The organism is Bombilactobacillus sp. ESL1092, assembly GCF_058107465.1.
In genome coordinates this window covers 173,014-230,684 of record NZ_CM176594.1, presented here as the reverse complement: position 1 = coordinate 230,684, position 57,671 = coordinate 173,014, and the positions used below count along the sequence as shown (strand labels likewise).

Annotated in this window: 55 protein-coding genes (2 of these 55 only partly in view); 45 read left to right on the top strand and 10 right to left on the bottom strand. The window is 36.8% G+C overall.

Annotation, left to right across the window (positions count from 1 at the left end; genetic code table 11):
• The 4 genes from mnmA to recD2 all read left to right on the top strand — a co-directional run.
• Nucleotides 1-1,026, top strand: partial view of a tRNA 2-thiouridine(34) synthase MnmA gene (gene mnmA, locus AC3B6Y_RS01145; RefSeq protein ID WP_489757838.1) — the 3' portion only. The gene continues 84 nt to the left of window position 1, outside the view; 1,026 of the gene's 1,110 nt are visible here — the last part of the coding sequence; its start codon lies off the left edge, out of view; its stop codon occupies nucleotides 1,024-1,026.
• Between the two features lie 303 nt (nucleotides 1,027-1,329).
• Nucleotides 1,330-1,992, top strand: a complete 663-nt coding sequence (locus AC3B6Y_RS01140; RefSeq protein WP_489791178.1) for a histidine phosphatase family protein — start codon at nucleotides 1,330-1,332, stop codon at nucleotides 1,990-1,992.
• Nucleotides 1,993-2,008: 16 nt separating this feature from the next.
• Entirely contained in the window at nucleotides 2,009-2,680 is a 672-nt protein-coding gene (locus AC3B6Y_RS01135; RefSeq protein WP_489775286.1) for a tetratricopeptide repeat protein, read from the top strand.
• Entirely contained in the window at nucleotides 2,677-5,058 is a 2,382-nt protein-coding gene (gene recD2 / locus AC3B6Y_RS01130; RefSeq protein ID WP_489790300.1) for an SF1B family DNA helicase RecD2, read from the top strand. Before AC3B6Y_RS01135 ends, recD2 begins: the two co-directional genes overlap by 4 nt.
• Nucleotides 5,059-5,072: 14 nt before the next feature.
• Here the strand turns inward: recD2 and AC3B6Y_RS01125 are convergent, their stop codons facing one another.
• The 4 genes from AC3B6Y_RS01125 to def all read right to left on the bottom strand — a co-directional run bounded on the left by AC3B6Y_RS01125 (nucleotide 5,073) and on the right by def (nucleotide 8,734).
• Nucleotides 5,073-6,011 (bottom strand): diacylglycerol/lipid kinase family protein, encoded by a 939-nt coding sequence (locus tag AC3B6Y_RS01125; protein ID WP_489757842.1) that lies wholly within the window; start codon nucleotides 6,009-6,011, stop codon nucleotides 5,073-5,075.
• 101 nt (nucleotides 6,012-6,112) lie between these two features.
• On the bottom strand, nucleotides 6,113-7,801 hold the full coding sequence (gene rnjA / locus AC3B6Y_RS01120) for a ribonuclease J1 (protein ID WP_489757843.1): 1,689 nt from the start codon (nucleotides 7,799-7,801) through the stop codon (nucleotides 6,113-6,115).
• Nucleotides 7,802-7,804: 3 nt separating this feature from the next.
• A complete protein-coding gene (locus AC3B6Y_RS01115; protein ID WP_489757844.1) occupies nucleotides 7,805-8,026 on the bottom strand; it encodes a DNA-directed RNA polymerase subunit epsilon in 222 nt (73 codons plus the stop codon).
• A 141-nt stretch (nucleotides 8,027-8,167) separates the two neighbouring features.
• The gene (def, locus tag AC3B6Y_RS01110) at nucleotides 8,168-8,734 is read right to left on the bottom strand and encodes a peptide deformylase (RefSeq protein ID WP_489791177.1); all 567 of its coding nucleotides are present in this window, start codon (nucleotides 8,732-8,734) and stop codon (nucleotides 8,168-8,170) included.
• A 197-nt stretch (nucleotides 8,735-8,931) separates the two neighbouring features.
• On the opposite strand from def, the gene AC3B6Y_RS01105 reads away from it, so the two are divergent.
• The 14 genes from AC3B6Y_RS01105 (at nucleotide 8,932) to holA (ending at nucleotide 24,163) form a co-directional block, all read left to right on the top strand.
• Nucleotides 8,932-10,032: a thiamine pyrophosphate-dependent enzyme gene (locus AC3B6Y_RS01105; protein WP_489757846.1), complete on the top strand. Its 1,101-nt coding sequence runs from the start codon at nucleotides 8,932-8,934 to the stop codon at nucleotides 10,030-10,032.
• Nucleotide 10,033: 1 nt separating this feature from the next.
• Nucleotides 10,034-11,011: an alpha-ketoacid dehydrogenase subunit beta gene (locus tag AC3B6Y_RS01100; RefSeq protein WP_489757847.1), complete on the top strand. Its 978-nt coding sequence runs from the start codon at nucleotides 10,034-10,036 to the stop codon at nucleotides 11,009-11,011.
• 26 nt (nucleotides 11,012-11,037) lie between these two features.
• Nucleotides 11,038-12,309: a 2-oxo acid dehydrogenase subunit E2 gene (locus tag AC3B6Y_RS01095; RefSeq protein ID WP_489757848.1), complete on the top strand. Its 1,272-nt coding sequence runs from the start codon at nucleotides 11,038-11,040 to the stop codon at nucleotides 12,307-12,309.
• 7 nt (nucleotides 12,310-12,316) lie between these two features.
• Nucleotides 12,317-13,738 carry a dihydrolipoyl dehydrogenase gene (lpdA, locus tag AC3B6Y_RS01090; RefSeq protein ID WP_489757849.1) on the top strand — a complete coding sequence of 474 codons (1,422 nt, stop codon included), beginning with the start codon at nucleotides 12,317-12,319 and terminating at the stop codon, nucleotides 13,736-13,738.
• A gap of 117 nt (nucleotides 13,739-13,855) precedes the next feature.
• Complete coding sequence (locus tag AC3B6Y_RS01085) at nucleotides 13,856-14,617, top strand: inositol monophosphatase family protein (RefSeq protein ID WP_489757850.1); 762 nt, start codon at nucleotides 13,856-13,858, stop codon at nucleotides 14,615-14,617.
• 69 nt (nucleotides 14,618-14,686) lie between these two features.
• Complete coding sequence (gene typA, locus AC3B6Y_RS01080) at nucleotides 14,687-16,528, top strand: translational GTPase TypA (RefSeq protein WP_489757851.1); 1,842 nt, start codon at nucleotides 14,687-14,689, stop codon at nucleotides 16,526-16,528.
• A gap of 174 nt (nucleotides 16,529-16,702) precedes the next feature.
• On the top strand, nucleotides 16,703-17,887 hold the full coding sequence (locus AC3B6Y_RS01075) for an FtsW/RodA/SpoVE family cell cycle protein (RefSeq protein ID WP_489791176.1): 1,185 nt from the start codon (nucleotides 16,703-16,705) through the stop codon (nucleotides 17,885-17,887).
• 7 nt (nucleotides 17,888-17,894) lie between these two features.
• A complete protein-coding gene (locus tag AC3B6Y_RS01070; protein ID WP_489757853.1) occupies nucleotides 17,895-18,203 on the top strand; it encodes a YlbG family protein in 309 nt (102 codons plus the stop codon).
• Nucleotides 18,203-18,754 carry a 16S rRNA (guanine(966)-N(2))-methyltransferase RsmD gene (gene rsmD, locus AC3B6Y_RS01065; RefSeq protein WP_489757854.1) on the top strand — a complete coding sequence of 184 codons (552 nt, stop codon included), beginning with the start codon at nucleotides 18,203-18,205 and terminating at the stop codon, nucleotides 18,752-18,754. The genes AC3B6Y_RS01070 and rsmD overlap by 1 nt, the downstream gene beginning before the upstream one ends.
• Before the next feature lie 16 nt (nucleotides 18,755-18,770).
• The gene (coaD, locus tag AC3B6Y_RS01060; protein ID WP_489757855.1) at nucleotides 18,771-19,271 is read left to right on the top strand and encodes a pantetheine-phosphate adenylyltransferase; all 501 of its coding nucleotides are present in this window, start codon (nucleotides 18,771-18,773) and stop codon (nucleotides 19,269-19,271) included.
• The gene (locus AC3B6Y_RS01055; protein ID WP_489791175.1) at nucleotides 19,268-20,296 is read left to right on the top strand and encodes a SepM family pheromone-processing serine protease; all 1,029 of its coding nucleotides are present in this window, start codon (nucleotides 19,268-19,270) and stop codon (nucleotides 20,294-20,296) included. Before coaD ends, AC3B6Y_RS01055 begins: the two co-directional genes overlap by 4 nt.
• 46 nt (nucleotides 20,297-20,342) lie before the next feature.
• Entirely contained in the window at nucleotides 20,343-20,948 is a 606-nt protein-coding gene (locus tag AC3B6Y_RS01050) for a ComEA family DNA-binding protein (protein WP_489757857.1), read from the top strand.
• The gene (locus AC3B6Y_RS01045; protein ID WP_489791174.1) at nucleotides 20,941-23,145 is read left to right on the top strand and encodes a DNA internalization-related competence protein ComEC/Rec2; all 2,205 of its coding nucleotides are present in this window, start codon (nucleotides 20,941-20,943) and stop codon (nucleotides 23,143-23,145) included. Before AC3B6Y_RS01050 ends, AC3B6Y_RS01045 begins: the two co-directional genes overlap by 8 nt.
• On the top strand, nucleotides 23,132-24,163 hold the full coding sequence (holA, locus tag AC3B6Y_RS01040) for a DNA polymerase III subunit delta (RefSeq protein ID WP_489791173.1): 1,032 nt from the start codon (nucleotides 23,132-23,134) through the stop codon (nucleotides 24,161-24,163). The genes AC3B6Y_RS01045 and holA overlap by 14 nt, the downstream gene beginning before the upstream one ends.
• 22 nt (nucleotides 24,164-24,185) lie before the next feature.
• On the opposite strand, the gene rpsT is transcribed toward holA, so the two are convergent.
• Nucleotides 24,186-24,437: a 30S ribosomal protein S20 gene (gene rpsT, locus AC3B6Y_RS01035; RefSeq protein WP_489757860.1), complete on the bottom strand. Its 252-nt coding sequence runs from the start codon at nucleotides 24,435-24,437 to the stop codon at nucleotides 24,186-24,188.
• 200 nt (nucleotides 24,438-24,637) lie between these two features.
• On the opposite strand from rpsT, the gene rpsO reads away from it, so the two are divergent.
• The 5 genes from rpsO (at nucleotide 24,638) to tig (ending at nucleotide 30,653) form a co-directional block, all read left to right on the top strand.
• On the top strand, nucleotides 24,638-24,907 hold the full coding sequence (gene rpsO, locus AC3B6Y_RS01030) for a 30S ribosomal protein S15 (protein ID WP_489757861.1): 270 nt from the start codon (nucleotides 24,638-24,640) through the stop codon (nucleotides 24,905-24,907).
• A 254-nt stretch (nucleotides 24,908-25,161) separates the two neighbouring features.
• Nucleotides 25,162-26,859, top strand: coding sequence for a ribonuclease J (locus AC3B6Y_RS01025; protein WP_489757862.1), 1,698 nt, complete (start codon nucleotides 25,162-25,164; stop codon nucleotides 26,857-26,859).
• A gap of 88 nt (nucleotides 26,860-26,947) precedes the next feature.
• Nucleotides 26,948-27,847 carry a hypothetical protein gene (locus AC3B6Y_RS01020; RefSeq protein ID WP_489775292.1) on the top strand — a complete coding sequence of 300 codons (900 nt, stop codon included), beginning with the start codon at nucleotides 26,948-26,950 and terminating at the stop codon, nucleotides 27,845-27,847.
• 183 nt (nucleotides 27,848-28,030) lie between these two features.
• Nucleotides 28,031-29,221 carry an elongation factor Tu gene (tuf, locus tag AC3B6Y_RS01015; RefSeq protein WP_489757864.1) on the top strand — a complete coding sequence of 397 codons (1,191 nt, stop codon included), beginning with the start codon at nucleotides 28,031-28,033 and terminating at the stop codon, nucleotides 29,219-29,221.
• A 142-nt stretch (nucleotides 29,222-29,363) separates the two neighbouring features.
• Nucleotides 29,364-30,653: a trigger factor gene (tig, locus tag AC3B6Y_RS01010; RefSeq protein ID WP_489757865.1), complete on the top strand. Its 1,290-nt coding sequence runs from the start codon at nucleotides 29,364-29,366 to the stop codon at nucleotides 30,651-30,653.
• 100 nt (nucleotides 30,654-30,753) lie between these two features.
• Here tig and AC3B6Y_RS01005 read toward each other — a convergent pair whose 3' ends face one another.
• Nucleotides 30,754-31,677 carry a lactate/malate family dehydrogenase gene (locus tag AC3B6Y_RS01005; protein WP_489757866.1) on the bottom strand — a complete coding sequence of 308 codons (924 nt, stop codon included), beginning with the start codon at nucleotides 31,675-31,677 and terminating at the stop codon, nucleotides 30,754-30,756.
• Nucleotides 31,678-31,808: 131 nt separating this feature from the next.
• Here AC3B6Y_RS01005 and clpX point away from each other — a divergent pair, with 131 nt between their 5' ends.
• Together clpX and yihA are read left to right on the top strand one after the other, a co-directional pair.
• The gene (gene clpX / locus AC3B6Y_RS01000) at nucleotides 31,809-33,062 is read left to right on the top strand and encodes an ATP-dependent Clp protease ATP-binding subunit ClpX (RefSeq protein WP_489757867.1); all 1,254 of its coding nucleotides are present in this window, start codon (nucleotides 31,809-31,811) and stop codon (nucleotides 33,060-33,062) included.
• Nucleotides 33,063-33,066: 4 nt separating this feature from the next.
• The gene (gene yihA, locus AC3B6Y_RS00995) at nucleotides 33,067-33,648 is read left to right on the top strand and encodes a ribosome biogenesis GTP-binding protein YihA/YsxC (RefSeq protein WP_489757868.1); all 582 of its coding nucleotides are present in this window, start codon (nucleotides 33,067-33,069) and stop codon (nucleotides 33,646-33,648) included.
• Nucleotides 33,649-33,726: 78 nt separating this feature from the next.
• Here the strand turns inward: yihA and AC3B6Y_RS00990 are convergent, their stop codons facing one another.
• On the bottom strand, nucleotides 33,727-34,449 hold the full coding sequence (locus tag AC3B6Y_RS00990; RefSeq protein ID WP_489757869.1) for an SIR2 family NAD-dependent protein deacylase: 723 nt from the start codon (nucleotides 34,447-34,449) through the stop codon (nucleotides 33,727-33,729).
• Between the two features lie 85 nt (nucleotides 34,450-34,534).
• Between AC3B6Y_RS00990 and AC3B6Y_RS00985 the strand changes: the two genes are divergently transcribed.
• Both AC3B6Y_RS00985 and galE read left to right on the top strand, forming a co-directional pair.
• Nucleotides 34,535-34,942: an iron-sulfur cluster biosynthesis family protein gene (locus AC3B6Y_RS00985; protein WP_489757870.1), complete on the top strand. Its 408-nt coding sequence runs from the start codon at nucleotides 34,535-34,537 to the stop codon at nucleotides 34,940-34,942.
• 244 nt (nucleotides 34,943-35,186) lie between these two features.
• Nucleotides 35,187-36,176 carry a UDP-glucose 4-epimerase GalE gene (galE, locus tag AC3B6Y_RS00980; protein ID WP_489790308.1) on the top strand — a complete coding sequence of 330 codons (990 nt, stop codon included), beginning with the start codon at nucleotides 35,187-35,189 and terminating at the stop codon, nucleotides 36,174-36,176.
• Between the two features lie 89 nt (nucleotides 36,177-36,265).
• Here galE and AC3B6Y_RS00975 read toward each other — a convergent pair whose 3' ends face one another.
• Nucleotides 36,266-36,412, bottom strand: coding sequence for an SPJ_0845 family protein (locus tag AC3B6Y_RS00975; protein ID WP_489757872.1), 147 nt, complete (start codon nucleotides 36,410-36,412; stop codon nucleotides 36,266-36,268).
• Between the two features lie 151 nt (nucleotides 36,413-36,563).
• On the opposite strand from AC3B6Y_RS00975, the gene uvrC reads away from it, so the two are divergent.
• From uvrC to AC3B6Y_RS00885, 18 genes are all read left to right on the top strand, one after another.
• A complete protein-coding gene (gene uvrC, locus AC3B6Y_RS00970) occupies nucleotides 36,564-38,375 on the top strand; it encodes an excinuclease ABC subunit UvrC (RefSeq protein WP_489791172.1) in 1,812 nt (603 codons plus the stop codon).
• Nucleotides 38,376-38,553: 178 nt separating this feature from the next.
• Nucleotides 38,554-39,432: a hypothetical protein gene (locus AC3B6Y_RS00965; protein ID WP_489791171.1), complete on the top strand. Its 879-nt coding sequence runs from the start codon at nucleotides 38,554-38,556 to the stop codon at nucleotides 39,430-39,432.
• Nucleotides 39,433-39,505: 73 nt separating this feature from the next.
• Nucleotides 39,506-40,408, top strand: a complete 903-nt coding sequence (locus AC3B6Y_RS00960) for a DUF4097 family beta strand repeat-containing protein (protein ID WP_489791170.1) — start codon at nucleotides 39,506-39,508, stop codon at nucleotides 40,406-40,408.
• Between the two features lie 407 nt (nucleotides 40,409-40,815).
• Nucleotides 40,816-41,106: a WXG100 family type VII secretion target gene (locus AC3B6Y_RS00955; protein ID WP_489757876.1), complete on the top strand. Its 291-nt coding sequence runs from the start codon at nucleotides 40,816-40,818 to the stop codon at nucleotides 41,104-41,106.
• Between the two features lie 144 nt (nucleotides 41,107-41,250).
• Nucleotides 41,251-44,235: a type VII secretion protein EsaA gene (gene esaA / locus AC3B6Y_RS00950; protein ID WP_489791169.1), complete on the top strand. Its 2,985-nt coding sequence runs from the start codon at nucleotides 41,251-41,253 to the stop codon at nucleotides 44,233-44,235.
• Complete coding sequence (locus tag AC3B6Y_RS00945) at nucleotides 44,213-44,731, top strand: hypothetical protein (protein ID WP_489791168.1); 519 nt, start codon at nucleotides 44,213-44,215, stop codon at nucleotides 44,729-44,731. Before esaA ends, AC3B6Y_RS00945 begins: the two co-directional genes overlap by 23 nt.
• Nucleotides 44,728-44,979, top strand: a complete 252-nt coding sequence (locus AC3B6Y_RS00940; protein ID WP_489791167.1) for an EsaB/YukD family protein — start codon at nucleotides 44,728-44,730, stop codon at nucleotides 44,977-44,979. The genes AC3B6Y_RS00945 and AC3B6Y_RS00940 overlap by 4 nt, the downstream gene beginning before the upstream one ends.
• A 14-nt stretch (nucleotides 44,980-44,993) precedes the next feature.
• A complete protein-coding gene (essB, locus tag AC3B6Y_RS00935; protein ID WP_489791166.1) occupies nucleotides 44,994-46,157 on the top strand; it encodes a type VII secretion protein EssB in 1,164 nt (387 codons plus the stop codon).
• A 5-nt stretch (nucleotides 46,158-46,162) separates the two neighbouring features.
• Nucleotides 46,163-50,554 carry a type VII secretion protein EssC gene (essC, locus tag AC3B6Y_RS00930; protein WP_489791165.1) on the top strand — a complete coding sequence of 1,464 codons (4,392 nt, stop codon included), beginning with the start codon at nucleotides 46,163-46,165 and terminating at the stop codon, nucleotides 50,552-50,554.
• 14 nt (nucleotides 50,555-50,568) lie between these two features.
• Nucleotides 50,569-51,255 (top strand): class A sortase, encoded by a 687-nt coding sequence (locus AC3B6Y_RS00925; RefSeq protein ID WP_489791164.1) that lies wholly within the window; start codon nucleotides 50,569-50,571, stop codon nucleotides 51,253-51,255.
• A 57-nt stretch (nucleotides 51,256-51,312) separates the two neighbouring features.
• On the top strand, nucleotides 51,313-52,692 hold the full coding sequence (locus AC3B6Y_RS00920; protein WP_489791163.1) for a MucBP domain-containing protein: 1,380 nt from the start codon (nucleotides 51,313-51,315) through the stop codon (nucleotides 52,690-52,692).
• A complete protein-coding gene (locus AC3B6Y_RS00915) occupies nucleotides 52,692-53,000 on the top strand; it encodes a YwqH-like family protein (protein WP_489791162.1) in 309 nt (102 codons plus the stop codon). Before AC3B6Y_RS00920 ends, AC3B6Y_RS00915 begins: the two co-directional genes overlap by 1 nt.
• A 15-nt stretch (nucleotides 53,001-53,015) precedes the next feature.
• Entirely contained in the window at nucleotides 53,016-53,294 is a 279-nt protein-coding gene (locus AC3B6Y_RS00910) for a TIGR04197 family type VII secretion effector (RefSeq protein ID WP_489757885.1), read from the top strand.
• A gap of 2 nt (nucleotides 53,295-53,296) precedes the next feature.
• Complete coding sequence (locus tag AC3B6Y_RS00905; RefSeq protein WP_489791161.1) at nucleotides 53,297-54,607, top strand: T7SS effector LXG polymorphic toxin; 1,311 nt, start codon at nucleotides 53,297-53,299, stop codon at nucleotides 54,605-54,607.
• Complete coding sequence (locus AC3B6Y_RS00900) at nucleotides 54,604-55,434, top strand: hypothetical protein (RefSeq protein WP_489791160.1); 831 nt, start codon at nucleotides 54,604-54,606, stop codon at nucleotides 55,432-55,434. Before AC3B6Y_RS00905 ends, AC3B6Y_RS00900 begins: the two co-directional genes overlap by 4 nt.
• A gap of 98 nt (nucleotides 55,435-55,532) precedes the next feature.
• Entirely contained in the window at nucleotides 55,533-55,826 is a 294-nt protein-coding gene (locus tag AC3B6Y_RS00895) for a DUF4176 domain-containing protein (RefSeq protein ID WP_489757888.1), read from the top strand.
• Nucleotides 55,827-55,847: 21 nt separating this feature from the next.
• Complete coding sequence (locus AC3B6Y_RS00890; protein ID WP_489791159.1) at nucleotides 55,848-56,150, top strand: hypothetical protein; 303 nt, start codon at nucleotides 55,848-55,850, stop codon at nucleotides 56,148-56,150.
• 21 nt (nucleotides 56,151-56,171) lie between these two features.
• Nucleotides 56,172-56,531 carry a DUF975 family protein gene (locus AC3B6Y_RS00885; protein ID WP_489791158.1) on the top strand — a complete coding sequence of 120 codons (360 nt, stop codon included), beginning with the start codon at nucleotides 56,172-56,174 and terminating at the stop codon, nucleotides 56,529-56,531.
• A 71-nt stretch (nucleotides 56,532-56,602) separates the two neighbouring features.
• Here AC3B6Y_RS00885 and AC3B6Y_RS00880 read toward each other — a convergent pair whose 3' ends face one another.
• Together AC3B6Y_RS00880 and AC3B6Y_RS00875 are read right to left on the bottom strand one after the other, a co-directional pair.
• On the bottom strand, nucleotides 56,603-57,220 hold the full coding sequence (locus tag AC3B6Y_RS00880; RefSeq protein WP_489757890.1) for a copper homeostasis protein CutC: 618 nt from the start codon (nucleotides 57,218-57,220) through the stop codon (nucleotides 56,603-56,605).
• Between the two features lie 131 nt (nucleotides 57,221-57,351).
• Nucleotides 57,352-57,671, bottom strand: the 3' portion of a protein-coding gene (locus tag AC3B6Y_RS00875) for a PTS fructose transporter subunit IIABC (protein ID WP_489769734.1). The gene runs 1,618 nt beyond the window's last position; 320 of the gene's 1,938 nt are visible here — the last part of the coding sequence; its start codon lies off the right edge, out of view — the gene reads right to left on this strand; the stop codon is at nucleotides 57,352-57,354.

Here is a 57,671-nt window from a genome sequence, read left to right as displayed (position 1 = left end):
GATGTCGTCGGCGTGTTTATGAAAAACTGGGATGAAAGTGATGATTCCGGAGTTTGTACAGCAACCGAAGATTATGAAGACGTGGCTAAGGTAGCTAATCAAATTGGGATTCCGTATTATTCTGTGAACTTTGAAAAAGAATATTGGGATCGGGTTTTTGAATATTTTTTGGCTGAATATAAACTCGGTCGGACACCAAATCCTGATGTAATGTGTAATAAAGAAATTAAGTTTAAAGCATTTTTAGATTATGCGCTGCAGTTGGATGCTGATTACATTGCAATGGGGCACTATGCTCAATTACAACGTGATGAATCAGGATTAATTCATATGTTGCGGGGAGCTGATCCTAATAAAGATCAGACTTATTTTTTAAGTACAGTGGCTCAGGATCAATTACAAAATGCCTTATTCCCGATTGGTCATTTACAAAAATCGCAAGTTCGGCAAATTGCCGAAGAAGCTGGCTTAGCAACTGCTAAAAAGAAAGATTCTACTGGTGTTTGCTTTATTGGTGAGCGTAATTTTAAGCAATTTTTAAGTGAGTTTTTACCAGCTCAAAGTGGCCGTATGTTGACTCCTGATGGTCAAGAAGTTGGGACACATTCTGGCCTGATGTATTATACAATTGGTCAGCGCTCAGGTTTAGGTTTGGGCGGTAATGGTCAGTCTAATGAGCCGTGGTTTGTTGTGGGCAAAGATTTACAGCAGAATATTTTGTATGTAGATCAAGGTTATGATAATCCTTTATTGTATGCGGATAGTTTAGAAGCAACTGATGCATCTTTTATTCGACCAGTAGATCTGACACAACCATTGCATTGTAGTGCTAAGTTCCGTTATCGTCAGGCTGATACTGATGTCGTGGTCACCAAAACAGCGACGGGTCTAACAGTTGATTTTGCACAACCTGTGCGGGCCATTACTCCTGGTCAAGAAGTAGTTTTTTATGACGGAGCAGAATGCTTAGGTGGTGCGACGATTAATCGGGCTTATAGTAAGCAACAACAATTGCAGTATGTTTAAGTTCAGATTTACTTGCTAAAATTTAGAATTTAATTGAGATTGGAACCAAAGTGTCTGGCCGTTAGCAAAGCGGTTTAAATTTGAAAGTCTGGACTGAGACTTTGAAAATTTAATGCCGTGAAATGTTAATGAAGGACTTTTGTCAGACTAATGTTCGTTGCGCTGATGAACAACGATCGTAAATCTGATGGTTCCAATCTCTTTTTATTTACCATGAAAATCATTTGAACTTGAATAATTTAGTTGAATCAACGATAATATTAAGCATTAGTAAGGTAATTTGGGATTAGGGAGTTTGAGATTATGACTAAATTTTATTTTGTGAGACATGGTAAGACACAATGGAATTTTGAGGGGCGTTATCAAGGAGCAAAGGGTGATTCACCTTTACTAGAATCAAGTTATCGCGATATCAGTTTATTAGCACAACACTTATCCGACCAAAAGATTGATCATATTTATTCAAGTCCGATTAAAAGAGCATACATAACAGCCACTACTTTGGCTCAAGATTTGGGTGGGAGTATTCCGGTGACAACGACGGCGGCTTTGAAAGAGTTTGATTTGGGTCTGTTAGAAGGACAAAAATTTAGTTCAGCAGAACAAAAATATCCGCAATTAATTTGGGCTTTTCGCAACGATCCCAGTCAATATGATCCGCGCCTAATCAACGGTGAGACTTTTACGCAAGTTATTGCCCGAGCCGATCAATTTATTAAAGATTTAGCCCAACAAGATGTTCAAGGCGATCAAACTTATTTGTTAGTCAGTCATGGAGCAGCCTTAGTAGCAATGATTAAAGCTTTGTTAGGCGTATCATTAAAAGATATGCGCAAAGAAGGCGGCATGTCTAATACCGGTTTAACCACTTTAGCAACGCAAGATTATGGTCAAACCTTTGATTTAATTAAGTGGAATGATACGAGTTATTTACATCGTAACTTAGATCAGACAGATACTATTTAAAAATGGAGTTGACGAAATGAACCAACGAGCAGCTAAATTATTTCAAGCAGGTCACAAGCAGGCAGCAGTTGAATTGTTAGCTAAAGCATTGCAAACTGACTGGACACATTTAACTTGGTTCTTACAGTTAGCAAGTTATTTAGTAGCGGGTGGTGATTTAGCTGAAGCGGAAGAGCTGTTATTAAAAGCTAAACAATTATTTCCCAAGGCCCAAGAAATTGATTATAATTTGGCTGTGATTTATTACCAAGCGGGCAAATTAGACCGTGCCAAAGCTTTATTAATGACAATTAAGCAACCTGATTTGTTAAGTGATGCGTATTATTTATTAGCTCAAACAGCACAAAAGAATAATCAATTACAGCAGGCTTTAGTCTATGCTTTAACAGCGTTAGATCACAATAAGCAGGTGGTTGCTAATTTTTTGTTGGTGGGGGACTTATTAATACAATTACAACAATTCCAACAGGCGCAAACTTATTATCAACAAGCATTACAATTAAAGCCACAAGCGGAGAGTTACTTTAAATTGGCGTTGTGTGAAATGGTCAATGGTGATCGTCATTTTTCACAACATTTTCAACAAGCACAACAATTAGATCCTGCCTATGTAAAGCAGCATCAGCAGCAATTAGCGGAGATTGAACGTTACGTACAAGCACAGCAGAAAGATGATCAAGATAAATGAGTGAAGACTATGTAGTTGGCGCTGTTCAAGCGGTTTTTTTTGAAAAACCTGAAGACTTTTTTAAAATTATGCTCATCAAAGTTCAAGAAACTTCTTTTGCTTGGTCCGACAGTGAAATTGTTGTAACAGGTACCTTTGCAGAATTGACAGCGGAGCAAAATTATCGCTTCTTTGGACAATTAGTAACCCATCCTAAATATGGGCAACAGTTAAAGTGTGAACGCTATCAAAAGGAAACACCTAATGGTTCGAAAGCATTAATTGAATATTTTTCTGGTGAACAATTTCCAGGGATTGGTAAAAAAACAGCTGAAAAAATTGTTGATTTACTAGGTGATCAAGCTATTCAAGTCATTATTAATAATCCAGAAGTAGTACAACAGTTGCCGTTAAGTGCGGCTAAAAAAAAGCTCTTGCTTGATGTTTTGCAGGAATCTTATCAAACGGAAGAAATTATTTTACAATTAAATCAGCTGGGGTTTGGTAATAAATTATCATTTAAAATTTATCATCGTTATCAAGAGGAAACCTTGGATATTTTGCATCAAAATCCGTACCGGTTAATTGATGATATTAAAGGCGTTGGTTTTCGTCGCGCTGATCAGTTAGCACGGACTTTTGGTCTGGCAGCTGATGATCCGAAACGTATTCAAGCGGCGGTCATTCAAACGCTGCAAACAAATGTTAATACGACGGGCAATACTTATTGTTTACAAACAGAGTTAATTAATGGAACGTTACAATTAATTAATATTGCTAATTTGACTCCAGTTACACAATCGTCCATCATAACGGCTTTGAAAGCTTTAATTCAGCAAGGGCGTATTTGTGTTGAAGCGCCAGAGCGGTACTTTTTAAAATCTTTATACGAACAAGAATGGTCGATTGCTCAGCAATTAAAGTTATTACAGTCACAGTTTGTCCCGGAGAATTTGTCTGCTAAAAAATTAGCGGCAGTGTTACAGCAAATTGAACAACAGTTGCATATTAGTTATGATGACAATCAAAAACAAGCAATATATCAAGGACTAACGAATGCTGTTGTCCTATTAACGGGGGGCCCCGGTACTGGAAAAACTACGATTATTAATGGCTTAGTCAATGCTTTTGCTCAAGTTCATCATTGTTCGTTAGATCCCGATGATTATCAAGACAAGCCTTTCCCCATTGTGTTAGCGGCGCCAACTGGTCGCGCAGCCAAACATCTGATGCAAAATACGGGGTTGCCAGCTGGAACGATCCATCGTTTACTAGGTTTGACTGGTCAAGAAGATCCGACAGAAATTACAGTTAATGAAATTCAAGGTCAATTGCTAATTATTGATGAAGTTTCGATGGTAGATACGGAGTTATTTGATTTACTAATTCAAGCGGTGCCCGCGGGAATGCAAGTGGTCTTAGTTGGTGATCGTGATCAATTACCGTCGGTTGGACCAGGACAAGTGTTTTCGGATTTAATTGCTAGTCAAGTTTTTGCAACAGTTTGTTTAACCAAAATTTATCGCCAAAATCAAGATTCAACGATTATTGAATTAGCACATCAAATTAATCAAGGACAAGTTACTGAACAATTATTTCAAAATTTTGCCGATCGCAGTTTTATTAATTGTGACGCATATCAGGTGGCGCATGTTTTACAGCAAATCGTTTTAAGGAGTCAGCAAAAAGGCTTTGATTTGAGTAATATTCAGATTTTAGCACCTATGTATCGCGGAGCAGCGGGAATCGATCATTTAAATCAGGTGATGCAAGAAACATTGAATCCGTTAACGCCAGACAGTAAAGTTATTCACTTTGGCAAAATTGAATACCGGATTGGCGATAAGGTAGTTCAATTAGTTAATAATGTTGAAAAAAATGTTTTTAATGGCGAAACAGGATTGGTAACAGGAATTACTTTAGCTAAAGATAATCCCAACAAAAAACAGGGCGATTTAATTCATTTAAATTTTGATGGTCGTGAAATTTCTTATGCACGGGCTGATCTTAATAATATTACTTTGGCGTATTGTACCTCAATTCATAAAGCTCAAGGTAGTGAATTTGATTTGGTCATTGTGGTTTTAGTACAACAGCAATCGCGCATGTTGAAAAGAAACTTATTATACACAGCAGTTACACGGGCTAAGTCCAAGTTAATTCTGCTGGGCAATCAAAGTGCTTATCGGCAAGCCATTGCTGATCAGTCCAGTCAACGGCAAACTTGTTTAGCAGCGCGTTTGCAGGAAGTTTTTGCATTAAAAAAACCAGTAACTACTACGTCAGAAGTTACTGATCCAAAAACACAAACGTTAACTTTAAAAATGATTTTAGAACAACAAATTGACCCATTAATTGGGCTAAATGGATTAAAACCGACAGATTTTTTAAAAAATTAAGTAACACGAAATGATTATAACCAAAAGTTTTGTTCAGCACAATTGATGTCTAAGTCTAAGATATGCTCTTTGACTAATTCACCATCCACTTGGATGAATTGCTGAGAATTTATTTGCAGGTGTGCTTTTTGAAGAATAAAGTGGTGCACAGCTGGGTTTTGTAAGTGATCCCCTGTTAGAAAAACTTGTTTAACTAGTTTAAAGAGCGCTTTCCAGGAATGCGCCTGAGCCGTGGCTAAACTTAATTTTTTTTCTTGCAGATTTGCAGGGGGGATTAGGGGAACACCGCCGCCAAAATAAGGTTGATTAGCTAACACGCACAAAAAAATATTGTTTAAAGTGATAGATTGATTGTTAAATGTTAATTTAACCGAAAAAGTAGGACGCTTGAAAGCCTTGAAAATTTGGGAAACATAGATTAATTTACTTAAGTGGAGCTGATTAAATCGTTTTTTCCAAGGTGAAGTTAAGGTCAGTTGAATAATATTGGCATCAAAACCAATGCCAAAGTTATTAATAAAGAATAGTTTTTGCTGGTGATAAGTAACCTGACCTAAATTTAATGCTTTGCTGGTGGGCTGGTGACAAAGATTTTGTAAAATTTGTTTTTCATGATGCGGTTTGTAATTCAACGCGCGCGCAAAATCATTACCTGAACCAGCAGGTAAATAGGCGAGTGGTGTGTTGGGCCTATTAGACTGCTTGACACCATTAATGGCTTGATTTAAAGTTCCATCACCACCAATAATAATAATTTTTTGTTGTGATTGTAAGCGCCGATTGATTAAATTTTTAACTAATGTCTGTGCTCCTTGTGGTGGTGTGGTGAATACTTGATAGCTTTGACGCAATTGGTTTAAGTATTTGGTCGATCTTTTTAGACAATATTTAGCGTGATTGCTAGCAGCGTGTAGATTAACCACTATAAAAAAGTTTACACGGCTGTTGTCCATAAGCAACTCCCTTTCTAGTTTAATAAGTGATAGTCTTATTTTAGCAGACAAAAAGCTGAGAAGAAAAAACTTCTCAGCTTTTTTATGATTTTTGAATTTTTTTAAACTTCGACGGAAACAATCATCGGTAAAATGACTGGATGTCTTTCGGTTCGACGATACAAAAATTCTTGTAAATTATCAATAATATCCTGCTTTAAAGTTGCTTCGGAAAGATTTTGTTTGTTATCTAAGTGAGTTTTAATTGTGTGGAAAACATGCTTTTGTGCTTGATTGATTAAAGTACCAGATTCGCGCATATAAACAAATCCGCGCGAGAGAATGTCGGGTCCTGATAAAACGAGCCCTTTTTGATAATCAATAGTAGCTACCACAATTACCAAACCTTCCTCGGACAATATTTGACGGTCTTGGATAATTTTATTACTAATATTACCAATTCCATTTCCATCAATATAAACGTCGCCAGCAGGAACATGATCAGCTTTACGTGCTGAGTCTTTGGTTAACGCCAAGACATCACCATTTTCAAAAATAAAAGTATTTTCTTTGGGGACGTCACATAATTGTGCTAATTCGGTGTGAATCTTGAGCATGCGGTATTCACCATGAATGGGCATAAAATATTTCGGCTTGATTAAGCGCAACATTAATTTTTGTTCTTCTTGACCACCGTGACCAGAAGCGTGAATGTTATTAACTTTGCCATGAATAACATTGGCGCCAGCTTCTTCTAATTCGTTGATTAGATGGTTTACACTAATCGTATTACCCGGAATGGGATTGGACGAAAAGATCACTGTGTCATTGGGCTGAATCGAAATTTGGCGATGAGTGCCATTTGCAATTCGACTCAAAGCAGCCATGGGTTCACCTTGAGAGCCTGTGCATAATAACATGACTTTATTAGCCGGTAATTTACTAATTTCTGCGGAGTCTAATAATTCACTATCCGGGATATCTAAATAACCTAACTCTCGTCCATTAACGATGGCTTGTTCCATACTACGTCCAAAAACTGCGACTTTCCGTCCATTTTGCATGGCAGCATCGACTGCTTGAGAAACTCGATACAGGTTGGAAGCAAAAGTGGCGAAAATAATTCGACCATCAATGCGTTCAACAATTTGGTGAATCGTATTACCTACAAAGCGTTCAGATTTAGAAAAAGTAGGAATTTCCGCATTAGTACTATCAGATAGTAGTAGTAAAACACCTTCAGATCCTAACTTAGCCATTTTTTGTAAATTAGGGGCTGGTTGGTTACCTACGGGTGTCAAATCAAATTTGTAATCTCCCGTTTGGACAATAGTTCCTTGCGGTGTATGAACAGCAATACCTAACGTGTCTGGAATTGAGTGCGTGGTTCTAAAAAATTCGACACTCAATTTATCAAAGGAAACAACATCATCTTCTTGAAGAACATGCATTTCAGTAGAATTTAGTAAGCCATGTTCTTCTAGCTTCCCCTTAATTAAAGCCGTAGCGAGCGGACCCGCATAAATAGGAACATTTGGAACTTTTTGTAAAAAGTAAGGAATACCACCAATATGATCTTCATGACCATGAGTAATAAATAAACCCTTGATTTTTGCACGATTGTCAATTAAATATTGATAATCAGAGATAACATAATCAATTCCTAAAAGTTCATCTTCAGGAAATTTAATACCAGCATCTACGACAACAATCTCATCTTGATACTGAATAACGTACATATTTTTGCCAATTTCGCCGAGACCACCAATGGCAAAAACTGCAACTTCATTTTGCTTAATATTCAAATTCATATACTAAAGCTCCGAGAGTTTAGTCAATTGAAAATTAGGACTTTTTTGTTCGTACTCCAAATAATTACCAGTTAATTCTTCAATTGACTCGATATTGTAATCAGTTTGTTCTTCAATTGCAGAGCGAACATCAATGGCAGATTCAGCCTCTGTGTAAAGAGTCTCGGTAGTTTCTCGACGCGGATTTTGAACATTATTAGCTTGATATAAAACTTTGTAGATCAATGGAATTCTCCTTTAATTCTTAATTAAATAATTAAACGTTGTCAGTGGTTGATTAAATCAACAGTTAAACAAATGGTATCACATCTAGAGTTGCTTGTATATAAACAACTCCCTTCAAAATCAGAGCATTGAAAAGACTAATTAAGAAATGATAATCGTATTTTCTTCAGAAGCAAATGGGGCGGACATATTAATATGGTCGTAAAATAAATGTCCATTTAAATGATCAATCTCGTGCTGGCAAACAATTGCTGGATAATTTTTAACACGCATAGTTTGGGTTTGACCATCAAAGTCTTGGTAACGAATGGTAATCCGTGCACTTCGTGGCACGTAGCCCGGAATATCTTTGTCAACTGATAGGCAGCCTTCGCCTTCAGCTAATTGGGCTTTTTGGACAGAATTGGAAATAATCACTGGATTAATTAAAGTGATCTTTAGTGCATAATCTTTGTCTGAGTCATTATCTTCATTAGGAACTAAAACGGCAGCCATTTGCTCTGAAACACCTACTTGTGGAGCAGCTAGACCCACACCAGCACGTAAATGATGCTTTTGTGCAAATTCAGGATTTTGACTGTTGATTAAGTATTCCATCATATCATGTGCGAGTTGTTGATCTTTTTGACTTAAAGGAAATTGGACAGGTTGGGCTAATTGCCTTAAAACAGGATTACCATCACGGGTAATATCTTTCATCATATACATAAAAAATTAAACCTCTTTTGTTAGCATAATATTATTATGAATAATAATAGCATACTCAATTTATAGAGTGCCAATACTAAAAAAAATTTACCAAAATTAGTTGGAATTATCCCTTGGATTTAATTCTAAAAAATGTTAAAATACTTTCTGGAAACCCTTACAAATAAAATTGAAGGTTGCGAAAGGAATGGTAAAATATGGCAAATAAGTCTATTGTTGATTTTTCCAAAATTAAGCAAGATCTTTCAGAATTTCCTGATCCAATTCAAGTTGTCGATGAAAAGGCAAAGGTTGTTAATAAGACTGTATTTGACAGTTTTAGTGATGAACAATTAGTGGAATTTATGGAAAAAATGGTCTGGGAACGTGCACTACATGAACAGACGATGAATTTCTCTCGCCAAGGTCGGATGGGTTTTTATGCTCCGACAGCTGGTGAAGAAGCCACTGAAATGGGAACAGTTATGGCAATGAAGAAGCAAGATTTCCTTCTGCCTGCTTACCGTGATATTCCTCAATTAATTCAACATGGTGCTACAGTAACCGAAGGATTCTTATGGTCACGTGGTCATGTTAAGGGTAACGAATTTGAAGCTCGTGCTTTGATGCCACAAATCATCATTGGTGCGGCTTATCTAGAAACAGCTGGTGTAGCTTTAGGCTTAAAGAAAAATGGCGAAGATGCAATTGCCTTTAGTTATACTGGTGATGGTGGTACTTCTCAGGGTGACTCCTATGAAGGTATGAACTTTGCTGGTGCGTTCCAAGCTCCTGCTTTGTTTATCGTTCAAAACAACAACTATGCTATTTCTGTTCCAAGAGAAAAACAAACTGCTGCCAAGGCTTTAACCTTAAAGGCTGCTGCTGCTGGTATTCCTGCTGTTCAAGTTGACGGAATGGATATCTTGGCTTGCTATAGTGTTGCTAAAGCTGCTCGTGAGTATATTTTAGCTGGTAATGGTCCTGTTATGATTGAAACTTTGACAGACCGTTATGGTGCTCACTCTTCTGCTGGTGATGATCCAAGTCGTTATCGTTCTAAAGAAGCACAACAACCATGGTTAGACCGCGATCCATTAATCAGAATGCGCAAGATTTTGACTGATAAGGGATTGTGGACTGATGAACATGAAGAAGAATTAACTAAACAATATAAAGATTCATTTAAAGATGCATTAAAAGAAGCTGATGCAGTCGAACCAGACAAAGTTTCTGATATGTTGAAGCGGACTTTCGAAGTTCCTACTCCAGAAATGCAAGCTGAAATTGCTGAATTTGAAGAAAAGGAGTCCAAATAACATGACTAAAAAATCATATATTCAAGCTATTACAGATGCCTTAGATATTGAATTAAAAGATGATCCTAAGACTTTGATTTTCGGCGAAGATGTTGGTAAAAATGGTGGTGTATTTAGAACTACTCAAGGTCTTCAAGAAAAATATGGTGAGGACCGAGTATTTGATACCCCATTAGCTGAATCTGGTATTTTGGGTCTGTCAATTGGTTTAGGTTTAACTGGCTGGCGGCCATTACCAGAAATCCAATTTTCTGGCTTTACCTTAGAAGGTGTTGACTCTATTGCTGGTCAAATGGCCCGGATGCGTTATCACTTTAATGGTAAGAAGACAAGCCCAATTACTATTCGTTCACCATATGGTGGTGGTACACATACAGCTGAAATGCATTCAGATAACTTTGAAAACTTCTTTGTCGGCGTACCTGGATTGAGAGTTGTAATGCCAAGTAATCCATATGATGCTAAAGGCTTATTAATTTCTTCTATTGAAAATAATGACCCCGTACTTTATTTGGAAAACTTGAAATTATATCGTTCAATGAAAGATGATATTCCTGATGAAAAGTACTCTGTACCGCTAGATCAAGCTAATGTTGTTCAAGAAGGTAATGACATTACATTAGTTGCTTATGGTGCTCAAGTTCAAGAAGCTCAAAAAGCTGCTGAAGAATTAGCTAAGGATAACGTTTCTGCAGAAGTTATTGACTTACGGACTGTTTCTCCAATTGATACAGCAACCATTTTCAAATCAGTTGAAAAGACTCATCATGTAGTTGTAATCCAAGAAGCTCAAAAAATGGCTGGTGTTGGTGCACAAGTTGCCTCTGCGATTGCTGAAGATGCTATTATGTCTTTGGATGCACCAATTGGTCGGGTTGCTGCACCTAATTCAGTTTACCCATTTGCTTTGGGTGAAGAAGTCTGGATTCCTCGTAAAGATGCAATTGTTGCTAAAGCAAAAGAAATTCTAAATTACTAATCGGAATTGAAAGGTAGGATTAATTCATGGCATTTAAATTTACACTTCCGGAATTAGGCGAGGGAATGGCTGAAGGTGAAGTCGCTAACTGGTTAGTTAAAGAAGGCGACGACGTTAAAGAAGACGATTCTTTAGTCGAAATCCAAAATGATAAATCAGTTTCTGAATTACCTTCACCTGTTGCAGGTAAAGTTAAACAAATTGTTGCCCAAGAAGGTGACACAGTTGAAATTGGTGATCCGTTAGTTATTATTGATGACGGTTCACCTGACACACCTGATGATGATGTTTCTAAAGATGATACAGCTGATGCTGCTGAGAAACCTGCTGCTGATGATAAAAGTGCAGCGCAACCAGCTCCAGCAGCTGCACCAACAGGACAAGCAAATCAAGATTATTTAGCAATGCCATCTGTTCGGCAATATGCTCGTGATAAGGGTGTTGATTTGGCACAAGTTACTCCTTCAGGAAAACATGGTCAAATTACAAAAGCTGATGTAGATAACTTTAACGGTTCTGCTCAACCTGCTCCAGCAGCTGCAACTGCCGAAGTTGAAGCTACACCAATTAAGCCATATCAATCTGATGAACCTGAACTTGAAACTCGTGAAAAGATGAGTATGACACGGAAGACAATTGCTAAAGCAATGTCTGAAAGTAAAAAGATTACGCCACATGTTACAAGCTTTGACGATGTTGAAGTTTCAGCTTTAATGGCTAATCGTAAGAAATATAAACAAATTGCTGCTGATAAAGGTATTAAGTTAACATTCTTGCCTTATTTAGTTAAAGCAGTAGTTGCTGTTTTGAAGGAATTCCCTGAATTTAATGCTTCCATTGACAGTTCAACTAATGAAATTGTCTATAAGCATTATTACAACATTGGAATCGCTACTAATACAGATCATGGTTTATATGTACCAAACATTAAGAATGCTGATTCTAAGGGTATGTTCGAAATTGCTAAAGAAATTACTGAAAATACCCAAGCAGCTTATGATAATAAGTTAAGTGCTAAAGCCATGAGTGGTGGTTCAATTACTATTAGTAATGTAGGTTCTATTGGTGGTGGTTGGTTTACACCAGTTATTAACCAACCTGAAGTTGCTATTTTAGGTATGGGTAAGATTGCTAAAGAGCCTTACGTTGCTGAAGATGGTTCTATTAAAGTTGGTAATATGTTGAAACTCTCCTTGAGTTATGATCATCGTTTGATTGATGGTGCTTTGGCACAACAAGCTTTGAACATGATGAAGAGTTTGTTACACGATCCAGAAATGTTATTGATGGAGGGTTAATCAAAGTATGTCTGATGTAGAACAAAAAGATACTGTCATTATCGGTGCTGGACCTGGCGGCTATGTTGCAGCTATTCGAGCAGCTGAATTAGGACAAAAAGTTACTATTATTGAAAAAGAATATTATGGTGGCGTTTGTTTAAATGTTGGTTGTGTTCCTTCTAAATCTTTGATTCAAGCAGGTCATCGTTTACATGAAGCTCAAGATGGCTCAACTTATGGGATTGCCACTAGTAATGTAAAACTTGATTTTTCCAAGACTCAAGCTTGGAAAGATGATAAAGTTGTTAAACGTATGACTAATGGCGTTAAAATGTTGTTGAAAAAGCATAAAGTTGAAATGGTCGAAGGCGAAGCTTTCTTAGACAATGATCATCAATTACGGGTTATGTCTACTGGACCTAAACAATTTATGGATAATGGTGGCGGTCAAACTATTCAATTTAAGAATTTGATTATTGCCACTGGTAGTCGTCCAATTGAAATTAAAGGCTTTAAGTTTGGCGATCGTGTGCTTGATTCAACTGGTTTATTAAATGTTAAAGAAGTTCCAAAGGAATTAGTCATTGTTGGCGGTGGCTATATTGGAACTGAATTAGCTGGTGCCTTTGCTGATTTAGGGTCACACGTTACTATTCTTGAAGGTACGGATAAGATTATTCCTAATTTTGAACGCGACATGGTTAAAATTGTTGAAAAGAATTTGAAAGCTAAGGGTATTGATATCGTTACAAGTGCCATGGCTAAAGAGGCTAAATCTTCTAAAAATGATGTTGCTGTCACTTATGAAGTTGACGGTAAAGCTTCAACAATTAAAGCTGATTATGTAATGGTTTCTGTTGGACGTAAACCAAATACTGATAATTTTGGTTTGGAAATGACAAGTGTTGAATTAACTGATCGTGGTTTGGTCAAAGTTGATGAACAGGGTCGTACTAATGTACCAAATATTTATGCTATTGGTGATATTGTAGCTGGTCCTGCGTTAGCACACAAAGCCTTCTTTGAAGGTAAGACGGCTGCAGGTGCTATCTCTGGTGAAAAGACAGCCAATGATTTCTTAAGTGTTCCAGCAGTTTGCTTTACTGATCCTGAAATGGCTAGTGTTGGTTTAACTGAAGCTGACGCTAAAGAACAAGGCAAAGAAGTTAAGACTGCTAAGTTCCCATTTGCTGGTAATGCGCGCGCTGTATCATTAGATAGTGCTGATGGCTTTGTTAAATTAGTTGCTGATAAGAAGACCGGTACGATTCTTGGTGGACAAGTAGTTGGACCAAGTGCAAGTACTTTAGTTTCCGAATTAAGTGTTTTGGTAAATTGTCAATTGAATGAGGAAGATGTTGCTCTAACTATTCATCCACATCCAACTTTAGGTGAACCAATTCAAGAAGCAGCAGATGTGTTAATGGGTTACCCAACCAATATTTAATTTTATTGATTAATTCTGAAAAAATCGGCGTTATGCGTCGATTTTTTTGTTGTTTTGCCATAAAATTGGGTTGAAATGGTTATTATTTTATGACATATGACAAAGGATTTTCTATATATGATTGACTTATTGAGGATACAAAAGCAAGTTTTATATATATTGACACAGGTTCAAAAACAATTGAGAAGTAATCGTACTTTTAAGCAAGTACAAGAAAAATCGGGCCGAACAGATCTAGTAACTGAAAGAGATATTAATATTGAACAGTTGATCATTCAAAACTTGAAACAGCAATTTCCACAAGCACGTTTTGTGAGTGAAGAAGGATTTGGAGATCAAATTCATGATGTGCGTGGACTGATTTTTTATGTAGATCCAATTGATGGAACGATGAATTTCGTTAAGTTACATGATCAATTTGTGTCAATGATTGGCGTTTATTTTAACGGTAACCCAGTATTTGGAGCTATAGCGGATGTGATGGCAGACAAATTATATTACGGTGGTCCTAAAATTGGGAGTTTTATGAATGGTCAAACCCTAACAACATTAGCTAATAGCCATCTAAAAGAAGGCTTAGTGATGATTAGTAATCGCTTTTTAGATCAGACTAATTATCAAAAAATAAGACAAACAAGTTGTGGTTTACGTATTTATGGCAGTGCAGGCATTAGTTTTTTACATTTGATTAATCAACAAGAAATTCTGTATATCTCACAACTGCAACCTTGGGACTTAGCGGCTGGGTGGGCCATTGGTTGCTCGCTTGGGCTCCAAGTGCAAACCATTGACGACACCCCAATAAATATGTTACAATCACAAACTGTAATTATCGGAACAGAACGCGCAACAAAAGAAGCTAAGAAACTATTATCTTAGTTGATGAGCTGTGATCGTATGTATCACAGCTTTTTTATACACTGAGATCCAATGGAAGGAAGCTAAGTTTTGAAAACAAGAGAAGATATTCGCAATATTGCTATTATTGCTCACGTCGATCATGGAAAAACAACATTAGTTAATGAACTTTTAAAACAATCAGATACATTGCCTGAACATATGGAATTAGGCGATCGAGCAATGGATTCCAATGCCATTGAAAAAGAACGTGGAATTACAATTTTATCTAAGAATACTGCTGTTAAATATCAAGGAACGCAAATTAATATTTTGGATACTCCGGGACACGCCGATTTTGGTGGCGAAGTCGAACGGATTATGAAAATGGTTGATGGTGTTTTGTTGGTTGTTGATGCTTATGAAGGTACCATGCCACAAACTCGCTTTGTGTTGAAAAAAGCTTTAGATCAACATTTAACACCCATTGTTGTGATCAATAAGATTGACCGTCCTGGTGCCCGTCCGGAAGAAGTAGTGGACGAAGTTTTATCATTGTTTATTGATTTGGGTGCTGATGAAGATCAATTGGAATTTCCAGTAGTCTATGCTTCAGCTGTTAATGGAACTTCTAGTTATGACTCTGATCCTGAAGCACAAGAGCATACAATGAAGCCAGTTTTTGATACTATTTTAAAGACAATTCCCGCTCCTGTTGACAACAGTGATGAACCCTTACAATTTCAAGTTGCGATGTTAGACTATAATGATTATGTTGGTCGTGTCGGCATTGGTCGTGTCTTTCGTGGTAAGATTAAAATTGGTGATCAAGTTTCTGTTTTGAAGCTTGATGGTTCAAAACAAAACTTTCGGGTAACGAAAATTTTTGGTTTCTTTGGGTTAAAACGCGTTGAAATCCAAGAAGCGCAAGCCGGTGATTTAATTGGCCTATCGGGTATGGAAGATATCTTTGTTGGTGAAACGGTTACGCCAGTAGATCATCCTGATGCTTTACCAATTTTACGGATTGATCCACCAACCTTGAGAATGACCTTCTTGGCGAATGATTCACCATTTGCTGGTCGTGAAGGTGATTTGGTAACTGCTCGGAAAATTCAAGACCGTTTGGAACAACAATTGCAAACCGATGTTTCTTTAAAGGTTGAAGATGCTGGTACTGCAGGTGCTTGGATTGTTTCGGGCCGTGGAGAACTACATTTGTCCATTTTAGTTGAAGAAATGCGGCGTGAAGGCTTTGAACTGCAGTTATCTCGACCGGAAGTTATTTATGAAGAAGTTGATGGCAAAGTTTGTGAACCGTTTGAATTAGTGCAAATTGATACTCCAGATGAATATGTTGGAACAATTATTGATTCAATGGCTCAACGTAAAGGTGAAATGAAAAATATGGAAAGTACCGGTAATGGTCAAACACGGTTAACTTTCTTAACACCTTCACGTGGTTTAATTGGTTACTCTTCTGAATTTTTATCTCAAACGGGTGGCTACGGTATTATGAACCATGCTTTTGATTCATATCTTCCAGTTATTAAAAACTGGGAACCAGGCCGGCGCAGTGGCGCTTTAGTTTCCATTAATCAAGGTCCATCAACGACTTATAGTTTACAATCTGTGGAAGATCGGGGCCAGTTATTTATTGGTGCTGGTGTTGATGTCTACGAAGGAATGATTGTTGGTCAAAGTAGTCGGGATCAAGATATTGCGGTTAATGTTACTAAGGGTAAAAATTTGACGAATACGCGGGCATCTGGTAAGGATCATGCTGCTGCTATTAAAACACCAAAGAAGATGTCTTTGGAACAGTCCATCGAATTTTTGAATGAAGATGAATATTGTGAAGTTACTCCACAAAGTATTCGCTTGCGGAAAAAGATTTTAAATACTAATGAACGTAAAAAAGCTGATAAAAAGCGGAAAGTTGTTAAAGACTAAAACTTTAACTGCTATGAGCTGAACATCAGCAAGTAATTAATTGATTATTTTTTATTTGTAATTCAGGCAATCTTTCGATCCAATTTGATTGAAAGATTGCTTTTTATATATCAGAATAAATCGTTTTAAAAATGATATAATAAAAAAAACTAAGAAAAGAGTGACAGTAGATTATTGAAGGTTAAATTGAAAAATTTGGATTATTGGATTGTAATTCCTTTTATTGTTCTTTCGGCTTTAGGGGTAATCATGGTCTATTCAGCTAGTTCTAATGCAGCGGTTTTGCAAGGAATGACCAACTTAGTTTATTTAAAGCGGCAATTAATTTATGTAATAATCGGATTCTGTTTATGTTTATTATTTTATTTATTTAAAATTGATTTGTTAAAAAGTCGGTTTTTTGTACAAATTTTTTTAATTGGTGTCACAGTACTGTTAATTTATTTATTACTACGAAAGCATTTTCGACCAACTTCGATGATTAATGGTGCGTCAGCTTGGATTAAAATCGGACCGATTAATTTGCAACCGTTGGAATTGGCTAAATTAGCTTTGATTTTGTACTTGGCTAAAGTTTTGAGTGCTCGCACTTTAAGAATTCGCCAACAAAATTTAGTTCCAATGTTGCAAGAATTATTTCCTCCCATTTTGTTATCGGGCTTGATTATTTTACTGACGCTCTTACAACCAGATCTTGGGGGCGCGGCTATTTTAGCATCCATTGTTTTTTTACTGACATTTAGTTCAGGCGTTGATATGAAATATGTTGTGTCCGTAATCTTGATATTAGTGGCGTTATTTGTGATTGCTTATTTTTGGTTTAAGCATCAATTAGTCGTTGGCGCTAACTCGTCTTATAAGTTGAAACGGTTAATGGCTTTTTTCCATCCATTTGAGTTAGAAAAAACAGGCGGGATTCAATTGGTTAATTCTTATTATGCGATTAATAATGGTGGCCTGTTTGGTCGCGGCCTGGGTAATAGTATTCAAAAGTTGGGTTATCTACCTGAACCATATACCGATTTTATTCTTGCAATTATTAGTGAGGAACTGGGTGTGGTTGGTGTGATTTTAGTTTTAGGATTACTCTTTATTTTAATTGCCCGTATTGTTTATTTAGGATTGCATTCCACCAATGCTTATTGGACATTGTTATGTTATGGCATTGCTACCTTGTTGTTTGTACAAACTTCGTTTAATGTTGGTGGCGTTGTAGGTTTATTGCCCATTACAGGTGTGACGCTACCGTTCATTAGTTATGGTGGTTCTAGCCAATTAGTGTTGTCAATTTGTATTGGAATTTGTTTAAATGTTTCTTTAAATCTTAAAAGAACCGCTAAGCTAGAGAAAGTAGGTTGATGAATTAATGAAATTAACACCACGACAGGAAATTATTGTCTGGATGTCTAATAGTCATCCTAGTAAGAGATTGCGCCGTTTTGGGACAGTAATATATGTGTCCTTTAAAATGAATTATGCCATCATGTATTTAGATCAAGCTAATCTCCAGAGTCAAATTAAGGTCATTGAAAAGTTATCATTTGTTACCAAAATTGAATTGTCACCCCGGCAAGATTTAGAAACGGATTTTGATGATAAGATTGGGAACGTGGCTAGTTTATTAATTCCGGAAGAACAAGATAAACGGATAAATAATAATGGGGGTAACGAGTAATGCGAGTGATCGCCGGAACTTTCCACGGGTTAAATTTATTACCAGTTAAAGGGCGTAATACGCGACCAACGGGGGCAAAAGTTAAAGAAGCCATGTTTAATATTTTGGCGCCATATTTATCCGCTGTTACTACTGGTTGTGATTTGTTTGCCGGCACGGGATCTTTGGGGATTGAAGCTGTTTCCAGAGGGGTCGAACAAATGTATTTAGTCGATTCTAGCCGGCAAGCTCAACAAACCATTCAAGCTAATGTTTTGAAAACACATGCTGAATCTCAGTTTCAATTGCTAAAAATGACCGCAGAAAAGGCTTTGACAGCTTTACAACAAAAACAAGTCCAACTAGATCTGCTACTCCTCGACCCACCTTATGCACAACACGTTACTGTAAAATTAGTTCAACAAGCGATGCAATTAGGCTTAATGGCATCGGGAGCCCTTATTGTGATTGAAACGGATTATGCTTTACAACCACCTGATTTGCAGCAATTTACAGTCATTGCAAACAAGCAATATAATCAGACCTATGTTCAAGTATGGCAATTAAATTAAAGAGGTAATAACGGAAATGGTGAAAAAAATTGGTGTTTATGCTGGTAGTTTTGACCCTGTAACTAATGGTCATTTAGATATTATCACGCGTGCGAGCCGTTTATTGGATCAGTTATATGTAGTGATTTTAAATAATACGAGTAAAAAATATACTTTTTCTTTTACAGAAAAATTAACGTTATTAAACCAAGCAGTTGCTTCCTTACAGTTAGATAATGTTCATGTGCAATTGGCTGCTGATCAGTTATTAGCCACGGTTGCGCAACAATTACAAGCACATTGGTTGGTGCGCGGCTTGCGCACAGCGGATGATTTAAATTATGAGATTTCAATGCAACAAATTAATCAATTGCAAAATGCTGATTTAGAAACAATTTATTTAGTAGCTAAACCCCAGTATATGTATTTATCTTCCAGTATGGTTAAGGAAGTGATTGCTTACGGTGGGCAAGTGGATGGGTTGGTTCCCGAGGTCGTAGCCAAAGCATTAACGCAGAAGTTGCAGTCTCAACAATGAAAGCTAAACATTGGTTAATAACTTTGATAGTTGTGGGATTATTAATGTTACTATTTTTTTTGCCCTTGCCCGCTTTTATTGAGTCTCCCGGATCAGCTAGTCATACTGATCAGGTGATCACCGTTAATCATCATAGCAAGTCGTCACCGTTATTATTTACGACAGTACAAGTGATGCAGGCGACGCCTATCACTTGGCTAATAGCGCACGTTTTACCTTATCATGAGGTCTTGAGTCAACAAGATTTGATGGCTAACGATAATACAACTGAATATGCGCAAATGCAGAAGTATTATATGAGAAATGCCAGTAATAATGCCATTGCTGCCGCCTTTAAAGAAATTCATCGGCCGGTTAAGCAACACTATCAAGGTGTTTATGTTTTGTCAGTTTTAAAAAACTCCCATTTTCAGCATTCTTTACACGTGGGTGATGTCATTACTAAAGTTAATGGCCGGGCTTTTCAAAGTTCTCAGGGATTAATGCATTATCTTCAACGTAAAAAAGCCACTGAGAAAGTAGCAGTTACTTATCAACACCGAGGCAGAATCCAAACAGCACATCAAAAACTGATGCGTTTGCCACATGAAAAGAAATCTGGTTTAGGGATTCAATTAGTTGATAAAGTTCAAGTTCAAACTAATCCTCAGGTGAAAATTAACGCTGGTTCTGTTGGGGGACCATCGGCAGGACTGATGTTTACGTTGCAAATTTACGAGCAATTAACTCAACAAAATTTGACCCAAGGGCAAATAGTAGCTGGCACGGGTACTATTACGCCACAAGGTCAAGTGGGGCCGATTGGCGGGATTGATAAAAAGGTGGTGGCAGCTGACCGCAAAGGTGCTAAGATCTTTTTTGCACCACGTGATCCAGTAACGCCAGCTAAATTAAAACTTGATGCACATTACCAAAGTAATTATCAATTGGCTAAAAAAACGGCTCAAAAGTTGCATTCTTCGATGAAGGTTGTACCAATCTCTAATTTAAAACAGGCCATTCATTATTTAAAAACGCATCCTTAGAAAAAAAAGGGGCGTTTTTTTTGTAATTAAAATTGGGTGATGAAGAATGCAGAAAATAAAAAATTGGTTAGTAGCTTATTGGCAGTGGTTAGTTGGAGGACTAATAATTTTGGCAGTAGTATTGTGGAAATTTTGGCCCAGCTCCTTAACACCTACGAAAAATGATCCGCCAACAGTGCAACAGACAACCATGGTTAAATCTACTCCTAAAAAATCTCCAACGACGATTGTCGTTGATGTGCAAGGTGAAGTGAATAAACCGGGAGTTTATCATTTATTGGCATCGGCGCGGATTTATGATGCTATTCAACATGCCGGGGGACCCACGGCTAATGCCAATCTCAAGGGTATTAATCAAGCCCAAAAATTACACGATCAAAGTCAAGTCATTGTCCCAGATCAAACCACAGCTGCACCGAATGCGAATGCCGCTGCCACAACCGCGACTACGACAGCCAATGCAAGTGTTAATTTAAATTCTGCAACGGCTGAAGAATTGCAGCAAGTTAATGGTTTAGGACCGAAAAAAGCACAGGCAATTATTCAGTATCGGCAAGATCATGGTAGTTTTACTAAAGTGGAAGATCTGACTAATGTCAAAGGATTTGGTGAAAAGACCGTGGACAATTTGAAGGATCAATTGTGTGTTTGAACGAGGTTGGTATTTATTTGGAGCTCTTTTTTTACAATTAACCATTGCTTTTGTAATCACTCAGAATGTTTGGTGGCTGATTTTAGGTATCGGTGTGATTGGCATTGTCTTACGCCATCAAAAATATTCAGTTTTAGTGCTGCTAACGGTGATGGGAGTGCTGGGGTGGATAATCGGTCAACAACCGCATATTGCTCAACCACAAACTCATGTCATTACAGTTTATCCTGATCAAGTTACCAACCGAACTAATTGGTTGTATGGTCAAGGACAAATTAATGGTTCACAGAAAGTTAATGTTGGAATCAATAGTAATTTTCAAGTGAAATCCCCCCAAATTATTATCCTACAGGGAGATTTTGTTTGGCAAAAAATCAAGCCCGCCACTAATCCAGGAGAATTTGATTTTCAAAAATATGAACGAACGCAAAAGATTTATTATCAAGCTACCGCTCAACATGTTCAAATCAAGTTACGAGCTCCCCGGGGAATAATTGAGTGGTTACACATTTGGCGTTATCGCTTGTTGTTACAAGTGTACCATTTACCACATTGGTTACGTTTAAATGCTAGTAGTTTGTTATTGGGACAATTTGATAATCAAGAGCAAGATTTGCGGCAAGGATTAACAAACTTAGGTATTATTCATATCTTTAGTATTTCGGGGTTGCATATTTACTTATTGGTTAATTGGATCAGCCAATTGGCAGGGGCTTGTAAACTTCGTAAAGAGTATGTTGATTGGCTAATTTTAGTCAGCTTACCAGCGATTGTTGTATTAACCGGTAGTGGTATAGGTGTTTGGCGAGCTTGTATCAGCCAAATTTTAAAAATGTTAAATGAGAAATATCGTTGGTATTTATCCCGCAATGATATCTTTGCGGGGACTTTGATTATTCATAGTTTTTTGATGCCACAAGTCCTGTGGACATTGGCAGGACAATTGAGTTATTTATTAGCTTATGGCTTAATTGTCTTGCAACAGAAAACGGTGTGGCAACAATCATTGCTGATGAATTTATTGAGTTTACCAATTTTAATTTTTCATAATTACAGTTTTAGCTGGTTAACGTTTTTAGCTAATTTATGTTTGACACCGATCTTTGAAAAAATGATTATCCCGCTAACTTTAATTAGTGTTTTTTTAAGGCAAGCTAATTGGTTGATTACTCCGCTGGAATCTTTGTTTACTTTGATTTATGCGCCAATTCAAGTATTAGCCCATGCTTCCTGGTCGCAAGTGACGGTTGGTAAAATTAATCTGGTAGTTTTATTACTGCTGTTATTTATGACCTTAGTTATCGCTCAACATCCCACCAAAACAGTTTTATTAGGCTTGCTGATTGGTTATTGTTGCATTATTTTGTTTAACCGCTATCCAATGACCGGTGAAGTTAGTTTGATAGACGTGGGACAGGGCGATAGTATTTTAATTACGACGCCTTTTTTTAAACGCACCTATTTGATTGATACTGGTGGAAAATTAAATTTTGGTCACTATCATTCGACTAATAATCGGGTTCAATCTATTACCATTCCATACTTGCGGTATCGAGCTATTACGCATTTGGATGGGGTGTTTTTATCACATCAAGATGCTGATCATATTGGTGATTTGAAAGTTTTATTACAAAATTTTCCGGTTAAGCATGTTTATTTAGCAGACGGGATGCAAAAAATACCGGCAGTTGTGCGGCAATTACAACCGTTTATGCATAAAATTGCAATTGTTAGATTACATGTCCATGATCAAATTTTATTACCCCATCAAGATTTTATGCAAGTGGTCTGGCCTCCACATTTATCTAATGGAAAAAACGAAGATTCACTGAGTTTAATAGTGAGTTTACAGGGCAAGAAATGGCTTTTTACGGGTGATTTAGATCGTGCCCACGAATTAAAATTATTTAAGCAACATGCTCCTAGAATTGATTTTTTAAAGGCGGGGCATCATGGTAGTAAAACAGCCAGTTCTCAACGCTTTTTACAACAAATTAAACCAAAATTAGTATTAATCTCTGTCGGGCGCCATAATCGTTATGGTCATCCTAGTCCGGAAACACTACGGACACTCAAAAAATTGCACATTCCTAATTTAAGTACAGCAAAACATGGTATGATTACTTGGAATTACAATTATGACCACCAGGAGAAATGGCGAGTTTTTTCAAGGAAAGAATTAAATGAAAGTCAATGAATTACAACAATCATTAAAGCAACAACAAATCGCACCCTTGTATTTAGTCGTGGGTTCTGAAAGTGAACTGATGCAACAAGTACGACAAATTTTTGTGCAATATTTGACGCCGGAAGAACAAGAGTTAAATGTGGCGGAATTTGATTTAGAGCAAGTCGATGTGCAAGAAGCTGTCGGTGAAGCTAATACTTTACCCTTTCTAGGTGAGCATCGTTTGGTACTAGTTACTAATCCAATCTTTTTGAGTGGTAATAAAAATAAAACGGGAATTGAGCAAAATGTGGCAGCGCTCATAGACTATGTACAAGATCCACAATCAACAACTATTTTTGTGATTTTTGCACCATATGAAAAATTAGACCAGCGTAAAAAAATTACGAAAGTATTGAAGCAAAAAGCACAGGTAATCGATGTGCAAAAATTAAACACTCAGTCTTTACAAAGTACTCTGCAAAAACAAATTACGGCTCAAGGCTTTACAATTGTGCCGGCTGCTTTAACCGCATTAATTCAACGAACCAAAGGGGACTATTCACTTGCCAATTCAGAATTAAAGAAATTGTTTTTATATGCGCAAAAGCAAAAAGTTATTGATTTAGCCATGGTGCAACAATTAGTGCCCCAGTCTTTGGATGATAATGTTTTTGATTTGTTAGATGCCATTTTACAGCATAATTTACGGCAAGCTGAGAGTTTATACCAACAATTGTTGATCCTAAATAATGATCCAATTTTGTTGACAGCATTAGCTCAAAGTCAAATTCGGGTATTGTTGCAAGTGAAGATTTTGGCTGGTCAGGGAATGTCGCAAGGAAAATTGGCACAGTTTTTACAGATTCATCCTTATCGAGTGAAATTAGCGTTACAGCGAATTAAAAATTACGATTTAGGACAATTAAAAAAAGCCCTTTCCGACTTAATCGAAATGGACTATCAAATGAAGACAGGTCAGGCCAATAAAACGCAATTATTTGAATTGTTCATGATTGCATTCATTACAAATAAAAAGACGGGCTAAGGTCCGTCTTTTTTAGGGTTAATTATTTAATTTTAGCGGCCAAACGTGATTTATCACGTGCAGCTTTGTTTTGTTTAATTAAGCCCTTGGACTTAGCCATATCAATGGCACGTGCAGCTTGACGATATAATTCTTGAGTATCTTCAGCGCCATTAGCAGCAGCAGTTTCAAACTTCTTAATAGTAGAACGCATTGCACTACGTTGAGCAGTATTACGTTCATTTGCTTTGGCAGATGTCCGTACACGCTTAATAGCTGATTTAATTTGTGGCATGTTCAATTCACCTCCGTGACCATCCCAATACCCTAAAAGTATACTAAAATCAGCTTCGATTTGCAATCATTCTGAAATAAATTCTTGATTTTTTCGACAGCTTAAGTTATATTCAACTATGTATTAGCTATGCTTTGTTTGTTGTGACACCGGCGCAAGCACAGTTTAGCTGAATTAATTTTATGAAGGTGGTTTTTGACATGGCAATAACTAAAGCAAAGAAACAAGAATTAATTGAAAAGTACGGTCGTAAAGCAGGCGATACTGGTTCTCCAGAAGTCCAAATTGCAATTTTAACTTATGAAATTAACAATTTGAACGATCATTTGAAGATCAACAAGAAGGATCATCATTCTTATGTTGGTTTGTTAAAGAAGATCGGTCATCGTCGTAATTTATTAGCTTACTTACGGAAGAGCGATATTAATCGTTACCGTAATTTGATTCAAAGTTTAGGCTTACGTCGTTAATAATTATCCGAAATTTAAGGAACTGTTCGAATTTATTCGAACAGTTTTTTTGTGGTTTGGATTTGAGAATTCTTTGCTGACAATCCCCCAGTCAAATTTTGAAATTTTACAGTGATAAGTCAATTCCAGATTGGTGTTTTGTATAAAAAATTAGAGAGTTGTGCTACAATGAGACAAACGCATTCAGGTAGTCACGAAGTGACAGCAAGATCTTGCAAGATTTTGAAATACTTAACAGCAGAAGGGTGAGATATTTGGCAAATTTAAAAATTATTCCGTTAAGTGGCTTACGAGAAAACGGAAAAAATATGTATGCCGTTGAATACGGGGATGAAATTGTTATTTTAGATTGTGGATTACAATATCCGGAAAATGAATTACTGGGAATTGATGTGGTGATTCCAGATTTTACTTATATTCAAGAGAATATCGATAAAGTAGTCGGGGTCTTTTTAACACATGGTCATGCTGATGCAATTGGAGCTTTACCTTATTTAGTCGGAGACTATGATATTCCCGTTTTTGGTTCCAAATTGACAATTGAGTTGGCCAAAATTGCAATTAAAAATAATAAAAATAGTCGTAAATTTAATAATTTTCAAGTAATTGACGCGCAAACGGCGATTGATTTTGAGCAATTGAGTATTTCCTTTTTCAAAACAACGCATTCGATTCCTGATTCTTTGGGAGTAGTGGTTCGGACACCAGTTGGTCAAGTGGTTTATACGGGTGATTTTAAATTTGATCAATCAGCAGATTCAATTTATCAAACTGATTATCAGCGTTTGGCCGATATTGGTCGAGAACCAGTTTTAGCCTTATTAAGTGATTCGGCTAATGCCGAATCACCTTATCCAGCAGCGGATGAGCGGGATATCTATAATTATATTTGGGAAACTTTTGAATACCAAACGGGGCGGATAATTGTCGCTTCGGTCGCTTCTAATATTTTACGGATGCAACAAATCTTTAATGCTGCGCAGAAGACGCAGCGCAAAGTGGTGTTGACAGGTCAAAGTGCATCAAAAATTGTACGGACGGCGATTAAGTTAAATTATTTGACGGTGCCAGATGGTTTATTAGTCAGTGCGCGTCAAGCTGAAAAATTACCCAAAAATCAAGTTGTCATTATTGAAACTGGCCGCATGGGCGAACCAATCAAGATTTTACAAAAAATGGCTACTAGTCATCATCATTTTTACCATATTGAAGAGGGCGATTTAGTCTTTCTAACGACGACACCATCACATGCAATGGAAACGACGGTTGCCAAAACGCGGGACTTGATTTTTCGTGCGGGCGGTGAAGTTAAAAGTTTAAGTGACTCGGGGTTGTATACCTCGGGACATGCTGCCAAAAGTGATTTGCAGTTGATGATTAATATTTTACGACCTCAAAATGTAGTTCCGATTCAAGGTGAATACCGTAATTTGGATGCACATTTGCATATTGCTTTAGAAACCGGATTAGATCAAGATCATGTCTTTGTTTTAAAAAATGGTGATGTTTTAAGTTATGAAAAACAACAGTTTCATTTAGCTCAAGCAGTAACTGCTGGTGATACTATGATCGATGGTGTGGGCATTGGTGATATTGGTACCATTGTTTTGCGTGATCGGCAATTATTGTCCCAAGATGGTGTCTTTATTGCTGTAGTAACTATTGATCGCAAGAAAAAGAAAATTATGTCTCAGCCACAGATTACAGGCCGTGGTTTTGCTGGTTTGGAAGAAAAGCCGGAATTACTGGCTGGCAGTCGCGAGGTGGTTGTGCGAGCAGTAGAACATAACTTATTGCATAAAGACTTTGATTGGTCGGAACTGAAGCAAGACGTTCGTGAAGACTTGAATCATTATTTATGGGAACAAACTAAGAGTCATCCAGTTATCTTGCCAGTTATCATGGAAGTTAACCAAAATCGACATCGTAAAGCGCAGCATAGTCATCAATAATTAATGAAGTTATGTGTAAAGAAGTCAAATGCTAAAGAAGCTTATTGTTTAGTAATTTGACTTTTTTACTACCTAGAGGTAATTAAACTTGGAAGAAAAAAGCTATCAAGCTCTATTACAAGCAGCTCAAGAATATCAACGAACAAAGAATTATTTAGCCGCTGCGGAATCGTTAGATCAGGCTTATCTACTCCAACCGAGCTTTTCCGTCCAATTGGCGTTAGTTAAAGCAAGACATCAAGCCCAACAGGATCAATTGGCTTGGCAATTACTTCAGCCTGATGTAGAGCGTTTTTTAACTACGGCATCGAATTTAGCCTTGGTGATTGATGTTTTGATTGGAATCAATAATTTCCTTCAGGCCCAACAATTATTATTACAAGCGCCGTCGGATTTAAATTCTATTAAAAAAAAGTTACAAATAGTAATTGACCAACATCAACAGCGTTACTATCAACGACATTTAACTGAAATTAAACAGTTAAAACAGCAGATTTTATCCATTGTAACCTTGCCTTTAATGCAACAATCTAATTTGATTTTACAATTACATTGTTTAACGAGTTGGGATTTTGAACAAAGCAGTCAAGTGCTTTTGCAAAACCCTTATTTGCATCCGTTATTGAAAGCGGGCTTGACGGAAGATTTAGTCAAGTTACAAATTCAACATCTCGTTAAAATTAATTTTTATGGTACTGACAAAAAGTTTTTGCCAGCAAAAACCCCGTTAATTTATCAATTGAATAGTTTAGTTAGTTGGCAAAAACAGCTAGTGGATAATCGTTTAAAGGATGAAACCAATTTATTAGCGGCAATGTTATATCCGTTTACGGATCAGATTATTTGCGATCCAGATTTATGGTTGCAGCGGATCAAATCTCGCTGGGAGAATGAAAAAAATACCCAATCACTTGAAAAACCAGCAAAAGCTGTTAAAGTAGATAAGTGGTTGGATAAATTAGATGAATTATTAAGTTTATTCAATTAATTTAGAAAATTGGTTTACATTTGATAACTCAGTTTGTATACTACTAAGAGTATATTTTTGGTCGGTATCGCTTTGTTTTTGGAACCAAAAGTAGTATAATTCTTGCATAAAGAGTTGTCTTTGCAATACTCTTTATATTTTTTTGTGAAGATAATTCAGATGACAAACAGGAGGTTTCTTTTCATGGCAGAAAAAGAACATTATGAAAGAACTAAGCCCCATGTAAATATCGGTACAATCGGTCACGTTGACCACGGTAAAACAACTTTAACAGCTGCAATTACTAAAGTTTTGGCTGATAAAGGTTTAGCTAAAGCTGAAGATTATTCTGATATTGACAAGGCTCCAGAAGAAAAAGAACGTGGGATTACAATCAACACTGCTCACGTTGAATATGAAACTGAAAAGCGTCATTACGCTCATATTGATGCCCCAGGACATGCTGACTACGTTAAAAACATGATCACTGGTGCTGCTCAAATGGACGGCGCAATTTTGGTTGTTGCTGCAACTGACGGCCCAATGCCTCAGACTCGTGAACATATCTTGTTAGCTCACCAAGTTGGTGTTGACTACATCGTAGTCTTCTTAAACAAGACTGACTTAGTTGACGATGACGAATTAGTTGACTTAGTTGAAATGGAAGTTCGGGAATTATTATCCGAATACGATTATCCTGGGGATGACATTCCAGTTATCCGTGGATCCGCTTTGAAGGCTTTGGAAGGTGACCCTGAACAAGTTAAGGTCATTGAAAAGTTAATGGATACGATTGATGACTACATTCCTACACCTCAACGTAGTAATGACAAGCCATTCTTGATGCCTGTTGAAGATGTCTTCACAATTACTGGTCGTGGTACTGTTGCTTCTGGTCGTATTGACCGTGGCGAAGTTAAGATCGGTGATGAAGTTGACATTGTTGGCTTGCATGATGAAGATGGTCATTCAACAGTTACTGGTTTGGAAATGTTCCGTAAGACGCTTGATTTAGGTGAAGCCGGCGATAACGTTGGTGTCTTGTTACGTGGTATCAACCGTGATCAAATCGAACGTGGTCAAGTTTTGGCTAAGCCAGGTTCCATCCAAACTCATAACAAGTTTAAGGGTGAAGTCTACATCTTAACTAAAGAAGAAGGTGGACGTCATACTCCATTCTTCTCTAACTATCGTCCACAATTCTATTTCCATACAACTGATGTTACTGGTGTTATTGAATTACCTGATGGCGTTGAAATGGTTATGCCTGGTGATAATGTAACTTTTGAAGTTGACTTAATTGCTCCAGTTGCTATCGAAAAAGGTACTAAGTTTACTGTCCGTGAAGGTGGACGTACTGTTGGTGCCGGTGTTGTTACTGAAATTTTAGACTAATTTTCATGGCAACTAAAAGTCTGGTGCGCCAGACTTTTTTTGTACATAAATTTTGGTCTAATAACGCTTTGGAACATTTACAAGTTATTTTATTTAGGGTAAGATGGATAAAGTATGAGATAATTAGTACCGGAGGGATATTATGGCTGCTAAAGCTGAATGGACGAAAGAAAAAGATCAAGATGGCAAATTAACTTTTGAAATTGATCAAGAGACAATTAAACAAGGATTAGATACCGCATTTAAACGTGTACGCAAAACTTTAAATATTCCGGGTTTTCGGAAGGGTAAAGTGCCACGTGTGGTCTTTGATCAAATGTATGGTGAAGAAGCATTATATCAAGATGCTTTAAATGCCGTTTTACCAATGGCATATTCTCAAGCAATTGATGAAACTGAAATTAAACCTGTTGGCCAACCAGAAATTTCAATTGATAGCATGGAAGCTGATCAACCTTGGAAAATTTCTGCAACCGTCGCTGTGGAACCAGAAGTAACTTTGGGTGACTATAAAGGTTTAGAAGTTAAGAAGCAAGATACTACAGTTTCTGCTGAGGATGTTGACAAAGACTTAGAACGTTTGCAAAAACAACAAGCTGAATTGGTCTTGAAAGAATCCGGCAAATCACAAAAAGGTGATACTGTTGTGATTGATTATAAAGGAACAGTTGATGGCAAAGCTTTTGATGGTGGTAGTGCCGAAAATTATTCATTAGAATTAGGTTCGAATTCTTTCATTCCAGGCTTTGAAGATCAATTAATTGATCATGAAAGTGGCGATGAAGTGGATGTCAAAGTTACTTTCCCAGAAGACTACCAAGCTAAAGATTTAGCGGGTAAAGAGGCTCATTTTCAAACGACAATTCATGAAATTAAAACCAAAGAATTACCAAAATTAGATGACGATTTTGCGAAAGACGTTGATGAAGACGTTGATACTTTGGCAGAATTGAAAACGAAGATTGAAGATCGTTTGAAAAAGCAACGGAAACAAATGGCTGAAGATGCAATTGAAACTGAAGCTGTTGATAAAGCTATTGATAATGCAACCTTCGAAGCAATTCCGCAAGCAATGATTGATACTGATGTTCAAAATCAAATTGATCAATACTTGGGCAACATGCAACGTCAGGGTATTAATCCCCAAATGTATTATCAAATGACTGGTACCACTGAAGATGATTTAAAGAAGCAATTTAGTCAAGATGCTGAAAAGCGCGTTAAGACTAACTTATTGTTAGAAGCTATTGTTAAAGCTGAAAATATTGAAATTACGGCTGAAGAACGTGATCAAGAAGTTAAAGAATTAGCAGCTGATTATGGCATGCAAGAAGATGCTGTCAAGAATGCTTTGTCTGAAGAAATGCTTGACCATGACATTGCAATCAAGAAGGTCGTTGATTTAATGACTGATTCTGCCGTACAAAAATAATCATTTTGATCAAATAAAAAGCATTTTTCATTTCCCAGAATTTTTGTGGAGGAATTGAAAGATGCTTTTTTTTTATTGACTAATTATTGTCAGTAGCTATTTACTTTGCAACTTTAGCATAATTAGCTTTAATGGCAGTTACTGATTTTTGATAAGCTTGTTGTTCAGTTGCATCTAAAGGTACTGGTACGATGGCGCTAACACCGGTTTGGCCGACTACGGCAACTTGTCCAATATAAATTCCATTGTGTGCGTCATAAGAACTAACGGGCATCGCAACCTGAGCGTCAGTCAAGACAGCTTCGATAATCTGATTAACAATCGTGGCAATACCGTTGTTAGTATATTCTTTGCCAAAGAAGATTTCATAACCACCGTTGGCTGTGTCATGGGTTAGTTGTGGTAAATCTAACGTCCAATTGTCAAGCGTTTGACCAGCAACCTTGACACTAGACCAAGCGACAAATAATGTGTCCCCGTGTTCTCCTAAAACGTAACCGCTAACATCATGAGGATTATGATTAGTGGCTTTGCCAACTACCCGGTGCATCCGCGCAGTTTCCAAACCGATACCCGTACCAATAATTTTCTGTGGCGCTAAACCAGTTTCTTCTTGTAATAACTTGGCGATCACATCGCAAGGATTGGTGATTGTGACGATGACACCATTGAAACCGGAGGCTTTAATTTTAGGTGCAATTTCATGAACCATCTGACTAGTTAAACCTAGTTCATAGTCCCGCTCGCCACCATGATCTAGTAAAGCTGAGATTTTACCAGGACAAAAAACTAACGCATCTAAATCGCTTAACTGAGACCAATTCTCGGCTTGATAATCTTGAATTTCAATTGTCATGTCGTTAGGTAATAATGCAATTTGATCTTGTAAGTCCAATTGCTCTGACTGAGCCTTTTTCATATTCTTATCGACCAAAACTAATTTGCCGACTTGTCCTCTTTGCGCCATTACTAATGCCGTCGTGGCTCCAACATGACCTTGTCCAATAATTCCAACCTTATTCATATCTGTGCTCCCTACTTTCGTGTATAATTAAGAAGAGTAAAAGTTTCTTTTTTTACTTTTCTTAAGGTCTATGCTAAGCTTTTTATTGCAAAAAAGATAGCTTGAGACTGAAATTGGGAGGAAATAATTTTATGTTTGATAGTACCAGTGATAACGGGGCAATTGTTTGCTCGTTTTGTGGTAAGTCCCAAGACCAAGTCCAACGAATTGTTGCTGGTCCTGGAGTTTATATTTGTAATGAATGTGTTGATTTATGTAAACAAATTATTGATGATGCAGTCGATGAAGAAGAAACTCTCGAAATTACGGATTTACCTGCACCCAAAGAAATTATGGCCATTTTGGATCAATATGTCATTGGTCAACAACAAGCTAAGAAAAATTTGGCAGTGGCAGTTTATAACCATTATTTACGTGTCAATAGTCAAGTTAAAGATGACGATCAAGCCGTAGAAATGCAAAAAAGTAATATTGCGTTAATCGGACCAACAGGTTCTGGTAAAACTTATTTAGCACAAACTTTAGCCAAAATTTTACAAGTTCCTTTTGCTATTGCTGACGCTACTACGTTAACAGAAGCGGGCTATGTTGGTGAAGATGTTGAAAATATTTTGTTGAAGTTATTGCAAAATGCGGATTTTGATGTCGACAAAGCCGAACACGGCATTATTTATATTGATGAAATTGATAAAGTTGCGAAAAAAAGCGAGAATGTTTCCATTACCCGTGATGTTTCTGGTGAAGGAGTGCAGCAAGCTTTATTAAAGATTTTAGAAGGTACAATTGCTAATGTTCCACCACAGGGCGGTCGGAAACATCCACAACAAGAAATGATTCAAATTAATACGCGCAATATTTTGTTCATTGTTGGTGGGGCTTTTGACGGCATTGAAGAAATTATTAAAAATCGCCTGGGTGAAAAAACGATTGGCTTTGGCATGGACAATAGTCAACAAGTAAATGTCGATGATTCAGCCCAGTTAATGAGTCAAGTTATTCCGGAAGATTTAATGAAATTTGGGATTATTCCTGAATTTATTGGCCGGATTCCAGTTATTACGACTTTGGATCAATTAACCCGGAATGATTTAGTTCAAATCTTAACCCAACCTAAGAATGCCCTAGTTAAGCAATATCAACGCTTATTTGCTTTAAATGATGTCAAGCTAGAGTTTAATCAAAATGCTTTAGAAGCAATGGCCGATTTAGCTTTGAAGCGCAATACTGGTGCGCGGGGCTTAAGATCAATTATTGAAGCCACTTTGATGGATACGATGTATGAAGTGCCTAGTCGGGACGATATTAAGCGCGTGGTGGTTACGAAAAAGTCAGTTGAAGGTTCACAAAAGCCTTCACTATATGATAGTAAAGGTAAGGTTGCCTAAACTAATGCAGATTAAAGATGTTACTATGGACTTAAGTGCCGTGAGTGCTAGTCAGTATCCTACTGATGGTTGGCCTGAAATTGCCTTGGCGGGGCGCTCTAACGTTGGCAAATCATCCTTAATTAATACTTTAATTCAACGGAAAAATTTTGCACGTACTTCTAGTACTCCCGGTAAAACGCAAACTTTGAATTTTTACGGAATTAATCAGCAGTTATACCTGGTTGATGTTCCCGGTTATGGTTATGCGAAAGTTTCCAAACAAAAGCGGGCGGCGTTTGGCGCAATGATTGAAGAATATTTGACCACGCGCAAACAATTACGGGGAATGATTATTCTAGTAGATGGTCGCCGGGCGCCCAGTGCAGATGATGTTTCTATGTATCAATTCGTCAGTTACTATAAAATTCCGACATTGGTAGTGGCCACGAAGATGGATAAGGTTAAACGCAATCAATGGAATAAAACGGTCTCACTAGTTAACCATACGTTAGACTTGAATCAACGTGATTCATTACAATTATTTAGCTCAATGACCAAAGCAGGCCGCGATGAAGTTTGGACTTGGATTGCAGATCATTGTTAACTGATATTAGTATATTTAAAAAAAACTAGAACTAACTGGCAAAGTGGTTCTAGTTTTTTTATGGTGGGGCTTAATAATTTATAAACTGGCTTTTAAATCAGTTAAAATCTGGTCAAGTGAACCATTGATGAAGAGATGGATCTGTTGTGGGACATTAATAGGTTGATCATTTAAAACGACTAATTGAGCTTGATTAGCGGGTAAGCCGTGTCCCAATTTTGTTCCTAAAGCAAGAATTAAATCGGCTGTTTGGATTAATTTGTTTCCGGCTAAGACGCGTTTTTTGATTGCCACCATATTCCGTAAAACAAAAACCGGTAAAATTAGTGAATGATCAATGGGACAATAGGGGACAGTGTGTTGTTGGATGAAGTTCAGATCAAAAAGGTGATGCTGTTTGACACAATAGTTTTCATTAATACTGCCCCAATATTCAACGACGTTTTGCGTCCCAGCTAAAGCGTGTAGATGATCTAAGTTATAAGTGATAATACCTTGAAAATACTGTTGTTCAGTTAATTGATTAATAATTTGGTGAGCAATGCTAGGTTGACTAGCGGGACGAAAATGGGTCAAGCGGTATAATTGATAAAACGTTTGAGGCTGCTGCTGAGCAAACCGGTTCGTCAAAAGTTCCATTAAAGGTACGCAAGCAATTGGATTGTGCAAAGCTAGCTGGTTCATGGCGTTTAAATCAGGATAACCGCTAGCAGTTGATAAACCTGCACCTGTAATTAAAACGGTCTTGCGTGCAGTTAAGAGCATTTGCTTTAATGTGCTCAGTTGCTGTTCATAGTTCATTTTTGAAGGCCTCCCACCAGTCTTAAAGTAATTATGGTGTTATAATAACGCCATTCTAGTTAGAAAACTACAAGGAGGTTGCAGGATGTTTGTAAAGCTTGATCAGTCTGTTCAGAAAAGGTTACAACAGTATGCAGATAATTCCAAACTAACAATTTTACTAAATTTTGATGATGGGGTCGGCGTTTATTCAAAAGTGCAAGCAACTTGTGGACTGGAAGTTAGTTTTAATTTAACGATTGTTAACTCCAGTGCGGATTTAATTGATTTTAACGACCACGTTGAAACTAGCTTAGGGAACTTCTTAGTTAAAGGTTATTCGAAAGAATTCTTAGATACCAATAACCGTTTAATCCAAGACGCTGCTGGTACGATTCAATTAATTGGTGATAATTCTGGTGTGATTGATAATAGTGTGCCAATTATTGACTTATCTAAGGAGCAACAACCTCCTCAAACGCGTTTGGAAAAGATTGACAATATTGCCAATTAGGGTTGGGTGTTTGGTCAAATGATGTTAGTTGTACGAAATAATTGGTCAGATTCGTAGAAATTAAAAATCCCCGAAATGAAACTTAATTTCGAGGATTTTTAGTTATGTAGAGTCAATATCTTCTGTTAAATCCTAAACTGATAGGCTTTTGGTATGAAACTGGAATTAATTGGTATTCATTCTGGGAAGTGATTATAATAAAATTAAATGAAATAATAGACGTTTTCTCAATGGAGGTTTGACAATGGCAGTTTTAGTTTTAGGTGGTGCGGGTTACATTGGCTCACACATGGTAGACTTATTGGTGCAAGAGCAAGAGGACGTGGTCGTGGTCGATAATTTAAGCCGCGGTCATCGTGATGCGGTTCCGGCCAGTGTGCCATTCTATCAAGGCGATATTCGTGACCGGGACTTTTTGGAGCAAGTTTTTACAGAACAAGATATTGAAGCAGTTTTTCATTTCTGTGCTTATATTCAAGTACCCGAATCAATTGAAAAGCCTAATGACTATTTTGATAACAATGTAGTCGGTCTAATTAATCTGATTCACGTGATGAATGACCATCAAGTTAAAAAGTTGATCTTTTCATCTTCAGCCGCGGTTTATGGTACGCCAAAGCAAGTTCCAATTAAAGAAGATGACCCCAAAGATCCCATTAATCCTTATGGACTAACGAAATTGATGATGGAACAAATCATGCGCTGGGACGGCGCGGCATATGACATTCAGTGGTTAGCTTTTCGGTACTTTAATGTGGCAGGGGCCCGGTTAGATGGTGACTTGGGTGAAGATCATCATCCGGAAACACATTTGATTCCGATTGTATTGCAAGCTGCTTTAGGCCAACGTGATCATGTCGATATGTGCGGTAATGATTATCAAACTCGTGATGGTTATAATGTGCGCGATTATGTACATGTCTTAGACTTAGTTCAAGCTCATTACTTAGGTCTCAAATATTTACGGCAAGGTGGTCAAAGTGACTACTTTAACATTGGTTCTAAACAAGGTTTCACTGTTAAGGAAATCGTCGAGGCAGCGCGCAAAGTTACCGGTGTGAATATCAAAGCTATGGATGCGCCCCGCCGTGGTGGTGATCCAGATTCTTTAGTAGCTGATAGTAGTAAAATTCAAACCATTTTAGGTTGGAAGTCCCAGTATACGGATATTGATACTATTATTGATTCCGCTTGGCGTTGGTTACAAAGACACCCTGAAGGTTATGCTAAATAATTAATGCAATAGTAAAAAAATAGAGGTTGAATTCAAAGTCATTTGGCAATTGAGTGCTAGAACTTTGATTTCGACCTCATTTTTATTAATTATTTTTTCTTGTGATCTTTAGCCTGTTTCAATTTGTTTTCGGTTTGTTTAACGGCATCTAGATTTTTTTGAGTTTCATCTGGTAAAGAAGCAAATTTATCAAATAAACTTTCAAAATTATTTTCTTGTTTGACAGTTAGACCCACAATTTCACCTTCTTTAACTAGGTTAATTACTCTGTCAGTATAGCATATTTCAGCTATTTATTGTTGAAACTCAGATTTGGTAAATCAATTGGTATTTTGTTAAACACGGGTTAAAATATAAACAATAGTTGACGCAATTAGGAGATAAAAAATGGCGACAGAATATTTAGAGCATAAACTAGCATTATTGCCAGATCGACCAGGCTGTTATTTGATGAAAGATATTAATGCGAAAATTATTTATGTAGGTAAAGCCAAAAATTTAAAAAATCGGGTTCGCTCTTATTTTAAAAGTTCGCATGAAGGCAAAACGGCTAAGTTAGTCAGTGAAATCCGCGATTTTGAAACGATTGTGACGTCAACTGATAAGGAAGCTTTTTTACTGGAAATTACTTTAATTCAAAAGCATCAGCCCTACTTTAATATTAAATTAAAGAAGGGGACTGGGTATCCATATATTAAAATTACTAATGAACGCAACCCCCAGATGATTATCACTGGTCAAGTCAAAAAAGATGGTGGTTTTTATTTTGGCCCTTATCCGAACGTGTATGCGGCAGAAGAAACGCTGAATTTTTTACAGAAAGTCTATCCTCTAAGACGGTGTAGTGGTTATCAAGGCCGGCCGTGTTTATATTACCATATGGGACAGTGTTTGGGAGCCTGCTTTCAAGAAGTACCAACGCAAAAATATGAACAGCAAATCAAAAAAATTAAAAGTTTTTTGAATGGTAATGTCGGGACCATCAAAAAGCAATTAACACAAAAAATGAACACCGCGGCGGCTGATTTAAAATTTGAACGGGCAGCGGAATTACGCGATCAAATCCACTATATTGAACAGACCGTGGAAAAGCAAAAAATTATTTCGAATGATCATACACCGCGTGATTTATTCAACTTTTATGTTGATAAAGGCTGGATTTCTATTCAAGTGTTTTTCATTCGACAAGCTCGCTTAATGAAACGTGAAAAACGAATTTTTCCTTGCATTAATACGCCCGAGGAAGAATTGGCAACGTTTATTTTACAATTTTATAATCGGAAAAATAATGTGTTACCGCGTGAAATTTTAGTTCCGAAAGAAATCGATCAAGCTTCATTGACAGAAATTTTGCATGTCCCTTTTCGAACCCCGCAACGGGGGACCAAACGTGATTTGTTGGTAATGGCTAAAGACAATGCTAAATTGTCATTGGAAGAAAAGTTTCGGCTATTAGAATTAGATAATCGCCAAACAGTTGGGGCTCAAAAGCAAATTTTTGATGCTTTAAGTTTACCGTATGGACATGTGATTGAGTCCTTTGACCATTCGCATATTCAAGGTGCTGATGCGGTTTCGGCCATGGTGAGCTTTGTTGATGGTAAGCCGGTTAAGTCCAATTATCGCAAGTATAAAATTAAAGATATTTTAGAACAACATAATGGAGCGGATGAAGCTGCTAATACGCGGGAAGTGATTTATCGTCGGTATTCACGGTTATTAAAAGAACATAAGCCCTTGCCGGATTTAATTTTGATGGACGGGGGCTTGATCGAACTACGCGTAATTTTAGATGTTTTGCATAATGAATTAGGGATTCACATTCCGGTGGCAGGCATGGTTAAAGACGACCATCATAGTACGTCACATCTGATTACTGGTGAGGACGGGGCTGTGGTACCGTTAGATCGAAAAAGCCAAGGCTTTTATTTGTTGCAACGGATTCAAGACGAAGTGCACCGTTTTGTTATTACCTATCACCGCCAAACGCATAGCAAAAATGCGCTGTCTTCACAATTAGAAAGTATTAAGGGTGTGGGGCCAAAAACGCGGATTAAATTATTGAAAAACTATGGTTCAGTTAAAAAAATTAAGGATGCTCCTGTCGAAGATTTGATGAAACTAGGAATTTCGCAAACGACAGCACAAACGATTAAATTATCGTTGTCTCTGACACCAACGCGCAAGATTGGTAAGTAAATTAGTTGCATCAAAGAGTAGTTATAATTGCTAGCGAGGAAAGAAATTCTGAAAAATAAAGCGGACAAAAGACAACTGCGTTTTGGTGTAAGCTCCAAAGAAAGCGTTGACAAAAATGAGTGATTTTATTAACATTTTTAAGTAAAGGTTAATTTTACGTCTTTAGGAGTGATTGTTAATGAAATTAAAGCATATGCAAGGAGTGCTGTCGTTTTTGTTAGTACTTTTAGCTATTTTATTGGCGTCAAACAGTAATCTTGTCTCTGCTGCTAGTGCCACTAAGTATGAGAGTTATCAGTCGTTTGACCATGCTTATATCAACATTGCTGATGTAAACGTCAATTTTAAATTAGGCAAAAAGTTTCATGTGGTGCTGCCGACAAAGTATCATACGTTAACTTTTCGTGATAAAAATAATTATCTTTATATTAATCAAGAAGATGAAGTTCAAAAAAAATTTCCTAAACCTACTTTGACCATTACTGTACCGAAGCAAAATTCTATTCACAAATTAAATCTAGATATAGATGATTGTGATCACGTGTCTATTAGTGGCTTGTCAATTAAGCAAATTAGGCTGGATACCTCAAATACCCATTATGATTTGAACAATGTTTCAGTATCCCAAAAATTCAAAATTAGTAGCGATGATAGTAGCTATCATTTCCAGCAAAGTCAGCTACAACATCTTACTTTTGATGATGATAGTGGGCGATATCAGTTTGCTAATTGTCAGTTAGATAACGTCAAAACGATTAGTGATGATATGGATGATACACATTTAAGCTTGAATCATTCTAGTTTAAAAAATGCGCAGGTCAATTTTGACGAGTTATATGCAAAAGCTACTAATGGTGCCCAATTTCTGGGGGAAAATGTTTTTAATGGTGATGAGATGCACCTCACTTTGGGCAAGATTAATCCTGATGTACGCTTAATGGACGATGACATATTAACAGTCAATGCGCCAAAACGCAATTTAATTAAGAATTTAAAGCATAATCAGAGTAAAAATAATCGATTAAAAATTGAGGTTGAAGAAGGAACAATTAAATAATGCTTAATTAGCTTTTATTGTTGACTTAACTTTTTATGTTTATCGTTTGAATTATTTGGGGAGAAAATTTTTAATGAAGTCAAAATATTATATTCAATACTTAATATCAATTGTGCTATTATTGATTGCGGTCTTGATAGGCGTAAACAATAATTGTGCAACGGCCTTAGCTGCTAATGTGCGGAAATATCAAAGTAATCAGCCCTTTGATCATGTTCATATTGGTATTGTTGATGCCAATGTCAATATCAAACAGGGCAAACAGTTTCGGGCATATTTCCCGACAAACTATCATATTATAACTTTTCGCAATCAAGATCATTACTTGTATATTGAACAAAAAAATCATGGGGTGCGCAAACATGTGAAGCTGAGTTCACCCAAACCGACGATTACGATTACGGTACCGAACAAAGATGCTATCAAAAAGTTAGACCTTGGTTTAGACGACGGTCAGGTGACTCTCAATGACTTGTCCATTCAACAACTGAAGATAAATTCTTCTGATGCTCAGTACAACTTGCAAAATCTGGCGGTTACCCAAAGGTTGAGGATTGATAACGAAGGTGGTCGTTATCAGGTACAAAATAGTAACCTCAATAATGTAGCGTTTGATGATGATGATGGTCAATACCAATTTGATCAGTGTCATTTAACTAATGTTACTACCATTAGTGATGGTTTTGATGATACAAATTTGAAATTCAAAGATGCTGTTTTAAATGGATCTAATATTAATTTTGAAGATTTGAAGATGAAAGTCACTTTGAAGAACACTAAATTGCTCGGGCAGAATGTTTTTCATGGTGATGAATTAGCCTTAGCGTTAGATAAAGGAACTTCTGATGTACATCTAATGAGGAAGGGTAAACTCAAAATTAGTTTTTTCAAGCGTCAAACAATCCAGCGTCTGCAAAATAATCATAATAAAAAGAATGTGCTAAAAATAAAAGTTACAAAGGGGACAATTAAGTAATTAGCTTTAGAAATAATGTGGCTTGAAGTTTTATTAAAATATTTGAATTATCTGAAGTGTTGCTGAATGATTTCAGCAACACTTTTTTTGTATTGTAATTTTGAAGATGACATTTAAACATTCTATTGAATAATAAATAGTTATTATTATTTTTTAGTTCTTTTAGCAGTAATTAACTCAAGCTGTAAATGCTAAGCTGTTAATTTTGACTATAAAAATTAGTAGCTAGTGCATTATTTAAAAAATTGAATAGAATTCAACTTTGTTCTTTCTTAAAGTATAACAATTTGTTCCTCTTATATTAATAATTGACTAAAATAATATTAAAAAAATAATGAAAATTTTAATATTATTGATATAATATGCTTATCTCTTTTTTGAGAGGTTTAAATTTAGGAGGGATTACTGTGGCAGGACAAATAGCCGTTACACCAGAAGAACTGAGATCACAAGCAACGCATTATACACGTGGAGCGGACAGTGTAGATAACGTATTGAGTGATTTAAAGAGTACTCAGGAACAAATTCGCGCTGAATGGAAGGGGAATGCTTTTGAAAAGTATGATGTGAAATTTCAAGAATTATCCGGAAAAGTAACACAATTTTCACAGCTTCTCAGAGAAATCAAGGCGCAGTTGGATAAGTCAGCACAAGCAATGGAAGATGCTGATAATCAAATTGGTCAAGCTTGGAGTTAATTAGTTTTAGTCAAGAGTGGTTTATTAAGGATCGCTCTTGGCGTTACATAAGTAATAAAAGTCCGTACATAGCTTTATAACCTTGGTTTATTAAGTAATTTAACCAGCTATGACTCAACTATGATAGTACAGGAAGATAGGTTTTTGATTAAACGACTATTACATTTTATACAAACCAACAGTAAGAATATTGTCGCGATTATTTTAATAATATTAGTGACTTTAACGATTGCCTTATTTGCATTCAGAACTAAGCAAACCAAAGATCCGAATGCGAATAAAGTATTGCAAGTAGGCTTAGTTAATGAAGATAACGGTGGTCAATTTAATGGCAAACAATATAATTTTGGCCGAGATTTTGTCAACTTATTAACGCGCAATCATGATATTTCGTGGTATTCCATTCCACGTGATGTTGCTGAAAATGGCTTAAAGCATCGACGGTATGATTTGATTGTGATTTTACCATTTAATTTTTCTAATAAGATTCTCCAGTTTCAAGCGGCTGATTTTAAAAAGATTCGGGTTTTATATAAAATTCGTGAAAATAAAAATCCTACTTTACGCAATAAGATTACACAATTGAATAATCAAATCTTAAATAAACTCAATTACAAAGTTACAGAAATGTATTTAGCTAGTATTTTGTTTAACTTACACCAAGCGCAAAAACATCTAGAAGTAGTTAATATGAATGAACAACAGTTGAGTAGTAATTTAAAAGGTAACCTGAATAATCCCTTGGCTGATTTGATTAAAGAATATAGTCAGACGCAGCCCAATGCTAGCGATAATCCGGTCAGCGATTCGAAGGATAATGCAGGTGCTGAGCAATTACAAAATTTATTGCAAAATCAAGGCATTAATGGTTTACAACAAATTAATCCCCAAGCTCAAGAGCTGCAAAGTCAAGCTAATCAGCAATTAAATGAACTTAATACGCAAGCTAATTCTGTAATTCAAGCTAATAATCGGCACTTTTTAGATTTAGTATCTAATCAATATGATGCTTTTCAAACCATTATCAATGATGACTATTTTAATTTGAATCAATTACAAGCTCCATCTATGCAAAAACAAATTAGTGACTTATTGAATTCACCTGTTTGGTTATCAGAGACTGATGCTGCGCTGGTTCAAGAATTGCAAAATCAAAAGCTACAATTGGGGTTAACTCGGGATAAATTAAATCAATGTTTAGCAACATTGCAATCCAATGCAGTAGGTAACGCCGATGGCACTAGTGTAGTTGGTGATGAACAAGTTAGTTCTGTGCGGCAGCAATTGCAAACAATGATCAATACAGCCATCACGCAATTACCTAGTAATAGTAGTCAAATTTTGCAACAAATCAGTAGTGACGGTGAGTTAACGAGAGAGCAAACTCAAAGATTACAAGTCGAGTGGGCTGCTGTCAATAACTTTCAAACAACAGGTTCCTTTCAAGGACAAGAAGTTGCGCTTCAACAAGCAACTTTACCATCAGCTAATCAACCCCTAGTGTTAAATCTGCCAGCCCATCAAAGCGTCTTTTTGAATATCAGCAGTACCCAAGTTGACCTCAATAACCTAGCACGTCAGCTGGAGGAAAATAATTTGCCAGTAGTTATTCAAGATCAAGGTTTAGCTATTAATAATTTGGGCGACCAACAAAGCTTAACTTTATATCCGCAAGTTTTGACTGAGCAACCCGTCAATTATGCCATGACAATTGATGCTCCAGCACTAACGCAAGGAATACTCACTAACTTGGTTCAGAATCACAGTGGCAATTTAAGTCAACCATATTTGGACTTCATCATTACTTTAAATCAGGCTTATACGTTCATCACCACGTTCAACAGCTTACAATTAGAGCCCAAGACAACAGCTACAGTACCGGCAAAGACTGTTTCTACGTTTGATGCGAATTTAGAACAAAAATTATTAGCCATTTTAATCAACGTGCATAGTGCTGAAGATTCCATCACTAAGTTACAAGCTCAGTATGAAGAGCAATTACAACAAAACCAACAAGCGCAGGCGGATTTTCAACAATTAGTTGTTAAGATTCAAAAGTTGTATCAGGAACAATTAGCTAGTTACCGGCAACATCAAACCATGATTTCACCGGTCGTGGAGTTCAATACACAATTGTTAAGTGACCCCGCACCATTAGATTTTTCGCCACTGATGAAATTGGCACAACAAAGTAGTACACAGGCCGAACAAACAAATTCTCAATTACAAGCTTCTTTACAACAAATGCTGAATCAATCGCAACAATTAGATCAAAACTTGACGAACCAAGCGCAAGCCACAGCGACGATTGATAATGATTCTAAAGCATTTGTCCAGCATGGTAATAAATTACTGCAGCAAGCGAAGGTACTCCTTAATAATTGGCAGCAAGTTGTGGCCACTAATGCTGACTACAATCACAATTTTGGTCAGTCAATGAGTAATACTAAAAATGATGATAATGCTGCTCGCAAAATTTACGGCAATCTGGCTCAGCCGTTAAAATTTCAAAATGCGGGGACAATTCGCAATCTTAGTTCAATTTTTCCTTATTTTTTAACATTAGCTAACATTATTATTGGTGGTTTTGCGGCGTTGCTGATTGTCGGTAATAATCAGCACAATCGCCAACTTAAACCATTTAAAGTAGCAGACCATTGGGAATTACCGACAACCGGTTTGGGGTTGTACCAACAATATGCTTTGATTTTAGTTTTAGGAATTAGTTTCTTAGTGGCCTGGACGACGCGCCCGTTATTGCGCCACCTTTTGTATCCACAGTTGTGGTTAATAATCGAAACTTTGATTCAAGCGACAGTGATTGAAGCCGCCATCGCGTTATTCAAATTTTTGCGTTCAGTCGGTAAATTTATTTTTGTTTTCTTCTTTATTGAATATATCTTTTACACGCCAGCATTGGGTCAATATTTAACCAAAAGTCCTGGAGTTGGTTTCTTTTTGAAATATACTTCGCCATTTCAACAAATAGAAGACATTTACTCAAATGTTTTTACTAATCAAGCAGATAATGTCCTGATCATTCTGATTTTTAGTGTGTTGCTATTAGTTTGTTTAATGGTTAATTGGTTATTTAAGGAAAAATTATATGTTACAGAAACTGAAACTTAGCTGGTTATTAGTTGTAATCATCCTCATTGGCGGATGGAGTTTCCAAAATATTGATCTTTTGGCAGCCCGAAGGTCTTTGGATGACGGCAAGATGACAATTAATAATACGATTTTAAACAGCAATCAAGATACCAGTGAGGCAAGTTCAGCTAGTGCTAAGCTGAGTGCGAATGATTTCTTTTTTCGGCAGGATAGTTTTGAGCAGCAACAACGCCAACGAAGACAGCGTTTTTCACAAAATACGCAATTAACGCAACGGCAATTATTTACTAACCAATGGTCTGCTAAACCAGATTTATTAGTTCAACACACCAAAGGACGACTTTTTCAAGTTCCAGAATCAATTTCGGCAGCTCATACCAAACATCATCAGCAGACTAATTCATGGCGAAAACTGAAATACATTCTATTAATGATGCTGGCATTATTTTTTATTGGCATCGGTTGTTGGTTAGGGAAGCACAAACGCATGATTAGGAGATTTTTTAAACGATGAAATATATTAACGTTACCATTTTGATCCCAGCTGCGAATCATTATGTCCAAGATTTGAGACTGCCCCTACAATTGACAGTCAATCAACTAATTGCGCTCTTAATTGATGATTTAGCTCAACGAGCAATTGCTCTCAATACAAGATTACTTAATGTAATTAAAGTGCAGACGAAAAGCTTATTGTTGGTTAACACAGATTTATTAGCAGACTTTCCTTTAGCAGACGGCGATATTTTACAAATTTTTTAGTGGAGGAGCAGCAATTGGCTAAGCAAAGACAAGGATTTGAAATTGATGGCTATCAATATCAATTCAATTATTTAAAATCAGGAAGCATTACCGAAGAATTAACGGCTGATAGTGTTCAAGATGCTCAATTGATTGATTATTTAGGATTAAAGCAAGATCAATTGGTACCATTAATAATCAAGCCACAAGATCAAGCTTGGCAACTGCAATATCAGGTGGCTGCTGATTGGCACAATTTTCAACAATTGGCTAGCGACTTATCGCGAGTTGATAAAATTCGCTTATGTTTGAATTTACTAGAGCTTTGGCAATTACGTAATTCACGAATTGTGCCCGTAGTGCACCCTGATAATATTTTGTTTGACGTCAACTTACGACCCAAAGTTTTACACCGTGGAGCGGTAGGTATTGTGACGCCATCAACGCACGCTCATTTATTAAAACAATTGAAAGCTTTTATCGTGATGGTGTTAGCCAATAAGTATACATTTAATCGCTTGTATAAAGGCTTAATGGCTGATAAGAGTTTTGCTGGTTTGAAGTATCAGAAAATCATTCGTGCCAAAAGCGTTGCCACTTTAAAAGAGCAGCTACAAGTTTTGTATCAACAAGCTTTGACTGTTGAACAGAAGCAATTAGTCGTCGCCTCAAAAAAGCAATTTAATCTTTATCACTGGGGATTTTTATTGGAATCAGTGGTCACGACACTGGTCGGTTTAGCGCTGATTTATTTATTAATGGTTGTTGTGCCGCAAAAACAATCCTTAGCTGAAGGAACGGGCTCTTATTTGCAGCAAGATTATGATCAGGCCATTAATCACCTGAGCAAAATTAGAGTTCAACAAATGCCGAAAGTTCAACAATTAATGCTCGCCAAATCTTATGTTCATGTTGATAATCTCAATCATCAACAAAAAGCTAATATTAACAAATCACTAAATATGAATTCTGATCCTAACTATTTAAAATATTGGATTTATGATGGACAAGGCAATTTTAACCAGTCATTGGATGCTGCCAAATACTTAGGAGATCAGCAATTAATCTTGTTTTCGTATACTAAATTATATTCACAAGCGAACAATAATCCGCATTTAACCGGTGCTAAGAAGCAGAGATTATTGAATAAATATTCGAAACTAATTAAAGCTTATACGAAAAAATTACAGAAAGAATAGAAGACATGGCTGAAAATTATCAATTATATATCTGGTTAAAGACGAGCTACTCAGTGTTGAAATTAGATACCACTGAACAAAATAATTTTACTTTAAGTACTGATTATCATGATACTTATTATGTTCCAGAACTAGAGCAACCACTTGAATTGACGATTAATACGGATGCTCAGTTTTGCTTAGCTGACCAAGTATTAGAATTGGGACAAGTAATAACAATTCAACAACATATCCAACTTTTAATCTTGGCTGATACACTAATTCCACTCAGTTTTGATGTTAACCAGCTCAACATGGGACAGCCTTTAAGTTTAGGAGCTAACGCATTCAATGATATTCAAATAGCGATTAATTGTGATTTTCTCATTCAAAAGACAGCTGATGCCAAACAGTTTCAAGTAATGGGCGCTTTTAAAACGCCAGTCTATTTAAATCATAGTTTAATAACAACCACAGTAATTAATTTTACTTATGGGGATGTGCTGGCGATTGATGGGTTAGAAATAACTTTGCAGCCTGATAATTGGTTAATCGTGAAAGATTTGTTGCAGCAATTTGTCAAAAGTACCCTGTTTTATCGGCAACAAATAAAGCACTGTTATTCAGATGATTATCCAGAGTATCATCGCTCACCGCGGGTGATCCGTGCTTTACCGACAGCTAAAATAACTTTAGATGCACCACCCATGCCCGCAGAAATTACTAAAAATAAATTATTAAAAACGATTACGCCGCCGTTGGTAATGGTTGCTGCTTCGGTTGTAATGGCAGTAATTAGCCATAACATGACCACCATGATTATGATGGGAGCGATGAGTTTGACAACGACTGCTTTTGCGATTAGTAGTTACTTTAATGATAAAAAAGAACAAAAGCAAAAAGCTAATCAAAGAGTGCAAGATTATCATGATTATTTACAAACTAAAATTGTGGAGATTCAATCACAAAAGCACCAAACGCGCTCGGCCTTAACTTATCACTTACCATCACCGCAAACGATTAGTCAATTGATTTTGCGTAATAGTGCGCGGATTTATGAGAAAAACAAATTTCAAACGGACTTTTTAACGGTCCGTTTAGGGTTAGGTAATTTTACCGGACAATATCAAGTTAATTTTTCGCCGCAAGAATTAAAGCATGATGCGTTATTAGACAAAGCAAAAAAGATTTATCAACAGGCACTTCAGGTGGAACACTCGCCATTAGCAATTAGTTTGTTGTCCGCAGGGGTGGGACTAATTGGTGATCAAGTCCAAGTCAATCAGGCTTTGCAGAATTTGGTGCTACAAATTGCGGCCTTTCAAAGTTACCATGATGTCCGGTTCGTTCCAATTTTTGATAGTCAGCAACAAGATTTTTGGCAAGAGTTTCGATGGTTAAAACATTTTCGTTCTAGTGATAGTAATACGTTAAATTTTGTTGATGATGATCAAACGCGTGACCAAATATTAACGGCCTTATTGCAACTATTAAAAGAGCGCGAACAAGCTGTGAAAGAAAAAGAAAACAAAGATCAAAAAATTAGCTTCGCACCGTATTACATTTTGATTGTACAAAATGAAGAATTGATTATTAATCATGGTATTATGGAATATTTGTCACACGATATTTCTGAACTTGATGTCGCAGTGATCTTTGTAAAGCAAACATTGGCTGATTTACCGGAACATATTGAGACAGTGGTCGAATATTATGATAGTCAGCAGGCAGAAATTGTGATTGAGAACGGTCAACTAACTTCTCAAAAATTGGTTCCGGACGCTCTGGAAACAATTGATTTAGAGGCGACCGTGCGACATTTAGCCGCCTTAGACCATAAAGAAAGTCTCAAAAATTCTTTACCAACATCTGTGGGTTTATTGGAATTGTACGATGTTAAAACCGTGACAGAATTACAATTGCAAAAACGTTGGTCAGTCAATCTTCCCTATAAAAGTTTAGCTGTTCCGTTAGGATTACGTGGTAAAGATGATTTAGTTAAATTGGATTTGCATGAACGGGCACATGGTCCACACGGTTTAATTGCAGGAACGACAGGTTCAGGAAAATCCGAATTAATTCAATCGTATATTGCTTCATTAGCAATTAACTTTCATCCCGACAATGTGGCCTTTTTGTTGATTGATTACAAGGGTGGTGGCATGGCGAACCTTTTCAGTGAATTACCGCACTTATTAGGGACCATTACAAACTTAGATGGTAGTCAAAGTTTAAGAGCTTTGGCGTCAATCAAAGCTGAGCTAGAAAAGCGGCAACAGTTATTTGGCCAATATCAAGTTAATCATATTAATGAGTATCAAAAATTGTATCATGACGGCGTTGCCAAAGAAGCTATGCCCCATTTATTTTTAATTAGTGATGAATTTGCTGAATTAAAATCCGAACAACCCGATTTTATGCAGGAATTAGTTTCAACAGCGCGCATTGGGCGTTCATTAGGTATCCACTTAATTCTTGCAACGCAAAAGCCGAGTGGAGTGGTTAACGAACAAATTTGGAGTAATTCTCGCTTTAAAATTGCGCTCAAGGTTCAAGATCAAGCGGATTCCAATGAAATTTTGCATACGCCGGATGCAGCTTCAATTGTTGAACCAGGGCGCGCCTATCTGCAAGTTGGTAATAATGAGATTTATGAGTTGTTTCAAAGTGCATATAGTGGACAAGATTATCAACCAGTCGCTTCTAAAAAGCGCACAGCGCCACCGCTTTATTTAATTAATGAGTTAGGCCAATATGAAAACTTATCAGTTGATTTAAGTGGTCTGACCTATCTTGATACGCAATCTCAAGCAACGAAGGTTTCTGAGTTGACGGCGGTGATCAATTACATTGCACAATTTGCGCAAGATCAAAATATTGCGCGGTTACCTCGACCATGGTTACCACCTTTAGCAGCCCAATTATTTTTGCCAGATTATGTTCAAACTGATTATCAACAGAATTGGTCGCAGGCGCAATTTAATTTACGAGTGACGCTTGCGATGACTGATTATCCGGACCAACAAGCGCAAAGGCCTTTGCTTTTGGATATGCTGCAAGCCAAGCATTTAGCCATTTTTGGTAGTCCTGGTTATGGGAAAAGTACATTCGTTCAAACTTTAATCTTGAGTTTATGCCAACAAAATTCGCCCGAGTTGTTGAATGTTTATTTACTAGATTTTGGAACCAATGGCTTGTTACCTTTGCGCGATTTACCACAGGTGGCTGATTGGATTCGAATTGATGAAACGGAAAAGATTTTAAAATTTCAAGAGATTATTGAGCAGGAATTGAATCACCGCAAGCAATTATTAAGTTTAGTAGGTGTAGCCAGTTTAGAACAATATCTTACAACAACTTCCGAGCAATTGCCGATTATTGCAATCGTGGTTGACGCAATGGATTCAGCGAAAGAAGTGGCTTGGAGTGAGCAGTTTAATTATCTTTTGGACAAGATTACTCGCGAGGGAGCTAACGTCGGGATTTATCTAATAATTACTGCTAATCGCCAAGCAGCTTTGAGAATGCAATTATTGGCTAATATTAAAACGCAAATCTCATTGTTCTTATTTGACCGGAATGAAACTACTGATATTGTGGGTCGTTCGCAGCTGGTTGTTGATGATCAACCGGGGCGAGGATTGATGAAGTTAGATACTGTGCGCTTATTTCAAACTTTGCTTCCAGCTAAAGGTAGCAGTTCTTTGGAAATCTTGGAAAAGGTCAAACAATTAGCACAACAAATGCAGGCCAGTTGGCAAGGAAAACGGCCTGATAAGATTCCAATGATTCCTGAAGAATTAACTTTGGCACGCTTCCAGATGATGGCAACGACCAGTCAGCGACAGTTAGCGTTAGGTTTGGATACAGCAACAACCAAGCCAGTGGTTTTTGATTTTGATCAAGATAAATATTTTGTGATTTTAAACGATACCGAAGAACAGCAACATCTGTATGACAATTTAGTTAGACAGCAATTAGCCCAAAGCGAGCATTGTGCCACAATAATTATTGATAATCAACAATCAGAGTCTGAGATTGTTGCGGTTTTACATCAAATGGAAGCAATCATTCGTTCAGAGCACACAATGCAAGAATATTTAATTTATTTCGCCGATTTTGAAGAAATTGTTAACATCGCTGAACAAAATCAGATTAAGTTATTGGATTTATTGCATCAGGGGCAAACCAATGGCTTACACATTGTCATTAATACTTATCTTAATTATTTGACCAGTAGTTTTGATGAGTTCACCCGAACCTTAAAAGCGGAAATTAAAGTTGGCATTCTGGGAACGCGCTTAACAGATCAAGATTTAGTTAGTTTTAAATATATCTCTAATGAAGATTATCTGAAGGATGACGAGGGCTATTACTTCAAAAGACGATCTTATAAGAAAATTCGCATACCCAAATAAAGGAAGTGTTAATTATGAAAAAGCAAACAATAAAAGCGCTCTTGTCTGGGTTAATCATGATCTGTAGTTTAGGCTTAATTGGCTATGGCGTAATTAGTAGTCCACCAGGACATGATTGGTTGATGGCGCACTACTTAAAACAAGATCAAATGCTGACGCGGCAAAAAATTGTGCATAATCAACATCAAAAGGCTAATTTTGATCCACAAGAAGTTCATGCCATTAAGGCACAAGACTTATTACGAGCGTGGAATAATTCAGTGCAGCCGATTGGTTACATGGCGATTCCTGCAGTCCAAATGAAAAATCGAATTTTTAAAGGCTACGGATCGCGTGGTGATAACTTGCTTTACGGTGTAGCCACTATGAAGCCGAAGCAGGTGATGGGAGCAGGAAACTACGCTTTGGCTGGTCACTATATGCACAATCAAACCATTTTTCATAATTTACATCGTGTCAAAGTCGGGAATAAGGTTTATCTAACAGATTTAAAGTTGATTTACAAATATCAAGTAACTAGGGTTTTAACCGGTGTTTCGAATCGACGGGTGGACTTGATTGATGATCAGCTAGTAGCACCACAAGTTACACTGATTACGTGTGAAAATTTGACGACTAGTAATTTGCGGACTGTGGTCCAAGGCGATTTGTTGGGAACTTACACAGTTACAGCAGCAAAATTGCGCAAATTAGGGATTTAGGGGAGATTGGATATGAAAATTAAACTGACGACTATATTTTTGATATTCACTTTATTGATGGGAACAGTAGTTAGTAGTTGGACTAGTGTTCAAGCTGAAACTTTTAACTTGAATAACACGCGAGCAGATAACTTACAGCAGTTACAAAAAAGTTATGTAAAACAAAAAACCATTACTGAAACGCAGCCAACTGCTGGTGGACCGTTGGCTGATCCCGTGGAAATGGGAAGTGTGACAGTTTTATATATTAACTTTGATACTGGACAAACAATGGACAGTGTTACCTTAAAAGGTCAAGTTGGGGCTCCCTATTATGCTGAAGAAAAAACATTTCATGATATGAAATTAAAAGATGTGACGGGTAATGTGAACGGCACGTATGCTAAAGAGCCCCAGTATGTATATTTTAGTTACCGGTCCAAAGATAGTGCAGTTAACGATAATCAAAACCAAGTAGCGGCTACTGGTGCGGTTAATGTTCAATTTGTGGATGAGGCGGGTGAATCTATTCAGAATGCAGTGACAATTACGGGCAATGTGGGTAGTAATTACAGTGTGGATCCGCACAATTATGCGGTGAACAATTATGAATATGTCAAAGCAGATGGTAATTTAACGGGGCAATTTACCGCTAGTCCCCAAACTGTAACTTTGGTTTACAAGGGAAAAATGACTACAGGGAAGTTAACGGTTCGCTATTTGATTGAAAACTCTACTCTGAGTGTAGCCAGTGACTTGGTCATGGCTGGCAAAATTGGTGATGCTTATACTGTGTCCCAAAAAGATATCCCAGGCTACATTTACGACCATGCTGAGGGGCAAACTTCCGGCACATATACTAAAGAGCCTCAAACAATTACTTTTATTTATAAGAAAGATCAACAAGTAACCGGTCAAGATGTAACAGTGCGGTATTTAGATGAAAAAACCAATGAAGAAATTGCTAATAACGTCATTTTACGGGGCAATGTGGGTGAGACCTACACAATTGAGCGTTTGAAAATTAACGGTTACTCGTTTGAGCGTATTGTTGGTGCAGACAATGGGACTTTTACTAACAACAAGCAAACAGTAACACTTTATTACAAAGCAGGTTCTAATAATAATGCTGATAGTGATTCAGGTAAGAATGATGCTAACACTAATCAGTCCAATACTACAGACCATGCCAATTCGAGCTCAACCAGTCAACCGACTGAAAATTTAAATAATGGTGGAACCAATGATTCTGGTGGCGGCGGTACACAACTACCGCCCAAGTCAAATGGCGCGATAGATCCGACTAGTAACGACTCGGCAACTAAGGGAGACAGTGCAACGTTGCCGCAAACTGCAGATTTGCATGAACAAACCACGGGGTTATTAATCTTAGGAATCTTATTGATGACAAGTGTTATTGGAAGATTGGTTTGGAAAAGAGTGAGGGGTTTTCAATAATGGGAAAAAATGCGGTGGCAATTCGAGCATTACAGATGAAGATTGCTAAATTACAAAAAGCGAAAATCAATTTGCTACAAGGCCAAACTAAGTTAAAAGCCAACATTGATAAAATTACAACAGGCTATACGTCTATTTCTAATAGCGAATGGCGTGGTGAGCGAAAAAATAAATTAGCTAATGACTATGATCAATTTCAACAAAGTAGTCGGCACGATTATAATGTTTGTCAACAAAATATGAGCATAATTGATGACAAAATTCAGGGATTACAAGCAGAATGTGCGCGGCTAGCAGCGATTAATTGATGAGGAGATAAGTTAATGGTAAAGATAGCAATTAAGATTAATGCTTTTGAACAAAGGGTGACTGAGGCTCGGGGAGCGGCAACTGATTTAGGACAAAAGAATTTAAAGTTACAGCACTTTTCCCAGACTAATGCTGCACCGTTTATGCAGATGCTAACATTAAGTAATAAAATGGATAGTCTGATTAAAAAGTATTGTAGTGTGGTTAATAATGATGTGGCACAATTTAAAAAAACAGAAGCACAATTAGTTAAACAAGATCAGAAGTTAGCACAAGATCTGGGAGGTCGTTAATTATGGTCAAAGTCCGTATCAAAGAGGTGATTGATAATAAGCAAGTGCTGGATCGTAAAGGACAGGCGCTGCAGAGTAGTTTGGTTACAGTCAGTACGAAGATGACGGCTGTACCACAAACACCAGGTTTTTCCGGTCAAGCCAAGCGTGCGATGGCCAATTATGCCAATAAAACTCATCAAACCTTAAATCATAATTTAGTTAATGACTTAACGGAATTACAGCAACAGTATCAACGTTTAATTCAAGTGTTTGCTAGTGAAGTGGACTCCAGTCCAGATGCGGTGTTAGATTCCAATTACATCAAAGCAATTGCAACTAAGTTCAAAGCGAGCCAAGCACCGCTAGAAGATGCGCTTGAAGAGTGTAACCGAGCGATTAGTTCTGTTGCGGATATTGTAAGCTTGCGGCGTCTCAGTAATGATCCTGTGAACGATGTCAAAAAGATGGTGCGCTCAGCTAACAAAACGGTGGAGAAATTGCAGCAATTTAATAGTCGTCGCCCAACAGCAACGATGCAAGGCCTGAATCAACAAACTGTGAAATTAGGATCGGAGATTAAAAGTATTGGATCTATTAAGTCGAAAAAAGAAAAAACAATTGTGCAGAAATTATTAGATAGTATGCGAGAAGCCATGAGTAGTGATGACTACAAACGGATCAAGATGTTGGCGAAAGCTGATCCTGAAAAAGCAATGAAGGCAATTTTAGATTCTGACCAGATTATGACGGCCATTAGTGAGAATCCTAAGTTAGTCAAAGGATTGGTTCAATCAGTAACGGCTTATACGATTGCAACTGGTGCTAGGAATTTAAAGTATTTAAATAAGTTTTGGCAAGGAGTCAAAAAAGGTACGGGCTATTTTAATAAGTTCAATAAGTATTTACCAGATGTCTTGAATGGTAGTTTTGGACACGTGGGTAAAACAATGTTAGGCAGTTTCAAAGTAATTAAAAAATCAGGATTGACAGAATATGGAACTCCAAAAGCATTTGGTTGGAACGTGATATTAAATACCGGAGCAGATTATGCTGATCAAAAACATCATGATTTAGGACGAGCAGTTAGTGATGGAATGATTGATAGTATTTTTGAACTTGGTCCAGTTAGTGCTGCTTTAACGGTGGCATTAGTTGGCGTTAGTACCCCATTAGTAGTTTTGGCAGCTTTAGGTGGTACTGGAATAATGTTAACTAAGTTTTTTAATCCTCATTTTGTTGATCAAGTTAAAAGCAATGCTCATAATTTTGAAACTGGTATTGGTAAAACAGTTTCGAAAATTAACTGGAAAAATATTATATATAAAGGATGAAAAATATGTCCAATCTATCATTTGAAAAAAGTAAAAAGTTAGCAACCAATAACTATACAATTAATTTGTTGTTAGATTCTATAAGAAAAAAGAGCTTTATCAAACAGACTTTTAAAGATTTACTTGGAATAATTTTGTGTGGCGTTATTGGCATCTTTTTGGCAGTAATTATTTCACTATCTTATAGCAAGTTGGCTTTAATTATGAAAAAACTAGCTTTTATTTCTATTATGTTAATGATTTTTAGTATTTTTATTTTAATTATAGTTTTCTTTATATCAAAAAATTGGATAATTGAAACTATTATTACTAATGTATTAGAGACAATTAGTTTAATTAATGTATTTGTAATGATGATTTTATTTATTTATTTTGCAATAATTAATAAAATGACCTTAATCAATTCAATAATTTTTTATTTGGCTTGTTTATTAGTGCTTATTTTATTTGTGAAAAGTGTTTATAGAAACTATTCTGGTTTTTACAAAAAAATTAATGATGGTACACAAAAGAAATTAGGCATAGATAAAATAGATACTTGGTTAAGAATAATCGCTAAATACAGTGGCTTATTGTTGCTTATTGTTTTTACTTTTGATTTTTTAAAAAAAATGATAGTTAAACATTTTTCAATAAATTATAGATCTTTACAGTATGTTTTTTATTTCTTTATAATGGTGCCTTTTTTTATGTATCTGATACTTTACTTTCTGTTTATTTATTTTCCATTTAAAGTTATCGTACCGTTGTATTACTTTTATAAATATCAATCCGAATATGAAGCAGAGTACCATGTTAGTTTTGGACGTAAAAAACGAATGAAATAAATTTTGATAGCTGACTTCAGTGAAAGAAGGTGATATTAATTTTCAAATAATCAGTTTTAAAATCAATTAAAAATTATTGTAGGGGAATAAATAATTATATGGAAAATAAAGAGTTGTTACCTTTAGGGTCATTGGTTTATCTTAAAGAGGGTACTAAAAAAATGATGATTATTGGTCGGGGCGTTATGTACCAAGATGAAACAACGCAAAGTGAGCAGTTTGTTGATTATCTTGGGTGTGGTTATCCCGAAGGAGTTGATCCAAAACAAACATTTTTCTTTAATCGTGAAGACATTGACCGAGTTATTTTTAAAGGCTTCAGTGATGAAGATGAGGTACGCTTTAATCAAGTTTATCAAGAGTGGGAAAAAGAAATCGCATTGGAAGATTAAAATTTTAGGGGAGAAACTTTTATGAACAGAAAAGAGATCAAGCAGAGTGCGAAGAGTAAATTAAATCTTCACTTTAGTTTTTTTCTACAAATGTTTTTATTAACGTTGTTTTTTTATTTAGCTTTGGTAATTCTGAATACTGTCCGCACTTTATCAGGCAATCGTCCAGTTAGTACATTAATGATGTGTTCAGCATTAATAGTTTTTATTGGTTATCAAGTTTTTAATTTGAGTAGTAGCTTGGCGGCAGTTGATGTGATGAGAAATGATGCCCCACTAACCAAGCCATTTACTAAATCTTTGGTGCTATTTGAACGGGGCTAAACTTTTATCGGTAGTTTGCTAGTGTCTATTTTGGCTGGAATTTGGATATGTTTGTGGTCATTGTTACTGATTGTCCCTGGAATTATGAAAGCGATTAGCTATTCACAAGCAGTTTATATTTATCGGGATAGTGTCCAAAATAATAAGCCTGTTAAATATCGTGAAGCAATTACTTTGAGTCGTCAGATGATGAAAGGTCATTGTTGGGAGTATTTTGTTTTTAGCTTGAGTTTTATTGGGTACGAAATGCTGGTGTCTATCACTGTGGGCTTAGCCGGAATTTGGGTCTTTCCCTATCGGACATTGGCTGAAGCCAACTTTTATGTCCGGTTGTGTCAAGTTCAAGAACAGTCCAGTCAAGATATTGTTCCAGCTGGTTAAGAATAACGGTCCTCAAATAAAAGTAGTGATTGAGTCAAATTTGGACACCAATGCTGCTTTTTTATTTTGCCTTACACAATTCTTGAACCATGCGCTTGTTCGACACCTAATAAGTGGGTAATATCTTGAACATTACTGTGAGTAACGCCGCCGCCTGGTAAAATTTCAATGCGGCCGTTGGCATATTCGATTAATTCTTGTAAGTGTTTAATATTTAATGGTTTGTTTAATGGACCACCATGCGTTAAAATTCGTTGAAAATTATGCTGAATCAACCAGTCCATGGCAGCTGGTTGATTTTTAATGTCGTCAAAGGCCATATGAAAGACCTTAATAAGTGGTAAAGTACCCAAAACATATTCTAAAGCAGCAGTATTAATTTGCTTTCCAGAAGTTAAAGTTCCCACGGCCACACCATCGGCACCAGCTTGAGCAATTAATTGGGCGTCTTCATGCATAATTTTTAACTCAGCGGCGTTATAGATGAAATTTCGTCCGCGGGGCCGTAACATGACGATGACGGGAATTCGATATTGGTGGGCATATTCAACGGTTGCTTTGATAACGCCTAAGCTAGGAGTGATGCCACCTTGGGCGAGATCGGCATTTAATTCAATGCGTTTGGCACCGCGCTTAATTACTTTGGGAACTTGTGAAAATTCTCCAACACAAGCTTCTAAAATCATCATTATCACCTCTTAATCAAATTTGATTGTTAAATTAATTATACAAAAAAGATGGGATCAAACGAAACTTTTAATAATTTGATTTGTTATACAAAAAAAGCCCGCATCATAATGACGGACTTTTCCAAGAAAATTTATTTTGCTTCAGCTTTTTTGAGTGCAGGTTTCCAAATACCGTAAATTAAACCGGCAATGACTGCTCCAATCACGACTGATAATAAGAATAACCATGGTTTATTGGATAATGGTGAAACAAAAATTCCACCGTGCGGTGCGGGAACGTTAACGCCCCAGAATTGAGTTAAACCACCACCAATAGCAGCACCGATCACACTTGGAACGATAACGTGCAATGGATCACCGGCAGCAAAAGGAATGGCACCTTCGGTGATAAAAGCAGCACCTAAAATATAGTTACTCATAGCAGCTTGATGCTCTTGTTCGGTGAACTTGT

What these genes read in the sequence shown, in the direction of transcription:
- AC3B6Y_RS01140 (WP_489791178.1), top strand. Translation starts at nt 1,330, where the DNA reads ATGACTAAATTTTATTTTGTGAGACATGGTAAGACACAATGGAATTTT.
- AC3B6Y_RS01135 (WP_489775286.1), top strand. Translation starts at nt 2,009, where the DNA reads ATGAACCAACGAGCAGCTAAATTATTTCAAGCAGGTCACAAGCAGGCA.
- recD2 (WP_489790300.1), top strand. Translation starts at nt 2,677, where the DNA reads ATGAGTGAAGACTATGTAGTTGGCGCTGTTCAAGCGGTTTTTTTTGAA.
- AC3B6Y_RS01125 (WP_489757842.1), bottom strand. Translation starts at nt 6,011, where the DNA reads ATGGACAACAGCCGTGTAAACTTTTTTATAGTGGTTAATCTACACGCT.
- rnjA (WP_489757843.1), bottom strand. Translation starts at nt 7,801, where the DNA reads ATGAATTTGAATATTAAGCAAAATGAAGTTGCAGTTTTTGCCATTGGT.
- def (WP_489791177.1), bottom strand. Translation starts at nt 8,734, where the DNA reads ATGTATATGATGAAAGATATTACCCGTGATGGTAATCCTGTTTTAAGG.
- AC3B6Y_RS01105 (WP_489757846.1), top strand. Translation starts at nt 8,932, where the DNA reads ATGGCAAATAAGTCTATTGTTGATTTTTCCAAAATTAAGCAAGATCTT.
- AC3B6Y_RS01100 (WP_489757847.1), top strand. Translation starts at nt 10,034, where the DNA reads ATGACTAAAAAATCATATATTCAAGCTATTACAGATGCCTTAGATATT.
- AC3B6Y_RS01095 (WP_489757848.1), top strand. Translation starts at nt 11,038, where the DNA reads ATGGCATTTAAATTTACACTTCCGGAATTAGGCGAGGGAATGGCTGAA.
- lpdA (WP_489757849.1), top strand. Translation starts at nt 12,317, where the DNA reads ATGTCTGATGTAGAACAAAAAGATACTGTCATTATCGGTGCTGGACCT.
- AC3B6Y_RS01085 (WP_489757850.1), top strand. Translation starts at nt 13,856, where the DNA reads ATGATTGACTTATTGAGGATACAAAAGCAAGTTTTATATATATTGACA.
- AC3B6Y_RS01070 (WP_489757853.1), top strand. Translation starts at nt 17,895, where the DNA reads ATGAAATTAACACCACGACAGGAAATTATTGTCTGGATGTCTAATAGT.
- rsmD (WP_489757854.1), top strand. Translation starts at nt 18,203, where the DNA reads ATGCGAGTGATCGCCGGAACTTTCCACGGGTTAAATTTATTACCAGTT.
- coaD (WP_489757855.1), top strand. Translation starts at nt 18,771, where the DNA reads ATGGTGAAAAAAATTGGTGTTTATGCTGGTAGTTTTGACCCTGTAACT.
- AC3B6Y_RS01055 (WP_489791175.1), top strand. Translation starts at nt 19,268, where the DNA reads ATGAAAGCTAAACATTGGTTAATAACTTTGATAGTTGTGGGATTATTA.
- AC3B6Y_RS01050 (WP_489757857.1), top strand. Translation starts at nt 20,343, where the DNA reads ATGCAGAAAATAAAAAATTGGTTAGTAGCTTATTGGCAGTGGTTAGTT.
- holA (WP_489791173.1), top strand. Translation starts at nt 23,132, where the DNA reads ATGAAAGTCAATGAATTACAACAATCATTAAAGCAACAACAAATCGCA.
- rpsT (WP_489757860.1), bottom strand. Translation starts at nt 24,437, where the DNA reads ATGCCACAAATTAAATCAGCTATTAAGCGTGTACGGACATCTGCCAAA.
- rpsO (WP_489757861.1), top strand. Translation starts at nt 24,638, where the DNA reads ATGGCAATAACTAAAGCAAAGAAACAAGAATTAATTGAAAAGTACGGT.
- tuf (WP_489757864.1), top strand. Translation starts at nt 28,031, where the DNA reads ATGGCAGAAAAAGAACATTATGAAAGAACTAAGCCCCATGTAAATATC.
- tig (WP_489757865.1), top strand. Translation starts at nt 29,364, where the DNA reads ATGGCTGCTAAAGCTGAATGGACGAAAGAAAAAGATCAAGATGGCAAA.
- AC3B6Y_RS01005 (WP_489757866.1), bottom strand. Translation starts at nt 31,677, where the DNA reads ATGAATAAGGTTGGAATTATTGGACAAGGTCATGTTGGAGCCACGACG.
- clpX (WP_489757867.1), top strand. Translation starts at nt 31,809, where the DNA reads ATGTTTGATAGTACCAGTGATAACGGGGCAATTGTTTGCTCGTTTTGT.
- yihA (WP_489757868.1), top strand. Translation starts at nt 33,067, where the DNA reads ATGCAGATTAAAGATGTTACTATGGACTTAAGTGCCGTGAGTGCTAGT.
- AC3B6Y_RS00990 (WP_489757869.1), bottom strand. Translation starts at nt 34,449, where the DNA reads ATGAACTATGAACAGCAACTGAGCACATTAAAGCAAATGCTCTTAACT.
- AC3B6Y_RS00985 (WP_489757870.1), top strand. Translation starts at nt 34,535, where the DNA reads ATGTTTGTAAAGCTTGATCAGTCTGTTCAGAAAAGGTTACAACAGTAT.
- galE (WP_489790308.1), top strand. Translation starts at nt 35,187, where the DNA reads ATGGCAGTTTTAGTTTTAGGTGGTGCGGGTTACATTGGCTCACACATG.
- uvrC (WP_489791172.1), top strand. Translation starts at nt 36,564, where the DNA reads ATGGCGACAGAATATTTAGAGCATAAACTAGCATTATTGCCAGATCGA.
- AC3B6Y_RS00965 (WP_489791171.1), top strand. Translation starts at nt 38,554, where the DNA reads ATGAAATTAAAGCATATGCAAGGAGTGCTGTCGTTTTTGTTAGTACTT.
- AC3B6Y_RS00960 (WP_489791170.1), top strand. Translation starts at nt 39,506, where the DNA reads ATGAAGTCAAAATATTATATTCAATACTTAATATCAATTGTGCTATTA.
- AC3B6Y_RS00945 (WP_489791168.1), top strand. Translation starts at nt 44,213, where the DNA reads ATGTTACAGAAACTGAAACTTAGCTGGTTATTAGTTGTAATCATCCTC.
- AC3B6Y_RS00940 (WP_489791167.1), top strand. Translation starts at nt 44,728, where the DNA reads ATGAAATATATTAACGTTACCATTTTGATCCCAGCTGCGAATCATTAT.
- essC (WP_489791165.1), top strand. Translation starts at nt 46,163, where the DNA reads ATGGCTGAAAATTATCAATTATATATCTGGTTAAAGACGAGCTACTCA.
- AC3B6Y_RS00925 (WP_489791164.1), top strand. Translation starts at nt 50,569, where the DNA reads ATGAAAAAGCAAACAATAAAAGCGCTCTTGTCTGGGTTAATCATGATC.
- AC3B6Y_RS00920 (WP_489791163.1), top strand. Translation starts at nt 51,313, where the DNA reads ATGGGAACAGTAGTTAGTAGTTGGACTAGTGTTCAAGCTGAAACTTTT.
- AC3B6Y_RS00915 (WP_489791162.1), top strand. Translation starts at nt 52,692, where the DNA reads ATGGGAAAAAATGCGGTGGCAATTCGAGCATTACAGATGAAGATTGCT.
- AC3B6Y_RS00910 (WP_489757885.1), top strand. Translation starts at nt 53,016, where the DNA reads ATGGTAAAGATAGCAATTAAGATTAATGCTTTTGAACAAAGGGTGACT.
- AC3B6Y_RS00905 (WP_489791161.1), top strand. Translation starts at nt 53,297, where the DNA reads ATGGTCAAAGTCCGTATCAAAGAGGTGATTGATAATAAGCAAGTGCTG.
- AC3B6Y_RS00900 (WP_489791160.1), top strand. Translation starts at nt 54,604, where the DNA reads ATGAAAAATATGTCCAATCTATCATTTGAAAAAAGTAAAAAGTTAGCA.
- AC3B6Y_RS00895 (WP_489757888.1), top strand. Translation starts at nt 55,533, where the DNA reads ATGGAAAATAAAGAGTTGTTACCTTTAGGGTCATTGGTTTATCTTAAA.
- AC3B6Y_RS00890 (WP_489791159.1), top strand. Translation starts at nt 55,848, where the DNA reads ATGAACAGAAAAGAGATCAAGCAGAGTGCGAAGAGTAAATTAAATCTT.
- AC3B6Y_RS00880 (WP_489757890.1), bottom strand. Translation starts at nt 57,220, where the DNA reads ATGATGATTTTAGAAGCTTGTGTTGGAGAATTTTCACAAGTTCCCAAA.